Raw genomic sequence first — 57,421 nt, forward strand, 5'->3', positions numbered from 1 at the left:
CGCGCCCGGCGGGGGCCAGGTGCGGGGCGAGCGGCTCCAGCGCCTCGTGGAGCTCGATGGCGAGGGCCGCGCCGCACGCCTCGGCGGCCGGCCCCGAGCCGTCCCCGACGTCGGCGGCGAGGACCTCGACGACGGTACGGAGCTGCTCCGCGGTGCAGTCGTCGAACCCGGCGCCGCGGACGGTGGCGGTCGCGGCCTCCAGGACGGGGCGGGAGGCGGTGCCGCCGGCCGCCAGGACGCCGAGCGTCACGGTGTGGACGGCGTCCCGGAGCATGGTGGAGAGCCGGGTGGTGGTGGGGTGGTCGAGCGCGTCGATGCCGAAGTGCTCCCGGCAGGCGGCGCATTCGACGACCGGACCCACGGTGCCGCGGCCCACCATCGGCACGCCGAGCACGGCGAAGCGCCGACGGCCGGTGAGGCGGCGGTAGTTCCGGTCGCCGCCGCAGCCGGGGCAGAAGAACTCCCCGTCGCCGACCGGGTCCCAGGTGGTGCGAATGCCGCAGATGCGCAGCTTCCTGGCGCGTCGTCCCAGCGCTGACCGCACGTCGCACACCTCCGTAACACTCCGGCAACATTGCCGGGTGCACGTGATGTTAACCACAGTCGTGAGGCGGCGTCAGCACCTCGCCCGTCACAACCACCGCGGAGATGGCCGAACCCCGCCCTCCTGGTACGGGAGGACGGGGTCCGGGCGGTGCCCCGCGGGGCGCCGGGGTCAGCGGCTGGCGCGGTTGACGGCGGAGACGACGGCCTTGAGCGAGGCCCGGGTGGTGTTGGCGTCGATGCCGATGCCCCACAGGACCTTTCCGTCGATGGCGCACTCGATGTACGAGGCGGCCTGGGAGCTGGCGCCCTCGCTCATGGTGTGCTCGGTGTAGTCCAGCAGCCGGGCGTCGATGCCGATGGCCTGCAGCGCTTCGAAGAACGCGGAGATCGGGCCGTTGCCGGTGCCGCTCAGCACGGTGTCGGTGCCGTCCACGGTCGCCTCGACGGTGATCGTGTCGCGGCCGTCGGAGCCGGTGGTGGTCTGGCCGGTGCGCAGCTGTACGCGGCCCCAGGCGTCGTCCGGGTTGGGCAGGTACTCGTCGCGGAAGGTGGACCAGATCTGGGTCGGCGTGACCTCGCCGCCCTCGGCGTCGGTCTTGGCCTGAATGATCCGGGAGAACTCGATCTGCATCCGGCGCGGCAGGTCCAGCTTGTGGTCGTTCTTCAGGACGTAGGCGATCCCGCCCTTGCCGGACTGCGAGTTGACCCGGATGACGGCCTCGTAGCTGCGGCCGACGTCCTTCGGGTCGATCGGCAGGTACGGCACCGCCCACTCGATGTCGTCGACCGTCCGCCCCTGGGCGGCCGCGTCGGCCTCCATGGCGTCGAAGCCCTTCTTGATGGCGTCCTGGTGGGAGCCGGAGAAGGCGGTGTAGACCAGGTCGCCCGCGTAGGGGTGGCGCGGGTGGACCTCCATCTGGTTGCAGTACTCGCTGGTGCGGCGGACCTCGTCGATCTGGGAGAAGTCGATCTGCGGGTCGACGCCCTGGGAGAACAGGTTCATGCCCAGGGTGACCAGGTCGACGTTGCCGGTGCGCTCGCCCTGGCCGAACAGGCAGCCCTCGATCCGGTCGGCCCCGGCCATCAGGGCCAGCTCGGCGGCGGCGACGGCGGTGCCGCGGTCGTTGTGCGGGTGGACGGAGAGGCAGACGTGCTCGCGGCGGGTCAGGTTGCGCGACATCCACTCGAACCGGTCCGCGTGCGTGGACGGCGTCGAGCGCTCCACGGTGGCGGGCAGGTTGAGGATGATCTCGCGGCCCTCCCCGGGCTGCCAGACGTCGCAGACGGCCTCGCAGACCTCCAGGGCGAAGTCCAGCTCGGTGTCGGTGAAGATCTCCGGGCTGTACTGGTAGCCGAAGACCGTCTCCGGGCCCAGCAGCTTCTCCGCGTACTCCATGACCAGCCGGGTGCCGTCCACGGCGATCTGCTTGATGTCGTCCTTGGAGCCGCGGAAGACGACCCGGCGGAAGGTCGGCGCGGTGGCGTTGTACAGGTGGACGGTGGCGCGGCGGGCGCCGATCAGGGACTCCACGGTCCGCTCGATCAGGTCCTCGCGGGCCTGGGTCAGGACGGAGATCGTCACGTCCTCGGGGATCGCGCCCTCTTCGATGATGGAGCGGACGAACGCGAAGTCGGTCTCGCCGGAGGACGGGAAGCCGACCTCGATCTCCTTGTAGCCCATGCGTACGAGCAGGTCGAACATCTCGCGCTTGCGGGCCGGCGACATCGGGTCGATCAGGGCCTGGTTGCCGTCGCGCAGGTCGGTGGAGAGCCAGCGGGGGGCCTGGGTGATCCGCTGGTCCGGCCAGGTGCGGTCGGGGATGTCGACCGCGTCGTAACCGCGGTACTTGTGGATCGGCATCCCGGACGGCTTCTGCAGCCGCGTCGCGTTGGTGATCGGCGTCGGGCGGGTGGCGGTCATGACGTACGGCTCCTCGGGATCCAGCGGTGGGACGGCCGACTGTGTCGCTGCAGCACCAGACTCCGCGGGGAGGGGGTCGGCCTACGACTACAGGCCCTCGCCGCGGCAGCTAAGAAGAAGCAGCCCGAAACGCATGATGCGGCGAGCGTAGCCGAGAGGCGGCTGATGCGTCCGTCCCGTATCAGTATGCGGGACCGGGCGCAGGAAACGCCCAACGGCGACCGATCACTCCATTTCGTCAATCCTCGTCGCAATGGGTGACATCGCGGTGACGCCGGTGCCACAGTCGGTTGTATGCAGCCTCAGTCACCCGACGGGTTCCACCCCGTCTTCTGCACGATCGTGCCGCCCCACGTTCTCGACAAGCTCTCGCAGTCCGAGAACCCCGACCTCGCCGGGCCCTCCCGCCGCACCCTGGAGGGCGACGCGGCCCGCCGCACCCGGCGCCAGATGACCACGATGGTCGCCGTCGCGCCCCGTCCCGCGGACGGTGCGGAGGAGTCCGACAAGCCGAACCGGACGATCTACGACTGCCGCCACCGCACCGATCTCCCGGGCACCAAGGTCCGCGCCGAGGGCGACGACCCGACCCAGGACGCCAGCGTCAACCGCGCGTACGCCGGGCTCGGCTCCACCTTCGAGCTGCTCCTCAAGGCGTACGGCCGCCGTTCGATCGACGGCAACGGGCTGCCGCTGATCGGCTCGGTCCACTACGACGAGAAGTACAACAACGCCTTCTTCGACGGCGAGCAGATGGTCTTCGGCGACGGGGACGGGGTGGTCTTCCTCGACTTCACCGTCGCGATCGACGTGATCGGCCACGAGCTGACCCACGGCCTGACCCAGTACACCGCCAACCTGAGCTACTACGGCCAGTCCGGCGCGCTCAACGAGTCGGTGTCCGACGTCTTCGGCTCCCTGGTCAAGCAGTACACCCTGGGCCAGACCGCCGACCAGGCCGACTGGCTGATCGGCGCCGGCCTGCTGGCCCCCGACGTCCAGGGCGTCGCGCTGCGCTCGATGAAGGCCCCGGGCACGGCGTACGACGACGACGTGCTCGGCAAGGACCCGCAGCCCGCCTCGATGGACGACTACGTCCGCACCAGCCAGGACAACGGCGGGGTGCACATCAACTCCGGCATTCCCAACCGCGCGTTCTACCTGCTGGCGACGGCGCTCGGCGGCCATGCGTGGGAACGGGCCGGCCAGCTCTGGTTCGATGTGCTCACAGGTGGTCAACTGGCCACGGACGCCGATTTCTCGGAGTTCGCCCGGCTGACGGTCGAGGCCGCCCGCAGCCGCTTCGGTGAGGGCGACGAGGTCGAGGCCGTCCTGAAGGCGTGGTCGGAAGTGGGTGTTCCGACCTCGTAGAACCCAGTCAGCCCGCCCGGCCCGGAGGTCGTCGCATGCGTATTCAGGTCAGCAGGACCGGTGGTTTCACCGGCATCCCACGCGATCGTGAGATCGACACCGCCGGGCGGGTCGACGGGGCGGAGTGGGAGGCGCTGGCTGCGTCCGCGCTCGCCGAGGGCCACGAGGCGCCTCCGCAGGGGGTGCCGGACGGCTTCCGCTACCGGATCACGGTCGGCGGCCGCACGGTGCACTGCGCGGACCCGAAGCTGACCGACGCCCAGCGGGCCCTGATCTCACGCGTCCTGAAGGAGGGCGCGTGAGACCGGCCGACGGCGGATGAGGAGCGGGCTTCAGAAGCCGAGCTTGCGCAGCTGCTTGGGGTCGCGCTGCCAGTCCTTGGCGACCTTCACGTGCAGGTCCAGGAAGACCGGCGTGCCGAGCAGCGCCTCGATGTGCTTGCGGGACTTGGTCCCGACGTCCTTCAGCCGCTTGCCCTTGGGGCCGATGATGATGCCCTTCTGGCTGGGGCGCTCGATGTAGACGTTGGCGTGGATGTCGAGCAGCGGCTTGTCGGCCGGGCGGTCCTCGCGCGGCAGCATCTCCTCGACGACGACCGCGATGGAGTGCGGCAGCTCGTCCCGTACGCCTTCGAGCGCGGCCTCGCGGATCAGCTCCGCGACCATGACCATCTCGGGCTCGTCGGTGAGGTCGCCCTCCGGGTAGAGCGGCGGGCTCTCCGGGAGCAGCGGCACGATCAGGTCGGCCAGCAGCCCGACCTGCTTGTCCTCGACGGCGGAGACCGGGACGATCTCCGCCCACTCGAAGCCGAGCTCCTCGGCGAGCCGGGAGACGGCGATCAGCTGCTCGGCGAGCTGCTTGGAGTCGACCAGGTCGGTCTTGGTGATGATGGCGAGCTTGGGCGTCTTCCTGATCGCCGCGAGCTCCTTGACGATGTACTTGTCGCCGGGGCCGAGCTTCTGGTCGGCGGGCAGGCAGAAGCCGATGACGTCGACCTCGGCCCAGGTGGTCCGCACGACGTCGTTGAGCCGCTCGCCGAGCAGGGTGCGCGGCTTGTGGAGGCCGGGCGTGTCGACCAGGATCAGCTGGGCGTCCTCGCGGTGCACGATGCCGCGCACGGTGTGCCGGGTGGTCTGCGGCCGGTTGGAGGTGATCGCCACCTTCTGGCCGACCAGAGCGTTCGTGAGAGTGGACTTGCCCGCGTTGGGGCGGCCCACGAAGCAGGCGAAACCGGCCCGGTGGGGGGCTGTGCCCGGGGCCTGCCGCGCGGCGGCGTCTGTGTCAGGTCGAACGCTCATGGCGCCCATTGTCCCCGATCCCGGCGGCCCCGCCGTACCGCGGGGCCGGTCGGTGCCGGCGCCGAGCCTGCCGGGTGGCCTCCGACCGCAGAGCGGACGCGGCACGGTGCGTGCGATTCCGGGGCACCGGGAGGGCCTGGTGGCGGGGCTGCTCGGTCCTTCCGGCATGCCGGAGGCGCGCGTGCCGGGGCGTGGCCGCCCGGTCAGGGGCCGCCCGGCAGGCTCTCAGGCCGTACGGCTCCGGGCGCGGCGGGCCCGTACCCACAGCGCGGTCCCTCCGGCGACGGCCACCAGCAGGACCCCCGCCACCAGCCAGGGCAGCGCGAAGTACGAGGCGGTGGCGGACTCCCTGGTCCGGTCGGCGCTCGCGGTGAGCCGGACCTCGCCCCATTCCAGCTGCGGGGCGCCGGCCCACTGCTCGGTCAGCCGGACCTGCTGGCGCGGCAGCAGTTCGGAGGGGACGCGCTTGAGGTCGCGGGCGAGCAGGGTGCGGCCGAAGAGCCCCTCGGCCCGGAGCGCGACCTTGGGGCTGAGGGTGACGTTGCCCCGGTTGCGGAGCGTGTACGAGATGACCGCCCGGCTGCTGCCGGTGCCGGGGACCAGGGGCTGGCTGTGCTCGATGCGGATGTCGTCCACCGAGAGCGCGGGCACGGTCGGCCCGTTCACCCGCAGGTAGATCCGGGCGCCGACGGCCCGCCGGATGCCGACGGCGACGGATCCGTCACCGGCCGGGCCGACCTGCTCGTCGAGGGCGACCAGCGCGCCGGGGTGGTCGCCCGGTTCGGCGTCCTCGGGGACGGTGACGGTGATCGGGACGTCCACCGAACCCCGCGGGGGCACGGTGACCCGTGGGCGGCCGGTCCTGGCCCAGGCGCCGACCGAGCGCTGCCGCTCGTCCTCGCCGCGTACGGCGAAGCCGCCGTCACGGGCCGTGTTGTAGGCGTCGGCCGCGTAGAGGCGGTAGGTCCGCGGCCGGTCGCCCTTGTTGGTGACGGTGACCTTGTCGTGGAGCGTGGCCCCGGGGTCGGCCGACAGGTAGAAGTACGGGCGCTGGCCGAGGCGGGTGGTGGCCGGGTAGACCGACCAGCTGCCGTTGTCCGCGGCGTGGGCGGGGGGCGTCCCGGCCGCCAGGAGCAGACCGGCCAGGAGGAGACCGGCCGGGCGGATGCCGGTCGGCGGGAACGGGCGGATGCGGATGCGGCGCACGGTACGGGACCCCCGGGTGGTGGGCGGGACGGAACGTGCCGACGGTCCGGGCGGGTGCGCGCCCGGACCACCGGCTGCGGGAAGACGCTCGGTCACGTGAGGGTGAGGGTGAGCACTCCGGAGTACGCGCCGGGGGCGGTGTACGCCGGTACGGTCAGCGCGAGCCGGGCGTCGACGGTGAACTCGCCGCCGGTCACCGCGCCGTTCGGGGCGGAGGCCAGGGTGGCGCCCCCGCTGCCGACCGGTCCGGCCGAGCCCGCCAGGCAGGTGCTCGGGCTGCCGGCCTTCGTCGTGCAGGCCGGGGTCCAGCCGAGCGCCGACGCACCGATCGTCGCGCCGCCGGGGCCCTGGAAGTCGGTGACCTTCCCGGTCAGGGACCAGCCCGCGGGGCCGCCGCGGTAGTCCTCGACCGTGACCGTCCGCAGGGAGCCCCGGGAGGCGCCGCCGCGGCCGAGGTCGACCGCCGACATCTCGACGGTGTCCCCGTCCTGGAGCATGGAGAGGGTGCCCGCCCGGACGGAGGTCTTCAGCCGCTGGCTGCCGTCCGGAACCTCACCGCCGCCGGGGGTGACGGTGTACGCCTGGGGGCCCGCCCCCTTGGCCGGGTCCCAGGAGCCGCCCTCGTACGCGACGATCCCGGTGGTCGCCGGGTCGGTGACGGTGAGCCGTCCGTCGAAGCCGCCCGAGCCGTCCGCGGTGACGGTGGCCGTGTCGGCGGTCTGCCGGTCACCGGCCCGGCCGGCCAGGGTGACCGGGGCGCCCGGGGTGAACTTCGACCCGGTGACGGCGACCGCCCCGCCCGCCGGGCCGGAGGCGGCCCCGAGCCGGATGGCGCGCTCGTTGACCTGGCCGCCCTCGTCCGTCGCGATGATCGTCTCGGAGACGGGGGCGGGCGGATCGGTCACCGTGCAGGGGGTGTCCAGCTCCATGATGTAGCTGGTGTGGATGTTGTAGTCGCCGGGCGAGAGCCTGATCTGCCCGGGGGCGGTGACCGTGAAGGTGCCGGTCATCGAGAACGACGGGAAGACGCCCTTGCCGGGCACTGGGTCGTTCTTCTTCGGGCCGGTGACCGTGACGCTCGCGCTCTGGGCGCCGCCGACGGTGACCTTGCCGGTCGGCGTCATGATGTCGGCGGGCAGGGCGAGGTCGACCGGGTTGCTCGCGGCGGCCTCGATCACGGTGTAGGTGACGGTGACCGTGTCGCCGACCTTCGGGGCGGCGTTGTCGACCGTGATCTCGGCCCTGGTCGTCCCGTCGATCGGCGGAATGCCCGCGATGGCCGGCGGGATGCAGTGGGTGGGGAAGTCCACCGGGACCGAGGCGGTCGCCAGGGCCTGCGCGGGGCCCGCGAGCACGCCTCCCCCGGCGACGACGAGCGCGCCGACGCCCAGCGCGGCGGCCCAGCGGCGGGCGCGGGCGGGATGCCTGCGGGCGCCGGATCTTCGCGTACTGACTCTGCGGACGGTCGAACGCATGGAGCCCCCTCCTGCGGATGCGGGCAGCGGCTCTTCCGCGCCCGCGCCGACGGGGGCCCATTGACGGCTCCGCCCCCGAAGAAGTCAATGGGGACGGAGCACGTTCACTGATGGACCATCAGATGCTGTCAAGATCCGTACGCGCGCACGGAACTGCGGCCGGGTCAGCCCGCCGTGACACTGACCCGCAGGGCGCCGTCCGGCCCGGCGAGCAGGACCGGGGTGTCCGGACCACCCAGATCGCGCACGGCGGCCCGGTCCTCCTCGGACGGGGCCTGCGCCTCCGAGACGACCGCGGCCGCCTCCAGCGAGGTGGCCCCGCTGGCGACGGCCATGGCCACGGCGGTCTGGAGCGCGCTCAGCTTCAGCGACTCCAGCCGTACGGTGCCCGCGACGTAGGTGCGCCCGGTCTCGTCCCGTACGGCCGCGCCCTCCGGCACACCGTTGCGGGCACGGGCGCTGCGTGCCAGCGTGACGATCTTGCGGTCCTCGGGGCCGAGGTCGGTGCTCTCAGTCATGTGCCGAGCATACGAACCGGCGCCGCGCCCGTGCGCGAGCCCCCGCGCACGGGCCGCCGGGACCCGGCCTACGGCCGGTCGAGCCGGAGCCGCTCCGCCCGGGGCAGCCCGGCCACCACCAGGTCGTAGGAGTCCTCGACCAGCTCGCGCAGGACCCGGTCGGGGACGCCGGAGACCGTCACCGTGTTCCAGTGGCGCTTGTTCATGTGCCAGCCGGGCACCACGGCCTCGTACTTCTCCCGCAGCCGCACCGCCTCGTCCGGATCGCACTTCAGGTTCACCGTCAGCGGGCGGGCGTCCAGCGCGCTGAGCGCGAACATCTTGCCGAGCACCTTGAAGACGGAGGTCTCGGGCCCGAACGGGAACTCCTCGACGCTCGCGTTGAACCCCAGGCAGAGCGCCCGCAGCTTCTCCGGGGTCACGCGGCCTCCTCCGGCTCGGGCGCCACCGGCTCCACCAGCACCGTGACGATCTTGTTCCGGCGGCCGGCCGGGGACTCCGCGGTCAGCCGCAGCCGGCGCCCGTCCGGCAGGTCGACCACGGCCGAGGCACCGGCGATCGGCACCCGCCCCAGCGCCTTGGCCAGCAGCCCGCCGACGGTCTCCACGTCCTCGTCGTCGTACTCGTCGAAGCCGAACAGCTCCCCGAGATCGCCGATGTCCAGGCGGGCGGTCACCCGGAAGCGGTCGTCCCCGAGCTCCTGGACGGGCGGGAGCTCGCGGTCGTACTCGTCGGTGATCTCGCCGACGATCTCCTCGAGGATGTCCTCGATGGTGACGATGCCCGCCGTGCCGCCGTACTCGTCGATCACGACGGCGACGTGGTTGCGCTCCTGCTGCATCTCGCGCAGCAGGTCGCCCGCGTTCTTCGTGTCGGGCACGAAGGTGGCGGGGCGCATCGCGGTGGAGACCGGGTCGGCCTCGGAGTCGCGGTTGATGTGGGTCTTGCGGACCAGGTCCTTGAGGTAGACGACGCCCACGATGTCGTCCTCGTTCTCCCCGGTGACCGGGATGCGGGAGAAACCGGAGCGCAGGGCCAGGGTCAGCGCCTGCCGGATCGTCTTGTAGCGCTCGATGCAGACCAGGTCCGTACGCGGCACCATGACCTCGCGCACGAGTGTGTCACCGAGCTCGAAGACCGAGTGCACCATGCGGCGCTCCTCGTCCTCGATCAGCGACTCCGCCTCGGCGAGGTCGACCATCGCGCGCAGCTCGGCCTCGCTGGCGAACGGCCCCTTGCGGAAGCCCTTGCCGGGGGTCAGCGCGTTGCCGATGAGGATCAGCAGCTGCGGGATCGGGCCCATGACCCGGGCCAGCGGCAGCAGGACGTACGCGGCGGCGGTGGCGGTGTTCAGCGGGTGCTGGCGGCCGATGGTGCGCGGCGAGACGCCGATGGCGACGTAGGAGACGAGCACCATCAGCGCCATGGCGACGGCCAGCGCCTGCCAGGTCTCCGGGAACTCCTTCAGGCACGCGTACGTGACGAGCACCCCGGCCGACATCTCGCAGGCGACCCGGACCAGCAGGGCCATGTTGAGGTAGCGGGTCGGGTCGGCCGCGACCTGCTCCAGCCGGGCGCTGCCGCGCCGGCCGGAGCGGACCGCCTCGGCGGCCCGGAAGCTGGAGACCCGGGCGATGCCCGCCTCCGCGCAGGCCGCCAGCCAGCCGACGACGACCAGCAGCACGGCACCGAGGACGAGGGGAACGCTCACGAGACGGTGGGGGCGGGCGACGGGCCTTCCATGCCCCGCTCCGCGCGCCAGCCGTCGACGATCGCGGCCTGGAGCCCGAACATCTCGGCCTTCTCGTCCGGCTCCTCGTGGTCGTACCCGAGGAGGTGCAGCACCCCGTGGACGGTGAGGAGCTGGAGCTCCTCGTCCATGGAGTGCCGGGTCTCCGCCTCGTCGCCCTGCTTCTTGGCGACCTCAGGGCAGAGCACGATGTCGCCGAGGAGCCCCTGCGGGGGCTCCTCGTCGTCCTTCGACGGCGGACGCAGCTCGTCCATCGGGAAGGACATGACATCGGTCGGACCGGGAAGGTCCATCCACTGGATGTGGAGCTGCTCCATGGCGTCGGCGTCGATCACGATCACCGAGAGCTCGGACAGCGGATGGATCCGCATCCTCGCGAGTGCGTAGCGGGCGATGTCGAGGATCGCCTGCTCGTCGACCTCGGTTCCGGACTCGTTGTTGACATCGATCGACATGGTGCGCTGCTACTGCTTCCCGTTGTGGCTGTCTCGGCTGTCGTACTTCTCGTACGCGTCGACGATACGGCCGACGAGCTTGTGCCGGACGACATCCTGGGAGGTGAGCCTGGAGAAGTGGACGTCCTCCACCCCGTCGAGGATCTCCTGGACCTGGCGCAGACCGCTCTTCGTGCCGTTCGGCAGGTCGACCTGGGTGATGTCACCGGTGATGACGATCTTCGAGTCGAAGCCGAGCCGGGTCAGGAACATCTTCATCTGCTCGGCGCTGGTGTTCTGCGCCTCGTCGAGGATGATGAAGGCATCGTTGAGGGTGTTGTGGGTCAGCAGATAGTCCTGTGTGACGTAGAGCGAGTCCTCCGCCGCCACCTGGATGCAGACCGTCTCCTCCCGTCCGGCCGGCTCGATGCTGTCGATGAAACGCATCGGACGGCCGCCGCCGCCCGCCGCGTGGTACCTCTCGGCCTTGCGGGCGAGGCGGAAGGGCTCGATGCCCTCGGGGAGGCGGATGTCGACCACATGGCTGTCGTAGCGGTGATGGACCTCGCGGCCCCTCGCCAGCCCGGGTGCGCGCCCCTCGGCAGCCCTGCGCCGGGTGTACGCGGTGCCCCCGAGGGACTGCACGAGTGCGATCACGTCGTCACGGAGAAGGATCGATGCCGTCGAGTACTGGACACGGCAGGTACGTCCCCGCTGCGTGACCGGGCCACCGTCCGCGTCGAGCAGCCCCTGGAGAACGGCCAGGCGGACGTCCGCGGAATTACGGAGGTACACGTCCGGCACGAACTTGGAGTGGGACCGGCTGCCCAGCAGCTCCAGCTCACGCAGGACACGGGTGACCGGGTTTTCCAGCGTGACGACGTCGCCCGGCGCCTTCTGCCTGTTCAGAACATAGTCCGGCCCGCCCTTGTGCCGTACCGAAACACCGGGCAGTGCCTCTTCCAGCGCCTCGGCCAGTTCGCGGTCCTCGGTGGCGAACGCCGGGGTGGTCGAGCCGGTCAGACAGCCGTCCCCGAGCAGAAGCCCCACCGCATACGGGTCCATCGGGACTTCTCGCGCGGGAAGGCTGACGGGCGCGGTGAGCATCGGCAGTTCGTAACGGCGGGCGTGCGCCGCGCGAAGATTGCCGATCATGTCCTGGGTCTCCATGACCCGCCAGGGCCGATCACGGCGCTTGTCCGACGCCGTGCGGACCGTCCACAGATGCTCGCCGCAGCACAGAGTCCAGGAACCGTCCTGGGCGGAGACCCGGTAGATGTCTCTTTCGCCCTGCGGGTAGACGCCGAGGACAGGCGTGGGCTCGCCGTCGGAGCCGATGACAAGGTCGCCGACCTGGAGCTCGCCGATGGGACGCCAGCCATCCGGCGTGAGCACGTTCGTGAAGACCGGTTGGCTCCGGCCTCGCATGTAGGCCAGGGGCGCCACCTCGATCGTGCCCGCCGCCATGAGGCGCGGGATCGAGTCGGGGTCGAGCATGTCGTGCAGCGCGTCGTAGAGGGGGCGCAGGTACGGGTCGATCTTCTCGTAGAGCGTGCCGGGCAGGAAGCCGAGCCGCTCGCCGGCCTCGACGGCGGGGCGGGTCAGGATGATCCGGTTGACCTGCTTGGACTGGAGGGCCTGGACGGCCTTGGCCATGGCGAGGTAGGTCTTGCCGGTGCCCGCGGGGCCGATGCCGAAGACGATCGTGTGCTTGTCGATCGCGTCGACGTACCGCTTCTGGTTGAGCGTCTTGGGGCGGATGGTGCGGCCGCGGCTGGAGAGGATGTTCTGCGTGAGCACCTCGGCGGGGGTCTCCTCGCCGTCCTTCTCTCCGCGCTCCGCCGCCCTGAGCATGGCGATCGAGCGTTCCACTGCGTCCTCCGTCATCGGCTGACCGGTGCGGAGCACCAGCATGATCTCGTCGAACAGGCGCTGGATCAGGGCGACTTCCGCCGCGTCCCCGACGGCGCTGATCTCGTTCCCCCGGACGTGGATGTCGGCCGCCGGGAAGGCCGTCTCGATCACGCGCAGCAAGGCGTCACCCGAGCCCAGGACCGTCACCATCGGATGGCTCGCGGGGACGGTGAAGTGGGCTCGCGCCTGCCTCGGCGCAGGGGTCTGGGCTGTGGGTGTCTGAGTCATGGGCCGGCTCTGTGGCCTGCGCATACCTCCCGTTGCAAGGTTCTCGCCGATCGACAACCTCTCGGATTACCAAGCGTACGGCCCCGCACCCGCAACACCGAGAGCTTTTTCGCACAGACGGGCGAACCGGGCCCCGCGGTCGTCAGGCGTGGTGCCGGAAGCCGATCGTCGGGACGGCGCGGCGCAGCGGCCAGGGGCGGGCGGCGGCGGGCAGCAGGTCGTCCAGGAAGGCGTAGCGGCGCAGCGCGGCCGGGTCCTGGTCGTCGAAGGTGCGGACCCGCTGCCACCAGGCGGCGATCTCCGTCCAGCCGGGTGCCGAGAGCGAGCCGCCGAACTCCTGGACGGAGAGGGCGGCGGTGAGTCCGGCGAAGGCCAGCCGGTCGGCCAGCGGCCAGTCCGCCAGGGTGCCGGTGACGAATCCGGCGACGAAGACGTCCCCGGCGCCGGTGGGGTCGAGCGCCTCGACCTCGATCGCGGGCACCTCGGCGCTCTGTCCGGTCGCCGCGTCCACCGCGTACGCGCCCTCCCGGCCGAGGGTGACCACGGCGAGCGGCACCCGTTCGGCCAGGGCGTGGGCGGCGGCGCGCGGGCAGTCGGTGCGGGTGTAGCGCATCGCCTCCTCCGCGTTGGGGAGGAAGGCCCGGCAGTGCTCCAGGTCGGTGAGGGCGTCCAGGTCCCAGCGGCCGGTCTCGTCCCAGCCGACGTCGGCGAAGATCCGGGCGCCAGCGCGGGCCGCGGCGGCGACCCAGGGTTCGCTGCGGCCGGGGGCGAGGGAGGCGACGGCGGCGCGGGCCCGGGGCGGGCAGCGGGGGACGTCCGGGGCGTCGTCGGGGCCGTCTGGGCCGGGGGCCTCGTGGCCGTGCGAGACCATCGTCCGCTCGCCCTCGTAGGCCATCGAGACGGTCACCGGGGAGTGCCAGCCGGGGACCGTGTGCGACATGGACAGGTCGATGCCCTCGCCCTGCTCCAGGGCGTCCCAGCAGTACTCGCCGTAGTGGTCGTCGCCGAAGGCGGCGGCCAGGGAGGTGTGCAGGCCCAGCCGGGCGAGGGCGGTGGCCATGTTGGCGACGCCGCCGGGGCTGGAGCCCATGCCGCGCGCCCAGGACTCGGTGCCGCGCACGGGGGCGCTGTCCAGGCCGGTGAAGATGATGTCGAGGAAGACGGTGCCGGTGAGGAAGACGTCGCAGTCCGGGTCCTGCGGGGCGCGCAGCCCGTCGAGTGGGTCGATGCCTGGAATGTCCGCGCTCACCTTGCACTCCCGGTCGTGGTGGATCCGGCCAGTGTGCCCGATCGGGAGGCGTGACCGGAGGGCGCGCGCCGCCGGTCGCGCGAGCCGGTCGCAGCACCTTGGGCACGGCGTGGACCAGCGCAAACGTCAGCTATTACCCGCGCACTCGGAGCGTAAACACAGATGTGACCCAGATCACTTGAGGCCACCTTTCGGGGGACTGTCCGCGGTTGATACAAATTGGCTCGCGAGCCCCTTCGGTGACGGTTGCCGACGAGTGGCGCGAATTCCCCGTACGTCCCGTACATCTCGCATGTCCCGCATTGCCCTCCCCTTGCCTTCTGCCGTGTCCCGGCATGTCTTCAGGAACGCCCATGTCCTCGCGCCCGCGCGCCGCGTGGCCTCTGGTCGCCGTGTTCACCGCCGGTTACCTCGCCTCCTACCTGCTCCCCACCATCGTCGGGCGGCTCTCCGTCCATCTCGGCCTCGGCACGGCCCAGGCCGGTCTGGTCGGCAGTGCCCTGCTGCTGGGCTCGGCGGGCGCCGGGTTCTCCCTGGCGGGCCGGGTCGAGTCGTACGGGCCGCGGCGTCCGGCCCGGATCGGGCTGCTGCTGGCGATGGCCGGGTACGGCTGCGCGGCGCTGGCCGGATCGGTGCCGCTGGTGGTGGCGGGCGCGGTGGTCGGCGGGATCGGTTCGGGGACGGCGACCGCCGTGGCCGCCTCGGGCATCGCAGCCCAGCGCGACCCGCACCGGACGTCCTCGCTCGGGCTGCTGAGCGTCTCCGCCACGGCGGGCGCCCTCTATCTGACGATCCCGCACCTGGGCGGCGGCCACCGGCTGCCGTTCGCCTCGATCGCCCTGGTCGCGCTGCTCGTCTGGCCCGCCACCGCCCGGCTCGGCGGCCCCGCGCCCGCCGTCTCCGGCGCTCCGGCCGGCGGCCGGCTGCCGCACCGCAGGTCCGGGCTGGTGCTCGCGGGCGGGATGCTCGTCTGGTCCATGGCGCAGAACGCGCTGTGGGGGGTCAGCGGCCGGATCGGGGTCGCCCAGGTCGGGCTCTCCGAGGTCGTCATCGGCGCGGTGTTCGCCGCGGCGCTCGGGGCCGGGCTGCTCGGGGTGGCGGGGGCCGGGCTGCTGGGGGCCCGGGTGGGACGGGCGGTGCCGATCGGGCTGGGGACCGTGGTCATCGCGGTGAGCATCGTGCTCAGCTCCTCGGCCGGGAGCCTCGGCTCGTTCGCGACCGGCGAGATCCTCTGGAACACCGTGTACCCGGTGGTCCTGTCGTATCTGATCGGGCTGGCCGCCTCGCTGGACGCGCGCGGCCGCTGGGCGGTGCTCGCGGGCTCCGCGTCGTCGGTCGGGGTGGCCTGCGGCCCGGTGCTCGGCAGTGTGCTGTCGGAGCTGGCGGGCTACCCGGTGATGGGGCTGGTGCTGGGCGCGGCCACGCTGCTGATCGCCGCCCCGTTCACCGCCGTCGCGCTGCACACCGGCGGCCGCCCGCTGGTGCCGGGGTCGGTGCGCCGCCGGGGCGGCGCACCGGCCGCGCTGCTCGCCGTCACCACCGGGGCGGTGCCCGGGGCCGTGCCCCGGCTGGGCTCGCCCGAGCAGGCCGTCACGGAGATCAGCCTGCCGGTACGGCGCAGGCGGCCGGTGCGGGGTGCGTTCCGCACGGCCGGTCCGGCGGGCGGCGCCGGTCAGTCGAACGCGTACGCCTCGACCTCGGACAGGTAGCGCGCCCGGCGCTCCTCGTCGTGGTCGAGGAAGGCCGCCTCGAAGGAGTTGCGGGCCAGGGTGCGCAGCTGCTCGCGGTCGAGTCCGAGCGCCTCGTGGACGGCGTGGAAGGTGTCGCCGACGTAGCCGCCGAAGTAGGCGGGGTCGTCGGAGTTGACGGTGCACAGGAGGCCGGCGGCCATCATCTCGCGCAGCGGGTGCTCCTCCAGTACGTCGATGGCGCGCAGCCGTACGTTGGACAGCGGGCAGAGGGTGAGCGGCACCCGCTCGGCGACCAGCCGCTCCACCAGTTCCGGGTCCTCCATGCAGCGCAGCCCGTGGTCGATCCGCTCGACGCCGAGGACGTCCAGGGCCTCGCGGATGTAGGCGGGCGGGCCCTCCTCCCCGGCGTGGGCGACCCGGCGCAGCCCGAGCGCGGCGGCCGCCTCGAAGACCTCGCGGAACTTGGCGGGCGGGTGGCCGACCTCCGCGGAGTCCAGGCCGACCGCGCTGATCCGGTGCAGGTGCGGCCTGGCCGCCTCCAGGGTCTCCAGCGCCGAGTCGGCGGACTCGTCGCGCAGGAAGCACATGATCAGCTGGGTGGAGATGCCGTGCTTCTCCTCGCTGCGCTCCAGCGCCCGGCCGAGCCCCTCGACGACGGTGCCGATCGGGACGCCGCGGGCGGTGTGCGCCTGCGGGTCGAAGAAGATCTCGGCGTGCCGGACGCCCTGGGTGGCGGCGCGGGCGAGGTAGGCGTCGGCGAGCTCCTCGAAGTCGCGCTCGGTGCGGAGCACGGCCATCAGGGCGTAGTAGAGGTCCAGGAAGCTCTGGAGGTCGTCGAAGAGGTAGGCCTTGCGGAGTTCCTCGGTGTCCGCGTACGGCAGGTCCACGCCGTTGCGCGCGGCGAGGGCGAAGGCCAGCTCGGGTTCGAGGGTGCCTTCGATGTGCAGATGGAGTTCGGCCTTGGGGAGGTGCACGGGTTCTTCACGCTCACAGACGATGGTGCTGGTACGGGGGTGGTCAGAGGTGCCGGGTGGGCACGGGGATCCTGGAGAGGTCCTGGGCGACGGTCAGTTCGCCCTCGAACCCGGCCGCGCGGGCCTGGGCCCCGAAGGCGGCCGGGTCGTCGTAGCGCTGCGAGAAGTGGGTCAGCACCAGGTGCCGTACGCCCGCGTCCCGGGCCACCCGGCCCGCCTGGCCGGCGGTCAGATGGCCGTGGTCGGTGGCGAGCCGTTCGTCCTCGTCGAGGAAGGTCGACTCGATGACCAGCAGGTCGCAGCCCTCGGCGAGGACGTGGACGCCGTCGCAGAGCCGGGTGTCCATGATGAACGCGAACCGCTGGCCGCGCCGGCGTTCGGAGACGTCGTCGAGGGTGACGCCGCCGAGGGCGCCCTCGCGCTGGATGCGGCCGACGTCCGGGCCCCGGATGCCGTGCTCGGCGAGCTTCCCGGGCAGCATCCGGCGCCCGTCGGGCTCGACGAGCCGGTAGCCGTACGACTCGACGGGGTGCGAGAGGCGGTGGGCGCTGAGGGTGTACCCGCCGGTGGTGGCGAGCGCACCGTCGGCGGCGACGGGTGCCTCGGTCAGGGCGACGGACTCGCGGTAGGCGGTGGCGTACCGGAGCCGTTCGAAGAAGCGCTGCCCGCTCGCCGGGTAGTGCGCGGTGACCGGGTGCGGGACCTGGTCGAGGTTGATCCGCTGGATCACCCCGGCCAGGCCCAGCGAGTGGTCGCCGTGGAAGTGCGTGACGCAGATCCGATCGATGTCGTGCGCGGCGACTCCGGCCCGCAGCATCTGGCGCTGGGTGCCCTCGCCGGGATCGAAGAGGATGCCCTCCCCGTCCCAGCGGAGCAGATAGCCGTTGTGGTTGCGGTGCCGGGTCGGGACCTGGCTGGCGGTGCCGAGGACCACGAGTTCGCGTACGGACACGGGAGCCTGGGGCCTTTCGTTCGGATCAGGCCGGATCAGGGAGCGGGGCCCGATCCGGACGACGGGCCCTAGGGGGTGTCTGATAAATGAGTGCGGGTGAAGGAGCGGGGTCCGGTGCGTGCGATCGCAAGGCGCCGGAGCGTCTGCGGATGGGGTCTCCCCTGCTCGAACGGAGTTGAGAGCTCGAGGAAGGAGCCACGTGGGCGGTTCGGCAACGCCGCGAGCGTGCGCACCGGACCCCGCGACGCCGCAGGCATGTGTCAGGCACCCCCTAGCCGGGGGGCCACTGGAGGCCGCGGCCCCCGAGGACGTGGGCGTGGGCGTGGAAGACGGTCTGGCCCGCTCCGGCGCCGGTGTTGAGGACGATCCGGTAGCCGGTGTCCACGATCTTCTCGTCGGCGGCGACCTGCCCGGCCTCGCGCAGCACGTCGGCGGCGACCGCGGGTTCGGCGGCGGCCAGCGAGGCGGCGTCGGGGTGGTGGAGGCGCGGGATGACGAGGACGTGGACGGGGGCCTGCGGGTTGATGTCCCGGAAGGCGACGGTGGTCTCGGTCTCCCGGACGATGGTGGCCGGGACCTCGCCCGAGACGATCTTGCAGAACAGGCAGTCGGGCTGCGGTTCTCCCGCCATGGGACTGGCTCCTCGGTAGCTGGTGATCGTTGTACGGCATGGTAGCGGGGCGGTTCGCCCCGCCACCTCGGCGGCTATGCCCCGGGCAGTGCGGGCAGCCCGGGTGCCCGGACGGCCGGGTTGCGGGTGAGCGCTTCGAGGGCGATCCGGACCGCCTCCTCGAGCTGCGGGTCGCGGCCCGCCACGTGGTCCTGCGGGGTGACGACGACCTCGACGTCGGGGTCGACCCCGTGGTTCTCCACGTCCCAGCCGTACCGCTCGAACCAGAACGCGTACTTGGGCTGGGTGACCAGGGTTCCGTCGACGAGGCGGTAGCGGCTGTCGATGCCGATCACACCGCCCCAGGTGCGGGTGCCGACGACCGGGCCGATGCCGAGCGCCTTGACCGCGGCGGTCACGATGTCGCCGTCCGATCCGGCGAACTCGTCGGCGACGGTGACCACCGGGCCGCGCGGCGCGTCCAGCGGGTAGCTGTGCGGCCGCGCCCCGCGCGGTACGTCCCAGCCGATCACCCGGCGGGCCAGCTTCTCCACGATGAGCTGGGAGGTGTGGCCGCCGCGGTTCTCCCGGACGTCCAGCACCAGCCCGTCGCGGGCCATCTCGATCCGCAGGTCGCGGTGGAGCTGCGCCCAGCCCGCGCCGCTCATGTCGGGGACGTGGAGGTAGCCGAGGCGGCCGCCGGAGAGCTCGTGCACCCGGGCCCGCCGGCCGGCGACCCAGTCGTGGTAGCGCAGCGCCTCCTCGTCGTCGACCGGTACGACGACGACATGGCGGGGGTCCCCGCCGTCCGCCGGGGCGACGGTCAGTTCGACCGGGTGGTCCGCCGAGCCGGTGAGCAGCGGGGCGGGGCCGGTCACCGGGTCGACCGGGGTGCCGTCGACGGCGAGGAGGATGTCCCCGGCGCGTACCGCCACACCGGGCGCGGCGAGCGGTGAGCGCGCCTCCGGATCCGAGGTCTCCGAGGGGAGGATCCGGTCGATGCGCCAACTCCCGTCCTCCGTGCGGGAGATGTCGGCTCCGAGCAGTCCCTGCCGGGTCGACTCGTCGCACCAGCCGGAGGAGGGGCGGACGTAGGCGTGCGAGGTGCCGAGCTCGCCCTGGACCTCCCACAGCAGGTCCACCAGGTCGTCGTGGGTGGCGACCCGGGCCAGCACCGGGCGGTAGCGGTCCAGGACGCCGTCCCAGTCGACGCCGCCCAGGTCGGGGCGCCAGAAGTTGTCCCGCATGAGGCGGCCGGCCTCGGCGTACATCTGGCGCCATTCCGCGGCCGGGTCGAGGAGCCGCCGGACGCGGGAGAGGTCGACGGTGATCCCGCCGTCGCTGCCGCCGTCCTCGTCGTCGGCCGCGACATGGCTGTCGGACGGGACGACGCGGAGGGCGCCGCGGGTGTGCAGGACGAGCCGCTTGCCGTCCCCGCTGACTTCGAAGTCCCGTACGTCCGAGGCGATCTCCTCGGAGCGCAGCTTCTCCAGGTCGTACCGCTCCAGGGTGGTCTCGGGGCGGGCGGCGTCGGGGGTGGCGGCGCTGGTGCCGAGGACCCCGGTCGTCGGGTGGCTCAGCCAGAGCAGGCCGTCCTTCGCGGCGCGGAGCGTGGAGTACCCGGCGGCCGCGACGGGCAGCGGCACGATCCGGTCGGCGAGCCCGTCGAGGTCGATCCGGGTGATGGGCAGCGCGGTCGGGTTGTCCTGGTCGCCCTCGCCGCCGCTCTTCTCCTTCTCGACGGGCAGGCCGTGGCGCTGCGGTCCGAACGGGGAGGGGGTGGTGGCGGCGAGCGTCAGCAGGTGCGGGCGGCAGGAGGCGGGGAACGTCAGGTCGAAGACGTGGCTGTCGTAGACCGGGTCGAAGGAGCGCTCGGAGAGGAAGGCGAGGTGCTTGCCGTCGGCGGTGAACGCGGGCGAGAAGTCCCGGAAGCGCAGCGGGGTGGCCTCGGCGACCGACAGGTCGGTGAGGTGGGCGAGTTTGAGCTGGCTGAGCGGGCGGGGGCCGGGGTGGGACCAGGCGAGCCAGGCGGAGTCGGGCGAGAAGACGAGTCCGGAGGCGTCGCCGTGTTCGCTGCGGTCCACCTCGTGGACCTCGCCGCTCTCCCGTTCGACGACCAGGACGCGCCTGTCGTGGGTGGCGACGGCGAACCGGCTGCCGTCGGGGGCGGCGGCCAGTTCGTGGACCCGGCCGAGCCGGCCGGCGGCGAGCCGGTGCGGCGCGGTACCCGGGGCGGCGCCGGTGGCGGGGGCGCACTCCAGCGCGTCCTCGCCCTCGGCGTCGGTGACCCAGACGACGTGCGGGTCGCCCTCGGCCTGGAAGGTACGGGCCAGCCGGGCGCGTACGCCGGGTTCGGCGGCGAGCGCGCGGGCCGGGCCGCTCCGGTGGGTGACCCAGTGGACGGCGCCGCGCGTCACGACGGCGCTGCCGCGCCCGGTGCGGTCCGGGGAGACGGACTCGACGTGACTCCCGGCGTGCACGGGGAACGGCTGGAGGTCGGTGCGCTGGCCGCCGAGCCGGATGTCCGGGCGGCGGGGTTCGCTGCCCGTCAGATCGTCCAGGACCCGGAGTTCACCGCCCAAGACGTAGACGACGCGGGTGCCGTCGGTGCTCGCGTGGCGGGCGTAGAAGCCGTCGAGGCCGGTGTGGCGGCGCAGCCCGGATCCGTCGGGGAGGGAGGAGTAGACGGCGCCGGTGCCCTCGTGGTCGGAGAGGAAGGCGACCCGGTCGCCGACCCACATGGGGCATTCGATGTTTCCGTCGAGCTCCTCGTGGAGCCGGACGAACCGCGCCGGGCCGTCGCCCGGGGTCTCCCCCTCGATCCACAACTTGCCCGCGGCGCCGCCCCGGTAGCGCTTCCACCAGGCGGCCTCGCGCCCCATGGTGGCGGAGAGCAGCAGGGCCCGGCCGCCGGGCCCGTACGCGAGCGAGCCGAGCTGCCCGTACGGGAGGACCCGCGCCGGGCCGCCGTCGACCGGGACGGCGTGCGCCCGGGTGCGGCGGAACGACGGCTGCCCCTGGGCGCTGACGACGAGCACCTCGCCACCGGGCGTCCAGCCGTGGACCTCGGTCCGGCTGTCGCCCCAGTACGTGAGCCGGGTGGCGGGGCCGCCGTCGGCCGGCGCGAGGTGGACCTCCGGCGCCCCGTCCCGGGTGGTCGTCCAGGCGACCCGGTTCCCGTCCGGCGATATCCGCGGCGGGCCGACCGGCCGGTTGTCGGCGCTGACGCGCCAGGCCCGGCCCCCGTCCAGCGGAGCCAGCCAGACGTCGTCCTCGGCGGTGAAGGCGACCGTGTCGCCGTGGAGATGGGGATACCGGAGGTAGGAAAGCTGCGTCACACCGCTCACCCTAGGACGCCGCTGTGCCGCCCGTAACCGGGTTGGCCGGAGTCCGACGGGTGGGCCGGGCTCCGGTTCGCACTCACTTTCCCCGGGTGGTCTCGGTCACCGTGACGGTGACCGTGACGGTGGGCCGGAAGCCGTTCCCGCCCGCGGCGGGCGGGGCCGGGGTGATCACGGAGGTCTGCGGCGGGGCGTTGCAGTCGCCGAGCACATCGGCCCGGAAGACGGACCGCCCGCCCGTCCTGGCGGTCAGATCGCCCCGTACGCACCGGCCGCCGAGCTCCTGGGTCACCTTGCCGCTGAGCGTGATCGCCTCACCGTTGCCGGTCCGGCCCGTGCAGTCGACGTTCGCGCTGCGGGGTACGGACGCGGCGGGCGAGGCGCCCCAGGCGCGGGCGCCGTCGACCCCGGCGGAGCAGCTCAGCCACCGCACGTTCACCCCGTTGCTCTCCAGTGCGCCGGTGCCGACCCGGTCGGTGGTCACGGCGATGGAGGCGGAGTTCAGCCCACCCGTGGGTTCGCAGGCGGCGACGCCCAGGACGGCCGCGACCACGAGTGCGGACGCGGCCGGAACACGTCGGCCTCGCCCCTGAATCCATGCCCTTGTTGTCCCCATACGGGCAGCTTCCCACCGATCGCCCGCCGGACGGTAGACGGCATGCGGGCGCGCCGGAAATGGCGCCGGGCGCACAACCGGGGATCGTGCGACGCTACTTTCGAAACACCCCTAGGACCTGTCTTCAAACTGCCGTCGTCCGGCCGGAGGCCGGGCCGTGCGGTGTCCGGTGCGTGCGATCGCAAGGCGGAGGGTCGCTCCGATACTGGATGTATCGGGGTGACCCCGACAACGCGGCGAGCGTGCGTGCCGGGCGCCGCACGGCAGGCGGCAGTTTGAAGACAGGTCCTAGGACCAGCGGCCGGTGCGCCCCAGGAGCAGGGCCGTCGCCGCCGTGCCCGCGGTGGAGGTGCGCAGCACGCTCGCACCGAGCCGGCAGGTCCGGGCGCCCGCCTCGGCGAAGACCGCGAGTTCCTGCGGCGACACCCCGCCCTCGGGCCCGACGACCAGCACGATCCCGCCCCGCTCGGGGAGTTCGACGGTGGCCAGCGGTTCGCTGTCGTGGTCCCGGTCCTCGTGCAGCACGGCCGCGAAGTCCGCCTCGGCCAGCAACGCCGCGACCTGCTTGGTCGTCATCGCGTCGGTCACCTCGGGGAAGCGCACCCGGCGGGACTGCTTGCCCGCCTCCCGGGCCGTACCGCGCCATTTCGAGAGGGACTTGAGGCCGCGGTCGCCCTTCCACTGGGTGATGCAGCGGGCCGCCTGCCAGGGCACGATCGCGTCGACGCCGGTCTCCGTCATGGTCTCCACGGCGACCTCGCCCCGGTCGCCCTTGGGCAGGGCCTGGACGACGGTGATGCGCGGGGCGGGCGCCGCCTCCTCCCGGACCGGGGCCAGTTCGGCGAGGACGAGGCGGTCCTTGCCCTCGGCGGCGGCCACGACGCCCTCCGTCCAGCGGCCCCGCCCGTCGGTGAGCACGACGGCCTCGCCCGCGTGCAGCCGCTTCACCGACACGGCGTGCCGGCCCTCGGGACCCTCCAGGACGAACCCGGGCCCGTCGGGGACCTGTTCGACGACGAAGACGGGTGCGGTCACTTGGTGCCTCCGGTGCTCAGTGCCGTACGCGCGGCGTCCAGTTCCTCGGCGAGCAGTCCGACCAGCCGGCCGGCCGGCAGCTCGCGGGCCATCCGGTGGCCCTGCCCGGCCCACAGCGCCATGCCCTGCGCGTCCCCGGCCTTCGCCGCCGCCCGGCGCAGCCCGGCGGTCAGATGGTGGACCTGCGGGTAGGCGGCGGGGGCGTACGGGCCGTGCTCGCGCATGAAGCGGTTGACCAGGCCCCGGGCGGGGCGGCCGGAGAAAGCCCGGGTCAGGGCGGTCCGGACGAACAGGGGGTTGGTCAGCGCCTGCTTGTGCAGCGGGCTCGCCCCGGACTCGGGGCAGACGAGGAAGGCCGTACCGAGCTGGGCCGCGTCGGCACCCGCGGCGAGGACCGCGGCGATCTGCGCACCGCGCATCAGCCCGCCGGCGGCAAGAACCGGGATCTGCACGGTCTCGCGGACCTGGGACACCAGCGAGAGCAGCCCGATCCCGGAGCCGTCGGCCTGCGGGTCGTCGCGGTGGGTGGACTGGTGGCCGCCCGCCTCGACGCCCTGGGCGCAGACCGCGTCGGCCCCGGCCCACTGGGCGGCCTGGGCCTCCTCGGGCGTGGTGACCGTCACGACGGTGTACGTGCCGACGCCGGCGAGGGCGTCCAGGGTGTCCCGGGTGGGGCAGCCGAAGGTGAACGAGACGACCGGAACCGGGTCGTCCAGCAGGATGGCCAGCTTGGCCTCGTAGCCGTCGTCCCCGTCGACGTCCAGGTCACCGAGCGGGGTCTCGTACCAGGCGGCCTCGCCCGCGAGCTGGTGGCGGTAGACCTCGACGGCGCTCGGGTCGGCGAGCCCGGGCTGCGGCAGGAAGAGGTTGACGCCGAAGGGCCGGGCGGTCAGCCCGCGGACCTGTTTGATCTCCTGGTACATCCCGTCCGCCGTCTTGTAGCCGGCGGCGAGGAAGCCGAGACCGCCCGCCCCGGAGACGGCCGCGACGAGCGGGGGGCCGGAGGCGCCGCCCGCCATCGGGGCCTGCACGATCGGATACCGGCAGAGATCGGTCAATGCGGATGACATGACCGCATCGTGTCACGTCCGGGCCGGACCGGACCCGCCGGGACGCACCGGCCGCGACCCGGGTACGCGCGGACGCCGGGCGGCCCAGTCGAGGGGGCCCCGCCCGGCGTCCGGACACCGCGGGTCAGCGGCCGTTGAAGGCGTCCTTCAGCCGGGAGAACAGCCCCTGCTGGCCGGGCTGGAACTGGCCGGTGGGCCGCTCCTCGCCCCGCATCTTCGCCAGGTCCCGCAGCAGTCGTTCCTGCTCCGGGTCCAGCTTCGTCGGGGTCATCACCTCGACGTGCACGATCAGGTCGCCGCGCCCGCCGCCGCGCAGATGCGTGACGCCGCGGCCGTGCAGCGGGACGGACTGGCCGGACTGGGTGCCGGGCCGGATGTCGACCTCCTCCAGTCCGTCGAGCGTCTCCAGCGGCACCTTGGTGCCGAGCGCGCCCGCCGTCATCGGGATGGTGACCGTGCAGTGCAGGTCGTCGCCGCGGCGCTGGAACACCGCGTGCGACAGCTCGTGGATCTCCACGTACAGATCGCCGGCCGGGCCGCCGCCGGGGCCGACCTCGCCCTCGCCCGCGAGCTGGATGCGGGTGCCGTTGTCGACACCGGCGGGGATCTTCACCGTGAGCGTGCGCCGCGAGCGGATGCGGCCGTCACCGGCGCACTCCGGGCACGGCGTCGGCACGACCGTGCCGAACCCCTGGCACTGCGGGCAGGGCCGCGAGGTCATGACCTGGCCCAGGAAGGACCGGGTGACCTGCGAGACCTCGCCGCGGCCGCGACACATGTCACAGGTCTGGGCGGAGGTACCGGGCGCGGCGCCCTCGCCGCTGCACGTGGTGCAGACGACGGCCGTGTCGACCTGGATGTCCTTGGTCGTTCCGAACGCGGCCTCGGCGAGGTCGATCTCCAGCCGGATCATCGCGTCCTGGCCGCGCCGGGTGCGCGACCGGGGCCCGCGCTGCTGCGACGTGCCGAAGAACGCGTCCATGATGTCGGAGAAGTTGCCGAAGCCACCCTGTCCGAAGCCGCCCGCGCCGGCGCCGCCGGAGGAGGACAGCGGGTCGCCGCCGAGGTCGTAGACCTGCTTCTTCTGCGGGTCCGACAGCACCTCGTAGGCGGCGTTGATCTCCTTGAACCGCTCCTGGGTCTTCGGATCGGGGTTGACATCCGGGTGCAGCTCGCGGGCGAGCCGACGGAATGCCTTCTTGATCTCGTCCTGGGACGCGTCGCGGCGTACGCCGAGTACGGCGTAGTAGTCCGTGGCCACTTACGACTCCGCCAGGATCTGTCCGACGTAACGTGCCACTGCGCGTACCGCTCCCATCGTTCCGGGGTAGTCCATGCGGGTCGGTCCGACCACGCCGAGTTTGGCGACTGCCTCGTCGCCCGAACCGTAGCCGACCGCGACGACGGACGTGGAGTTGAGCCCCTCGTGGGCGTTCTCGTGCCCGATGCGTACGGTCATGCCCGAGTCCTTGGCCTCGCCGAGCAGCTTCAGCAGCACGACCTGCTCCTCCAGAGCCTCCAGCACCGGCCGGATCATCACGGGGAAGTCGTGCCCGAAGCGCGTGAGGTTGGAGGTGCCGCCGATCATCAGCCGCTCCTCCGTCTCCTCGACGAGGGTTTCGAGCAGGATGGAGAGCACGGTGGAGACGGTGCCCCGGTCCTCGCTCTCGAAGGATTCCGGCAGATCCTGCACCAGTTGCGGGACGTCCGTGAAACGGCGTCCCACCACCCGGCTGTTGAGCCGGGCCCGCAGGTCGGCGAGAGAGGTCTCGCCGAACGGGGCGGGGCAGTCGATCATGCGCTGTTCGACCCGGCCGGTGTCCGTGATGAGCACGAGCATCAGCCGGGCGGGCGCCAGCGAGAGCAGTTCCACGTGCCGCACCGTCGACCGGGTCAGCGAGGGGTACTGCACGATGGCGACCTGCCGGGTCAGCTGCGCGAGCAGCCGTACGGTGCGGCCCACGACGTCGTCGAGGTCGACCGCTCCGTCGAGGAAGTTGTGGATCGCGCGGCGCTCCGGCGACGAGAGGGGCTTGACCCCCGCGAGCCGGTCGACGAAGAGCCGGTAGCCCTTGTCCGTCGGAATGCGTCCGGCGCTGGTGTGGGGCTGGGCGATGAACCCCTCGTCCTCCAGCACGGCCATGTCGTTGCGGACGGTCGCCGGGGAGACCCCCAGCTTGTGCCGCTCGGTGAGCGCCTTGGAGCCGACGGGCTCCTCCGTGCCGACATAGTCCTGGACGATGGCGCGGAGCACTTCGAGTCTGCGTTCACTGAGCATCGCGCACACCTCCAGCTGTGTTTCCTCGGTGGTTCCCGGGCCGTTCCCGTGTCCCTGTCCAGTGTCCCTGTCCAGGATTTCGCCTGGCACTCTGTCACCCCGAGTGCCAGCAATCCCCCGCCAGTGTACGGCGGCCGAGTGGGGGCCTAGCAAGGGCGACCGGCCAGCCCGTCACGAGACCCCGCGGGTGTTTTGCCGATAGCGTCGCGGTATGGACGCTTCTTGGGAAGAGTTCGGGTGGGAACGGATCGGCCACGGAGTGGGCCGGCGGCGCCTTCCCGGATGGGATGCGACGGTCGCGCTGGTCGTCGGGGCGGACGGCGCGCTGCTCTTCGACACCGGGTCGACGCTCCGCGAGGGGGCCGAGGTGCGGGCCCAGGCCGAGGCGCTGCTGGGCCGGAGGGTGACACATGTCGCACTCAGCCATCCGCACTTCGACCACGTGCTGGGCACCGCCGCGTTCTCCGGCGTCCAGGTGTACGGGGCGGCCGGGCTGGCGGAGTTCCTGCGGAAGGACGGCGCGGCGGAGCTGCGCGCCTCGGCGGTGCGCCACGGGGTCGCGGAGCGCGACGCGGCGGAGGCCGTCGACGCGCTGGTGGTGCCGGGGCACCCGGTGCGCGGGGAGTGGACGGTCGGCCTGGGCGGCGGGCGCGAGGTGGTGCTGGCCGAGCTGGGCCCCGCGCACAGCGGCCACGACCTGGTGGCGGTCGTCCCCGGCTCCCCCGGATCGCCCGCCGTCGTGCTCTGCGGCGACCTGGTGGAGGAGTCCGGCGAGCCCCAGGCCGGCGAGGACGCGCATCCGTCCCGCTGGCCGGGCGCGCTGGACCGGCTGCTGGCGCTGGGCGGCGAGGACGCGGTGTACGTGCCGGGGCACGGGGCGGTGGTGGACGCGGCGTTCGTACGGGAGCAGCGCGGGCGACTGGCCGGACGTTCCGGCGTGTCGTGACCCCCGGGCTCCGGTCGTCCTATCGTCGTGCGATGCGCAGCTACCAGCCGGACCTGACCCCGCCGTGGAAGAGGTCCGCCCCCGTTCCCGAGGTCCCCGCCGAGCCCGATCTGGTGGTGGAGGAGGTGTCCACCGGATTCTGCGGTGCGGTGATCCGGTGCGAGAAGACGGCCCAGGGTCCGACGGTGACCCTGGAGGACCGCTTCGGCAAGCACCGGGTGTTCCCGATGGAGCCGCGCGGCTTCCTGCTGGAGGGCAGGGTGGTCACCCTCGTCCGCCCGGCGGCCGCCGCCCCGGCACTCCCGTCCCGTACGGCCTCGGGGTCGGTCGCGGTCCCCGGGGCGCGGGCCCGGGTCGCACGGGCCGGGCGGATCTACGTGGAGGGGCGGCACGACGCGGAGCTGGTGGAGCGGGTCTGGGGCGACGACCTCCGGATCGAGGGCGTGGTCGTGGAGTACCTGGAGGGCATCGACGACCTGCCGGGCATCGTGCGCGCCTTCTCCCCCGGCCCGGACGCCCGGCTGGGCGTGCTGGTCGACCATCTGGTGCCCGGCTCCAAGGAGTCCCGGATCGCCGAGCGGGTGACGGAGGCGGACGTGCTGGTGGTGGGGCACCCGTACATCGACGTGTGGGAGGCGGTGAAGCCGTCCTCGGTGGGCATCCCGGCGTGGCCGGCGGTGCCGCGCGGGCAGGACTGGAAGACCGGGGTGTGCCGGGCGCTGGGCTGGCCGGAGAACACCGGCGCGGCCTGGCAGCGCATCCTCTCCTCGGTCCGCTCCTACCGGGATCTGGAGCCGTCGCTGCTGGGCTCGGTGGAGCACCTGATCGACTTCGTCACGGCGCCGCCGCAGTAGCCTTCCCCGGGGCCCTCAGTCGACCAGGTCCCGCACCACCGCGTCCGCCAGGAGCCGCCCGCGCAGGGTGAGCACCGCCCGCCCGTCCTCGTACGGGGCGGGCTCCAGGAGGCCGTCGGCCAGGGCGCGGCGGGCGGCGGCGAGACCGGCCGGGGCCAGCAGCGACAGCGGGCAGCCGTCGGCGAGCCGGAGTTCCAGCAGGATGCGCTCGACGCGCCGGTCCTCGGCGGAGAGGATCTCCCGGCCGGCGCCGGGCGAGCGCCCCTCGGCGAGGGCCTGGGCGTAGGCGCCGGGGTGCTTCACGTTCCACCAGCGGACCCCGCCGACGTGGCTGTGCGCCCCGGGGCCGGCGCCCCACCAGTCGGCGCCGCGCCAGTACAGCTCGTTGTGCAGGCACCGGCCCTCGGGGGTGCGGGACCAGTTCGACACCTCGTACCAGGAGTAGCCCGCCGCGGCCATCGCCTCCTCGGCGATCAGGTAGCGGTCGGCGTGGACGTCGTCGTCGGTCATCGGGACCTCGCCGCGCCGGATGCGGCGGGCCAGCTGGGTGCCCTCCTCGACGATCAGGGCGTACGCCGACACATGGTCGGGTCCGGCGCCGATCGCCGCGTCCAGCGAGGCCCGCCAGTCGTCGTCGGACTCGCCGGGGGTGCCGTAGATCAGGTCGAGGTTGATGTGCGCGAAGCCCGCCTGCCGGGCCTCGGCGACGCAGGCCTCGGGGCGCCCGGGGGTGTGCGTGCGGTCCAGGATCTTCAGGACGTGCTGCCGGGCGCTCTGCATCCCGAAGGAGATCCGGTTGAAGCCGCCCTCGCGCAGTTCGGCGAGGTAGGCCGGGCCGACCGATTCGGGGTTGGCCTCGGTGGTGATCTCGGCACCGTCCGCCAGCCCGAACTCCTCGCGGATCGCCGCCAGCATCCGGACCAGGTCGGCGGCGGCGAGCAGCGTCGGGGTGCCGCCGCCGACGAAGACCGTGCGGACCGGGCGCGGGTCGTCGCCGAGGACCTTCCGGGCCTGGCGGACCTCGCCGATCAGATGGGCGGCGTAGTTGTCCCGGGAGGCCAGGGCGCCGCCGGAGCCGCGCAGCTCGGTCGCGGTGTAGGTGTTGAAGTCGCAGTAGCCGCAGCGGGTCGCGCAGTAGGGCACGTGCAGGTAGAAGCCGAGCGGCCGGTCGGCGGCGCCTTCCAGGGCATGGCGGGGCAGCGCCCCGTCGTCGGGCACGGGTTCACCATCGGGCAGTACGGAAGGCATACCGCCCATTGTCGCGCGCCGCCGGGGCGTTCCCGGCCACGCTCGGTCCGCTCCCCTCTTCCCGGTCCGGGATCAGCCTGCCTGGAGGACCAGCAGGGCCAGGTCGTCGTCGGGCGGCCGCTCGGCGAATTCGTGCACCGCCCGTTTGATCCGGTCCGCGATGCCGTCCGCCGGCAGTCCGGCGCATCCGGCCAGCGCCCGGGCCAGGCCGTCCCCGTCGTCGAACATCCGCGTACCGGAGCGCCGCTCGGTGACCCCGTCGGTGACGCAGAGCAGGCTGTCGCCGGGCGCCAGCTCGAAGCTCTGGCTCTCGTACGCGACGTCGTCGAAGATGCCGAGCAGCATCTGCGGTTCGGCGGCCGGGCGCACCTCGCCGTCGGGCCGCAGGTGCAGCGGCAGCGGATGGCCGGCGCTGGCCAGCGTGCAGCGGGCGCCGCCGCCGGGCAGCGGGACGAGTTCGCCGTACAGCAGGGACAGGAAGCGGGACTGGCCGGTGTCCGCGGTCTGCTGGCCGCCGGCGGCGGCCACCATCAGCGCGGCGGCCTCGGCGGCCTCCATGGCGTCGTCGAGGAGGAGCCGGTTGAGCCGGTCCAGGACCTCGCCGACGCCGAAGCCCTCCCGGGCCAGCAGCCGCAGCCAGGGCCGGGCGAGGCCGGTGACGACGGCGGCCTCGGGGCCGCTGCCCTGGACGTCGCCGAGGACGAAGCACCAGCGGTCGCCGGGGCAGGGGAAGATGTCGTAGAAATCACCACCGACCACCCCGTCGTCGCTGGGCTCGTACACCAGCGAGCTGGCGACGCCGGGTATGTCGGCGACCTTCCCGGGCAGCAGGGCCCGCTGGAGGATGCGGCTGATGGTGGCCTGCCGGCTGTACTCGCGGGCGGCTCCGACGGCGAGGCCGACCCGGCGTACGAAGTCCTCGATGAGCGCGGTCACCTCGTCGGGGACGCGGGCGAGCCCTTCCCGGCCGAGGAGCACCGCGCCCAGGGTCCGGCCGCCGGAGGTGATCCGGTAGGCGAGGGCGGAGACGGCGGGGCCGTCGCCCTCCTCGTCCTTCCCGGTCTCCTCCGTACCGCCGGGCCAGGGCTCCTCGCCGCCGGGCCAGGGCATGGAGACGGGGCCGGTGCCGACCCGCTCGGGCAGCCGTATCGGGCCCTGCTCCAGCAGGGCGCGGAGCCCGCCGGTCTCGGTCTCGTCCCGGTGCCAGACGCTGGCGAGCCGGGGAACCGCCGAGGGGCCGCCGTTCTCCGGCTCCAGCCAGATCGCGCACCAGTCCGCGAGGCGGGGTACCAGTAATTGTCCGGAGAGCGCGGCAACGATGTCCTCGTCGAGCTGACCGGCCAGCAGGTCCGACGCCTCGGCGAGGAAGGAGAGCGCGCCCCGGCCGGCCCAGTCCGCGTCGTCGCGCAGCGCGCGCCGGGCGGAGGGGGCGAGGAGTTCGGCCTCGCGCAGCCCGTGCGGGAGGACGGGATCGGCGGGCGCCTGCGGGAAGGGGTTCCAGTCGTCCACCGGGAGCCGGGCCCAGACGGTCTTGAGGCCGGTGCGGTAGGTGATCCCCCAGCGTTCGGCGAGGGTGCCGACGAGCTGGAGGCCCCGGCCGTACTCGGCGGGCTCGTCGGGGCCGACGGCGCGGGTGCCCTCCGCCGCGTCGGCCGCGCTTCCGGACTCGGGGCGGTCGCTGCGCACCGCGCGGGCGGGGTGGTGGTCGGAGACCTCCAGCGACAGGGCCGCGGCCTCGTCGTCGTCGGCCTCCTCCAGCCGGACGACCAGCTCCACGGTGGTCCCGGCGTGCACGACCGCGTTGGTCACCAGCTCGCTGACGACGACCTCCGCGTCCTCCGCCAGGCGCCCGCTGAAGCCCACGGCCGCCGGGAGCCCGAGCCCGGCCCACTCCTCCAGCGCGGCCCGGACGAACCGGCGGGCGGCGGAGGGGGCGAGGAGGTTGCCGGGCAGGGACGTGTGGGCGGTCGGCCGCGTGTCCGCGCGGTCTGCGGGATTTCCGGGACGCTGAACGATGTCCCGCTGCAAGGGAATGGACCCCACGGTGCAGCTCCTGACCTGTCTCGCTCTGTCTGTTCTCGTTGCCGTCTGTCGGTTCTCGTCTGCGCGGGCGACACCGACAGCGTGACAGATGGACCATGCCCATAAGCAGCGAGTTGCCGAAGTGGGCGGAGAAAATGAGCGGGACGGAACGGGCGCGGCCGCAAGATCCGTACTCGCGACCGCGCCGGTGGGGCGTGGTGGGTCAGCGCGTGCCCTACGCCTCGCGGGTTCCCGCGTACATGTCGTCGATCAGGTCCTTGTACGCGCGCTCGACGACCGGCCGCTTCAGCTTGAGGCTGGGGGTCAGCTCGCCGTGCTCGATGTCGAGGTCGCGCGGGAGCAGCCGGAACTTCTTGATGGTCTGCCAGCGCTGGAGGCCCTCATTGAGCCGCTTCACGTACCCCTCGACGAGGGCGACGGTCTGCGGGGCGGCCACCACGTCGGCGTACGACTTGCCGCCCAGGCCGTTCTCGGCGGCCCAGCCGAGGAGGGTCGGCTCGTCGAGGGCGATCAGCGCGGTGCAGAAATTGCGGTCGGCGCCGTGCACCAAAATGTTGGAGACGAACGGGCAGACCGCCTTGAACTGCCCCTCGACCTCCGCCGGGGCGATGTACTTGCCGCCGGAGGTCTTGATGAGGTCCTTCTTGCGGTCGGTGATCCGCAGGTAGCCGTCCACGGACAACTCGCCGATGTCGCCGGTGTGGAACCAGCCGTCCGACTCCAGGACCTCGGCGGTCTTCTCCGGCTGCCCGTGGTAGCCCTCCATGATCCCGGGGCCGCGCAGCAGGATCTCGCCGTCGTCGGCGATCCGTACCTCGGTGCCGGGGAGCGGCTTGCCGACGGTGCCGGTGCGGTACGCCTCGCCCGGGTTGACGAAGGAGGCGGCGCTGGACTCGGTGAGTCCGTACCCCTCCAGGATGTGGATCCCGGCGCCGGCGAAGAAGAGGCCGATGTCCGGGGCGAGCGCGGCGGAGCCGGAGACGCAGGCCCGCAGCCGGCCGCCGAACGCCTCCCGGATCTTCGCGAAGACCAGGGTGTCGGCGACCTTGTGCTTGGCGCCGAGCGCGAAAGGGACGGAGGCGGTGCCGGTGCGCCGGAAGTTGTCCTGCGAGACCTTGGCGTGCTCCCGGGCGACCCCGGCCGCCCACTGGAAGATCTTGTACTTGGCCCCGCCCCCGGCCCGCGCCTTGGCGGCGACACCGTTGTAGACCTTCTCGAAGATGCGGGGCACGGCCGCCATGTACGTCGGCTGGACGACCGGCAGGTTCTCGATGATCTTGTCGACCCGGCCGTCGACGGCGGTGACGTGGCCGACCTCGATCTGGCCGGAGGTGAGGACCTTGCCGAAGACGTGCGCGAGCGGCAGCCAGAGGTACTGGACGTCCTCGGAGGTGATGAGGCCGGTGGAGACGGTCGCCTTGGCCATGTACGACCAGTTGTCGTGCGGCAGCCGCACGCCCTTGGGGCGGCCGGTGGTGCCCGAGGTGTAGATCAGGGTGGCGAGCTGCTCCGGGGTGATGGCGGCGACCCGCTCCTTGATCGCCTCGGGGTGCTCCGCCAGGTACGCGGTGCCGCGGGCCTCCAGCTCGGCGAGGGTGAGCAGCCAGCCCTCGGGGTCGTCCTCGGCGGCTTCGGCGCCCTCCGGGTCGATGACGACGACATGGGCGAGATCGGGCAGCTCGGCGCGGCGCTCACGGGCCTTGGCGAGCTGGCCGGCGTCCTCGGCGATCAGCACCCTGCTGTCGGAGTCGGCGAGGATGAACGCCGACTCCTCGGCGTTGGTCGACGGGTAGACCGTGGTGGTCGCGGCACCGGCGCACATCACGCCGAGGTCGGCGAGGATCCACTCCACCCGGGTGGAGGAGGCGAGCGCGACCCGCTCCTCGGGCCGTACGCCCAGGGCGATGAGCCCGGCGGCGACGGCGTAGACCCGCTCGGCGGCCTGCGCCCAGCTCAGCGACTTCCACTCGTCGGGGCCCTGCCCGCTGGCCGAGGGGACGGGGTAGCGGTACGCCTCCCCGTCGGGGGTGGCCGCCACGCGGTCGATGAAGAGGTTCGCCACGGAGGGCGGTCGGTTCTCGATCAAGGTCAGTGTGTCGCTCACGACGTCCTCCGGGCCTGCGGCAGTGCTTCACGACCGGCTGCTGTTTGCTGCTGACTGCTGTTGCTGCTTGTTCCTGCTTCTTCTTCGTCCTGCTGTGTCTGGTGTCCCGCGTACGGTGTGCTCCGCGTACGGCCGTCCGCCGGTCCGGTGGCTCCCGGTCCCGCTTGTTTAACTGGCGAGTAACTACGAGGCCGTGATCAGGGTAGAGGGCCCGGGTCCGCCGCGTAAGGGGCAAGGGGCCGCCGCTTGATAACGAACGGGCCCCCGCCGCCGCAGGACGCTGCGGTGCGGGGGCCCGTCCGGACGGCCCGGGGGCTGGGCTCGGGCCTACTTCTTGCCCTTGCCCTCCGCACCGGAGTCGTCGGTGGACAGCACGGCAATGAAGGCCTCCTGCGGGACCTCCACGCTGCCGACCATCTTCATCCGCTTCTTGCCTTCCTTCTGCTTCTCCAGCAGCTTCCGCTTACGGGAGATGTCACCGCCGTAGCACTTGGCGAGGACGTCCTTGCGGATGGCGCGGACCGTCTCACGGGCGATGACCCGGGAGCCGATGGCGGCCTGGATCGGCACCTCGAAGTTCTGCCGGGGGATCAGCTCGCGCAGCTTGGCGACCAGCCGCACGCCGTACGCGTACGCCTTGTCCTTGTGGGTGACGGCGGAGAACGCGTCGACCTTGTCGCCGTGGAGCAGGATGTCGACCTTGACGAGCTGGGCGGTCTGCTCGCCGGTGGGCTCGTAGTCGAGCGAGGCGTACCCGCGCGTCTTGGACTTCAGCTGGTCGAAGAAGTCGAAGACGATCTCGGCGAGCGGCAGGGTGTAGCGGATCTCGACCCGGTCCTCGGAGAGGTAGTCCATGCCGAGGAGGGTGCCGCGGCGCTGCTGGCAGAGCTCCATGATCGCGCCGATGAACTCGCTGGGGGCCAGGACCGTGGCGCGCACGACGGGCTCGTGCACCTTGTCGATCTTGCCCTCGGGGAACTCGCTCGGGTTGGTGACGGTGTGCTCGGTGCCGTCCTCCATGTCGACGCGGTAGACCACGTTGGGGGCGGTGGCGATGAGGTCGAGGCCGAACTCGCGCTCCAGCCGCTCGCGGATCACGTCGAGGTGGAGCAGGCCGAGGAAGCCGACGCGGAAGCCGAAGCCGAGGGCCGCGGAGGTCTCCGGCTCGTACACCAGGGCGGCGTCGTTGAGCTGGAGCTTGTCCAGGGCCTCGCGCAGGTCCGGGTAGTCCGAGCCGTCCAGCGGGTAGAGCCCGGAGAACACCATCGGCTTGGGGTCCTTGTAGCCGCCCAGCGCCTCGGTCGCGCCCTTGTTGAGGGAGGTGATCGTGTCACCGACCTTGGACTGCCGGACGTCCTTCACACCCGTGATGATGTAGCCGACCTCGCCGACGCCGAGACCGTCGGCCGGGGTCATCTCCGGGGAGGAGACCCCGATCTCCAGCAGTTCGTGGGTGGCGCCGGTCGACATCATCCGGATGCGCTCGCGCTTGTTGAGCTGCCCGTCGACGACCCTGACGTACGTGACGACGCCCCGGTACGAGTCGTAGACCGAGTCGAAGATCATCGCGCGGGCGGGGGCGTCCGCGACGCCGACCGGGGCCGGAACGTCCCGGACCACCCGGTCGAGCAGCGCGTCCACGCCGATGCCGGTCTTCGCGGAGACCTTGAGCACGTCCTCCGGCTGGCAGCCGATGAGGTTGGCCAGCTCCTCGGAGAACTTCTCCGGCTGCGCGGCCGGCAGGTCGATCTTGTTGAGCACCGGGACGATGGTGAGGTCGTTCTCCATCGCCAGGTAGAGGTTGGCGAGGGTCTGGGCCTCGATGCCCTGGGCCGCGTCGACCAGCAGGATCGTGCCCTCACAGGCGGCCAGCGAACGCGAGACCTCGTAGGTGAAGTCGACGTGGCCCGGGGTGTCGATCATGTTGAGGACATGGGTGCGGCCCTGTCCCTCGCCCGTCTCGGGCGTCCAGGGCAGACGGACCGCCTGGGACTTGATGGTGATGCCGCGCTCGCGCTCGATGTCCATACGGTCGAGATACTGAGCGCGCATCTGCCGCTGGTCGACCACCCCGGTCAGCTGGAGCATCCGGTCGGCAAGGGTCGACTTGCCGTGGTCGATGTGCGCGATGATGCAGAAGTTGCGGATCAGCGCCGGGTCGGTACGGCTCGGCTCGGGCACGTGGGTAGGGGTCGCGGGCACGCAGGGTCCTGATTCTTGAGACGCCGAACGCCGTGTCTCGGGTCGATGTCGGGTCGGTCGGATCGATACGCAGCCTCCATCGTCCCATGGTTGCCGGGCGGAGACCGGTTTGGGCCGGTCGGAGCGGTGCTGGTACCGTTGACAGCTGTGTCTCGCGACTCTTTCGGGCCGCGGGGCGCACACCGAAGATCCAACGAACCTGAAAAGGCTCTTTTCGTGGCGAACATCAAGTCCCAGATCAAGCGGAACAAGACGAACGAGAAGGCGCGCCTGCGCAACAAGGCCGTCAAGTCCTCGCTCAAGACCGCTATCCGCAAGGCCCGCGAGGCCGTCGCCGCCGGTGACGTCGAGAAGGCCACCGTGGCCACCCGCGACGCTTCCCGTGCGCTCGACAAGGCCGTCTCGAAGGGTGTCATCCACAAGAACGCCGCCGCCAACAAGAAGTCGGCACTGGCCTCCAAGGTTGCCACCCTCCAGGGCTGAGCATTCTGATGTGATCGCCGGAACGGACCCAGCGGGCCCTCTCTCCCGCTCCTGACCGGCACCCCGCGCCGCACACCGAACCTGCGTTCGCCACGCGGGTGCGGCGCACCGAAGCGTGAACCGAAGGCCCCGGCCTCCGCCCTCCCCCAGGGCGGCTGCCGGGGCCTTCGGCGTGCGTACGCGGGGTTCCCCCGGGCTTACGAGGCACCTGCGGGGCCTGGGCCGGGGCCCGCAACGGCTGCGGGCCGAAGGCAGGGCGGGCCGAAAGCAGGCGGGCGTCATCCGGGACGCAGGCGACGGCCCGGCCCCGGGTCGCCTTCAGCGCCTCCACCGAGGAGAGAAGGGCCTTGCGTGGCTCCACCCGTGCACCACGGCTCCGCGCGTCCGGCATGCCCGTCCCCGCAATCCGCGAGTACGCGACCCTCGCGGGAGAGGGGCCCCACGACCCTCCGAGCGCGGCTGACCCTCCCGCACACCCACCAGGAACGGCTAGCGGCCCGACCGGGCGGCCCGGGCCACCGCGACCACGGCCTTCTCCAGCGCGTACTCCGGGTCGTCGCCACCGCCCTTGACCCCGGCGTCCGCGTCCGCGACCGCGCGCAGCGCGAGGGCCACCCCGTCCGGCGTCCAGCCGCGCATCTGCTGCCGCACCCGGTCGATCTTCCAGGGCGGCATGCCCAGCTCACGGGCGAGGTCGGCGGGGCGGCCGCCACGGGCCGAGGACAGCTTGCCGATCGCCCGCACGCCCTGGGCCAGCGCGCTCGTGATCAGTACGGGCGCCACGCCCGTCGACAACGACCAGCGCAGCGCCTCCAGCGCCTCCGCCGCTCGCCCCTCCACCGCGCGGTCGGCGACCGTGAAGCTCGACGCCTCGGCGCGGCCCGTGTAGTAGCGGGCGACGACCGCTTCGTCGATGGTGCCCTCGACGTCCGCGACGAGCTGCGAGACCGCGCTCGCCAGCTCCCGCAGGTCGCTGCCGATGGAATCGACCAGGGCCTGGCACGCCTCGGGCGTGGCCGACCGGCCCAGCGCCCGGAACTCCGACCGTACGAAGGACAGCCGCTCGGCCGGCTTGGTCGTCTTCGGACAGGCGACCTCCCGCGCCCCGGCCTTGCGCGCCGCGTCGAGCAGCCCCTTCCCCTTGGCGCCGCCCGCGTGCAGCAGGACCAGGGTGATCTCCTCGACCGGGTCGCCGAGGTACGCCTTGACGTCCTTGACCGAGTCGGCGGAGAGGTCCTGCGACCCGCGGACGATCACCACCTTGCGCTCGGCGAAGAGCGAGGGGCTCGTCAGCTCGGCGAGGGTGCCCGGCTGGAGCTGGTCGGAGGTGAGGTCGCGGACGTCCGTGTCGGGGTCGGAGGCGCGGGCCGCCGCCACCACCTGCTGCACGGCGCGGTCCAGGAGCAGGTCCTCCTGGCCCACGGCGAGCGTGACGGGAGCGAGCGGGTCGTCGGTGGAACTCTTTCTGGTGGCCATCGCCGTCCAGCATCCCACGCACGTCCGACAACGGCCCCGGGCTCCCTCCCCCACCGCTTCCCCGGGCACCTCCCGGGTGCAGGAGAATGGCCCGGTGAGCGATGTGAGACATGTGCTGGTGCTGCCCGACCGTGACGCGGCGGAGGAGGTGGCCGAGGAACTCGGCCTGCGCTTCGGGGTCGCCGAGGAGCCCCAGCTCGTGCGCGACGCGCTGGCCGGCGAGGACGACGCCGAGGACGCCCAGTGGCTGGTGGTCGTGGAGGACGCCGCCGCACGGCTGGACACCACCGCGCTCGACGCCCTCGCGGCGGAGTACGAGGGGTGGCTCGAAGCCCCATAGCCCCGTAGCCCTGGAGCCCCGCTCCCGGGGCGCCCCTGCGGCTCAGTCCTTGGGGACTATCTGCATGTCCAGGTCGATGGCGATGCTGGAGCCGACGGCAGCGATGCCCCGGGCCAGCATGGTCTGCCAGGTCAGGGTGAAGTCCTCGCGGTGCAGTTCCGTGGTGGCCCGGCAGGCGGCGCGGGTCTCGCCCTCCAGGCCGCTCCCGAGACCGAGGTACTGGCTGTCCAGCGTGACCGTCCGGCTGACACCGTGCAGGGTGAGCGCGCCGGTCACGCCCCAGCGGGTGCCGCCCCGGTGGACGAAGCGGTCGCTGTAGAACTCCATCGTCGGGTACCGCCCGACATCGAGGAAGTCGCTGGAGCGCAGGTGGTCGTCGCGCATCTGGACGTTGGTGTCGATCGACGCGGCATCGATGATCACGTGCATGGCCGAGTCCTCCATGCGGTCGGCGATCCGCACGGCCCCGGCGAAGGTGTTGAACCGGCCGTGGATCCGCGCGAGTCCGATGTGCCGGGCGGTGAAGCCGATCTGCGAGTGCATCGGCTCGATCGCCCACTCGCCCGGGGCGGGCAGCTGCGGGGGCGGGGACAGTTGGAGGGTCACGTCCCCGAGGTCGGCGTGACCGCCCTCGACCACCGTGGCCGAACCGTGGAACGGGGTGAAGCCCTCGGCCGTGACGACCAGCCGGTACTCACCGGCCGGGACGGTGGCGAGCACACTGCCGAACGGGTCCGTCTCACCGCTGAAGATCCGGTGCCCGGACCTGTCCATGACGGCGAACTCGGCCATGGGAACGATCTCGTTGACGGGGTCGAGCACACGGCAGCTGAGCAGCCCGGCGGTCCGCGGCACCTTGAGTCCGGCGAGGGCGTTGCCCTGCCCGGGCCCCGCCGCTCGGTTCTTCAGCCAACGCCCGAACATCTTCCACCTCTCCCCGGGAACGGTTCGCCTGGGCCCGGCGGCTGAACCTCCCTGTCGGAGCAGCGGCCCACCGACGACCATGCATTCGACCACCATTGTGGCGTTCGAGGCAAACGGAGCGACTGGTGGCGACTGGTTACGAGACATCACCAAAGCCCCGAATCGCCGACCGCCCGCAGCCCCGCTCCGGCGCCCGACACCGCGATCGCCCCCTCGGTGTCCGTACGGAGCACCGTGGCCCCGCCCGCCCGGAGCGCGTCGACGGTCCGCGCGGCCGGATGACCGTACGGGTTGTCCCGGCCCACGCTCACCAGAGCGAGTCTCGGGCGCACCGCACGCAGCAGGGCGGGGTCCTGGTAGGCCGAGCCGTGATGGGCGACCTTGAGCACGTCCACCCGCGACAGCGTCGGGTATCTGCGCAACAGCCCCTGCTGGGACGGGGGTTCGAGGTCCCCGGGCAGCAGCAGGGTCAGCCCGCCGGACCGGACGTACAGGGTCACGCTGGCGTCGTTCGGGTCCCGGGGCGCGGGCTCGGCACCGGAAGCCGCCCAACCGCCGCCCCCTCCGGCCGTGGTGGCGGGCCAGAGGACCTGCCAGTCGAGCGCCCCGATCCTGCGGTGTTCCTCCGGGAGGGCCCGGACCAGCGGTACGTGCGCCGAGGCCGCCGTTCTGCGTACGAAGGCGGCCTGGTCCGGCGGTTCGTCCAGGCTCGTCGTCTCGATCGCGCCGACCGCCCTGCCCCGCAGCACACCGGGCAGCCCGCGCACATGGTCGGCGTGGAAGTGGGTGAGGATCAGGAACGGCACCTCGTTGACACCGAGTTCACGCAGGCACCGGTCGACGAGCAGCGGGTCCGGTCCGGCGTCGACGACCACCGCCGCCCCCTCCCCCGCGGCCAGCACCAGGGCGTCCCCCTGCCCCACGTCGCACATCGCGAACGCCCAGCCGGGCGGCGGCCATCCGGTCAGGGCCCGGGTGAGCGGCACGGGGCGCAGTACCGCGAGGACCAGCAGCAACGCCGCCGCCGAGCAGACCCAGGGGTGACGGACGAGGCGGCGGGCCAGAAGCGCCACCGCCAGGGTCAGGGCGGCGAGCAGCACCGCTCCCCTGCCGCCGTCCGGCCAGTCGATCCCCGCGCCGGGCAGGGCCGCCCCGGTACGGGCCACGGTGGCGATCCACCCGGCCGGCCATCCCGCGACCCGGGCGAGCAGCTCCGCCACCGGCATGGCCACCGGGGCCACGGCCAGCGCGGCGAACCCGAGCACCGTGGCCGGAGCCACCGCGAATTCGGCCAGGAGATTGCACGGGATCGCCACCAGGCTGACCCGGGAGGCGAGCAGCACGACGACCGGGGCGCACACCGCCTGCGCGGCGGCGGCCGCGGCCAGCGCCTCCGCGAGCCGGGGCGGCACCCCGCGCCGTCGCAGCGCGCCGCTCCACACCGGGGCGACGGTCAGCAGGGCCCCGGTGGCCAGCACGGAGAGGACGAAACCGTAGCTCCGCGCCATCCACGGGTCGTACAGCACCAGCAGCAGCACGGCCGCGGCCAGGGCGGGGATCAGGGATCTGCGCCGTCCGGTGCCGATGGCGAGCAGGGTGATCAGCCCGCAGGCCGCTGCCCGCAGCACACTCGGCTCGGGCCGGCAGACCAGTACGAAGGCCAGGGTGAGCCCGCCGCCGAGCAGTGCTGTCAGCCGGAGCGGAATCCCCAGCCGGGGCGCCAGGCCGCGGCGTTCGGCGCGGGTGGCCGTGCCGGGCGGTCCGATGAGAAGGACCAGCAGGATCGCCAGATTGGCGCCCGAGACCGCCATCAGGTGGGTGAGGTCGGTGGCCCTGAACGCCTCGTGGAGTTCGGGACCGACCCGCGAGGTGTCGCCGACCACCAGGCCCGGCAGCAGCGCCCGCGCGTCGGGGCCGAGCGGCTCGGTCGCCTGTCGCAGACCGTCCCGCAGCGTGCCCGCCGTGCGCTGGAGGAGGGACGGCGGGCCGATGACACGGGGCGGACCCTTGCCCTCGGCCCGCAGGACGGCGGCACTGCGCTCGCCGCCGTGCAGCGGTGGCGCCAGTCGGCCGTCGACGCGCAGCCGGGTGGACGGGAGCAGCCGCTGCCACCGGTCCGCCGCCCCACCGGGCCCGGCCGCACCGGACCCGGCTCCTTCCTGAACGGCTCCGTCCGGCCCGGCTCCTCCTGGCGTGACGACGAGCAGTACCGGCGTGCTGAGCCCGGTGACCGTACCGCCGGGCCCGGTCAGCCGGTTCACCTCCGCGTCCACCAGGAGCGAGACGGGCATGCCATGGTCGCCACTCACCCGGGGCAGGGTCCGCCGGGCGTCGGACACCACCGTCACCTCCGCCTCGACCCGCTCGTAATCCTGGGCCAGCCGATGGACCGGCCCCTCCCGTACGTCCGCGCCGCGCAGCCCGGCGGAGGTGGCCCCGGCCGCCGCGCAGAGCAGCGCCGCGGCGATGGCGGTCGCGGTCGCCGCGTCCCGGGACCACCGCCGGGGGTTCGTGGCGGGGCCGTGCGACGCGGCGCGGACGCTCCGGGCTCCGGACAGGGCCAGGAGGACCATGGCCGCGCCCGTGCAGAGCACCACGCCCACGACGGTCCACCGCCCCGGCGCGCTCAGCGCCACGGCCGCCCCGGCCCAGGCGGCCAGGGCCGGCGGAACCAGACGGAGGTCGACCGGACCCTCCCGGCGCGGCTCAAGGGCGCCGGGCCGGTCGGGCGGCGACACGCGGGTGTCCTCGGCTCTCATGGCCCCACCAGCGGCCTGAGATCGGCGAACCTGCGGTCACCGATGCCGCTGACCTCGCGCAGTTCGTCGACGGACCGGAATCCGCCGTGCTGTGCGCGGTAGCCCACGATGCGCTGGGCGAGGACGGGACCGACCCCGGGCAGCGTCTCCAGTTGCTCGGCGGTCGCCGTGTTGAGGCTGACCGGCCCGGTCGGCGGGGATCCGCCGCCGACCGGGGCGGCTCCGCCCGTCCCGCCCGGCACCGAGCCCTCCGGAGGGGCGCCCACCACGATCTGCTCGCCGTCGACGAGTACCCGCGCCCGATTGAGGCCGCTGAGGTCGGTGCCCTCCCTGACCCCTCCCGCCGCCCGTAACGCGTCGGTGACCCGCGCCCCGGACGGCAGCGTACGGACACCGGGCCTGCGCACCTTGCCGCTCACGTCCACGACCACGTGTCCGCCGGGCCCTCCCGCCGGGGCGGGACCGCTCGACGGCTCCGGCGCCCCGGCGCCCTCGGCCACCGGGGACGGTGCCCGCACGGACCCGGCCCCGGCGACCTCGGGCACCCGTACGGAGTGCGGACGCGCCGACCAGAAGTGCACCGCGGCGAAGGCCCCGGCCGCGACCAGGACCACGGCCAGGGCGGCGAGGGCCCTGGGATCCAGGCCGCACCGGAGCCGCACCCAGACCGGCACCCGCTCCCACAACGCGGGGGCCAGCCGTTCCCACCGCCCGCCCGGTCCGGCGGCACCGGGGGCCGGAGCGGGGACGGAAGCAGCGACCGGGGCGACGGACGCGGCCCCACCCGGATCAGGGTCCGGGCCCGCCCTCGTACCGCTCCCCGGACCCGTGTCGGGCGTCGGCCGCGCGCCCCGCCCGTCGTACCCGCCCGCCATCAGGGCGTCCGCCCGGCGGCGCGATGCCGCGGCCAGGGCGGCATCCGTGTCGCCGTGCCGTCGGCGGCCGGGACCACTGCGCACCCGGACGTCCGAGACCGGAGCACGGCCGGGACCGCTGCCCCTGCCTGCGCGACTGCTTGCACGATGTGTTCGGAGAGCCATGCCTCACGACGTTAGGCACATCCGTCCGAACCCGCTGAGCAGCCTCAATTCCTGTGGATGCCCCATGAGTTGTGGACAACTCGATCACCCTTGGGAGTGAGGGGTGGGAGCGGGGAACGAGAGCCGGCGGGGCTCAGCGCGGCGAGACCACGGCACCGAGCAGGCCGGGCCCGGTGTGCGCGCCGATCACCGCGCCGACCTCGCTCACATGCAGATCGACCAGCCCCGGTACCCGCTCGCACAGCCGCTCGGCGAGCCGCTCGGCCCGCTCGGGCGACGCCAGATGATGCACGGCGATGTCCACCCGCCCACCGCCCGCCCGCTCCGCGACGATCTCCTCCAGACGGGCGATCGCCTTCGACGCCGTCCGCACCTTCTCCAGCAGTTCGATGCGGCCGCCGTCGAGCTGGAGCAGCGGCTTCACCGCGAGCGCCGACCCCAGCAGCGCCTGCGCGGCGCCGATCCGGCCGCCGCGGCGCAGGTAGTCCAGGGTGTCGACGTAGAAGTAGGCGGATGTGCCCGCGGCCCGCTTCTCCGCGGCGCCGACCGCTTCGTCGAGGCTTCCGCCCGTCTCCACCGTCTCCGCCGCGGCCAGGGCACAGAACCCGAGCGCCATCGCCACCATCCCGGTGTCCACCACCCGGACCGGAACCAACGCGTCCTTCGCCGCGAGCACGGCGGCGTCGTACGTACCCGAGATCTCCGCCGAGAGGTGCAGCGAGACGACGCCGACGGCTCCGGCGTCCGCCGCGGCCCGGTACGCGGCGGCGAACATCTCCGGGCTCGGCCGGGACGTGGTCACCGGCCGGCGCTTCTGGAGCGCCACCGCCAGCGAGCGGGCGGAGACCTCCGTACCGTCCTCCAGTGCCTGATCACCGAGGACGACGGTCAGCGGCACCGCGGTGATGCCGTGCCGCTCCATCGTCTCGGGCGGCAGGTAGGCCGTGGAATCGGTGACGATCGCGACATGGCGGGACATGAGCGGGAGGTTACCTGGCAAGTCCGTGTCCTGGCAGTCCGACCCCGACCGAACGATCCCCGCTGATCGCTTCGGATCACTTCCTGTCACCGGGGGTCGTCGAACGTCCGGGAAGGTCGGAAAGCTCACCCGTCTCCAGCAGGTTCACCGAGGGCCGGAAAGAGCCGAAGGGGCTGTCGGACGTTCCGGGTCGGCCCACCGTTTCGAGCCTAGCCGTACGACGCGTCGTTCCGGCCCCGGACTCCCGCCGGCTCTCCGGCCCCGGACGCGCGACGCGCGTTCCGACCCCGGACGCACGACGCGTGGTTCCGAACCGGGCCGGTCAGTTCGTCGCCTCGGGCCGGGCCGTCTTCTGCCAGGGGTATCCGGTGTTCCGGAGCGGGTCCGGAGGCGTGATCGAGCGGGGCGTGCCGTCGGCCGCCGGACCGTTCTCCCGCCTGCGCTCCGGCCGTCCCGTGCTTTCCCGCCGGGGCGGGTTCCCGTCCGCAGCCGGCTGGTCCTCCGCCGCCGTCCAGTGCCGGAGCGCGTCCGCCTCCAGGCCGATCTGCGCGTTCAGCGCGTCGAGATCGTCGTCGGTCATGCGCTGGGCCCGATCGCGCGCCGCCCACCTCAGTGCGTCCGCCGACTGGGTGATCCGCTCCGTGCGCTGCTTCAGGCCGGGCAGCAGCGAGGCGACCGTACTCCGGTCGGGGTCGCGCTCCAGCTTCCTCAGCTCCTCGTCGAGCTGCCGCCCGTGCGCGCTCAGGCGTTCGAAAAGGCTCAGCGACTCCGCGAGCGAGGCGTCCTCGGCGACACCCTGTCTCAGGGCGTCCTGCGTGGCCCGCATGGAGGTGCGCAGCGAGAGCCGCAGCTGTGCCAGCTCACCGCCCACGCCCGTCTGGCCATAGCTCTTGGCCCGCAGAGTGGTCTCCTCGACCGTCCGCCGGGCCTGCGTGATCGTGCGGTCCACGCCGCGTTTCGCCGCGCCGACCGCCTTGACGCCCGCGTACACACCCAGGGCCACGAACGCGAGAAAGAGCAATCCCAGGATCAGGACCACGGCTAGCATGAGCGCCCCTCGGAGGTTGTTTCGGCTGCCGGTGCCGGCTCCTCCACCGTAAACGGAAAAGGGCGGCCGGGGGTTCCCCCGGAACCCCCAACCTGCCCGTAGGGGAACGCCCCCACTTCACCGCCCGGCGCTGCGGCGCCCCGCTCCCACGGGGCGCCGCGCCATCACGCCGGGACGATGTTGACCAGCTTCGGCGCCCGCACGATCACCTTGCGGATGCCCGCGCCGCCCAGGGCCGCGACCACGGCCGGATCGGCCAGGGCCAGGGCCTCCAGCTCCGCGTCGGAGATCGACGGGGAGATCTCCAGGCGGGCCTTGACCTTGCCCTTCACCTGCACGACGCAGGTCACGGTCTCGTCCACCACGTACGCCGGGTCGGCGACCGGGAAGTCCTGGTGCACGACCGACTCCGTGTGGCCCAGCCGGCGCCACAGCTCCTCGGCGATGTGCGGGGCCAGCGGGGCCACCAGCAGCACCAGCGACTCCGCGACCGACCGGGGCAGCGGGCCGCCCGCCTTGGTCAGGTGGTTGTTCAGCTCGGTGACCTTGGCGATCGCCGTGTTGAAGCGCATCCCGGCCATGTCCTGGCCGACGCCGTCGATCGCCTTGTGCAGCGCGCGCAGCGTCTCCTCGTTCGGCTCGCCGTCGACGACGGTGACCTCACCGGTCTCCTCGTCGACGACATTGCGCCACAGCCGCTGCAGCAGCCGGTACTGGCCGACGACCGCGCGTGTGTCCCACGGCCGCGACACGTCCAGCGGCCCCATCGCCATCTCGTACAGGCGCAGCGTGTCCGCCCCGTACTCGGCGCAGATCTCGTCGGGGGTGACGGCGTTCTTCAGGGACTTGCCCATCTTGCCCAGGACGCGGCTGACCTTCTCGCCCTGGTGGTAGAACGCCCCGTCGCGCTCCTCGACCTCGGCCGCCGGGACCGCGATGCCGCGGCTGTCCCGGTAGACGAACGCCTGGATCATGCCCTGGTTGTACAGCTTGTGGAACGGCTCGGCGGACGAGATGTGCCCCAGGTCGTGCAGCACCTTGGACCAGAAACGGGCGTACAGCAGGTGCAGCACGGCGTGCTCGGCGCCGCCGACGTACAGGTCGACACCGCCCGTCGGCTGTCCCTCGCGCGGCCCCATCCAGTACTGCTCGATCGCCGGGTCGACCAGCTGCCGGTCGTTGTTCGGGTCCAGGTAGCGCAGCTCGTACCAGCAGGAGCCGGCCCAGTTGGGCATGGTGTTGGTCTCGCGGCGGTACTTCTTCGGGCCGTTGCCGTCGCCCAGGTCCAGGGTGACGTTGACCCAGTCGGCGTTCCGGGACAGCGGGGTCTCGGGCTGGGTGTCCGCGTCGTCCGGGTCGAAGGTGCGCGGCGAGTAGTCGTCGACCTCCGGCAGTTCCAGCGGCAGCATCGACTCGGGCAGCGGGTGGGCGACGCCGTCCTCGTCGTAGACGATCGGGAAGGGCTCGCCCCAGTAGCGCTGGCGGCTGAACAGCCAGTCGCGCAGCCGGAAGTTGACGGTGCCCTCGCCGACGCCGTGCTCCGTCAGCCACGCGGTGATCCGCGCCTTGGCGTCGACGACGCCCAGGCCGTCCAGCGAGATCTCGTCGTTGGCGGAGTTGACCAGCTTCGCGTCGTACGAAGCGAAGGCGTCGTCCCACGTCGAGGGGTCGGTGCCGCGGTCGTCCGACGGCTCGACGACACAGCGCATCGGCAGCTCGAAGGCGCGCGCGAAGGCGAAGTCGCGCGCGTCGTGCGCCGGTACGGCCATGATCGCGCCGGTGCCGTAGCCCATCAGGACGTAGTCGGCGATGAAGACGGGCACCTTCTCGCCGCTGACCGGGTTGGTCGCGTACGCGCCGGTGAAGACGCCGGTCTTGTCCTTGGCCTCGGCCTGCCGCTCCACGTCGGACTTGGCGGCGGCCAGCTTGCGGTAGGCGGCGACGGCCTCGGCCGGGGTGGCGTATCCGCCGGTCCACACGGGGTGGGTGCCCTCGGGCCAGACGGCCGGGGTGATCCGCTCGACCAGCTCGTGCTCGGGCGCCAGCACCATATAGGTGGCGCCGAACAGGGTGTCCTGGCGGGTGGTGAAGACGGTGATGCTGTCGGCGCCGTCCACCGGGAAGTCGACGCGGGCGCCCTCGGAGCGGCCGATCCAGTTGCGCTGCTGCAGTTTGATGGCCTCGGGCCAGTCCAAGCCGTCCAGGTCGTTCAGCAGCCGGTCGGCGTAGGCGGTGATGCGCATGTTCCACTGCCGCAGCTTCGCCTTGAACACCGGGAAGTTGCCGCGCTCGGAGCGGCCGTCGGCCGTGACCTCCTCGTTGGCCAGGACGGTGCCCAGGCCGGGCGACCAGTTGACCGGCGCGTCGGAGGCGTACGCCAGTCGGTACTCGCCCAGGACGTCGGCGCGCTCGACGGCGCTCAGCGCGCTCCAGTCACGGCCGTCCGGGGTGGGACGCGCACCGCTCTCGAACTGCGCGACCAGCTCGGAGATCGGGCGGGCCTTGTCGGCCTCGGTGTCGTACCAGGAGTTGAAGATCTGCAGGAAGATCCACTGGGTCCACTTGTAGTAGTCCGCCTCGATCGTGGCGAAGGAGCGGCGCTTGTCGTGGCCCAGTCCCAGCCGGCGCAGCTGGGCGGTCATGTTCGCGATATTGGCCTCGGTGGAGACCCGGGGGTGCGTGCCGGTCTGCACCGCGTACTGCTCGGCGGGCAGCCCGAAGGCGTCGAAGCCCAGGGTGTGCAGCACGTTGTGGCCGGTCATCCGCTGGTGGCGGGCGAAGACATCGGTGGCGATGTAGCCCAGCGGGTGGCCGACGTGCAGACCCGCGCCCGAGGGGTACGGGAACATGTCCATGATGAACTTCTTCGGCCGGGCGGCCAGCTCCGGATCGCCCGCCAGGTCACCGCTCGGGTTCGGCGCCTCGTACGTCCCCTCGGCGTCCCAGAAGTCCTGCCAGCGTGCCTCGATGTCGGCGGCCATCGCCGCCGTGTAGCGGTGCGGCGCGGCCGTCTCGGCTGCGGAATTCGTCTCGCTCATGATCCTCAAAGCTCCATCGATCGACATCTGCCGACGCCGTGCCTACGGACACGCGTCTCGGGAAACGAAAAATCCCCTCGCACAGGAGGGGACGCCGCGCCGATTCCGACCAGGCATTCTCACCGGTCGGGACTGATCAGCGCGGCTCGCTAAGCAGAAGGCGTACGGCACGCATGGCGTCAGGGTACCGCACGGCACCGGAACCGGTCCGGACACGGTCAGGAAATAAGCAAGGAAGCGGGTCACTCGCGATGAGTGACCCGCTTCCTCTTTCACTGTGGAGCTAAGGAGAATTGAACTCCTGACCTCCTGCATGCCATGCAGGCGCTCTACCAACTGAGCTATAGCCCCTTGCTGTGTTCGGCCCGGTTTCCCTGGCGACATCGAGAACATTACCGGTGACCCCGCCAGTCCACCAAATCGATTCCCCACCGCTCCGGTTTGCCCGATTTTGCGGTACCGTTCCGGGCCGGAGGGACCACGGGACGGTCAGGCGGTGGCGAAGGAGTAGAAGCGCTTGAGCGTGCAGTGCTCCTCCAGCAGCCGACCGTAGATCGGCTCCCCCTCCAGCTCCCGATAGGTCTCGATCGGGTCGCCCTTTATGATCAGCGCCCGCGCGCACTCCTCGCACCAGTACTGGTACTCCGGATTGATCGGGTCCATGTCCCTGACGATGGGCGTGCCACTGCCGCACCAGTCGCATTTCCGCCTGTGCGCGCCCATGGATCAGCTCCGACCGGAGCTGCGGGCGACGCCCACGCGGCGGATCACGGGGGACCGGCCGGGGGCGGGGAGAAGGCCGACGTGACCACGGCTCACGGGGGCCGGCACGAGCCCCGGAACGGGGGGCACGGAGACGGGGAACGCGGAAACGAGGAGCAGGTCCGGGATCGTGCGGCCGCTCGCAGGCATCGCGCGCCCCCTCCCGTTCGATCCGTCGCCCCCTCCGGCGTTCCGATTCTGCCATGCCCCCGCAAGGGGAACAGCCCGTCGGAGTTCAGCCCGTTCGACGACGCCGTACGAGCCCCGCCGCCGCGCCCGCCAGCGAGGCCGCGGTAAGTGCGAGGGCGCACACCCACAGGGCCTGCCCCGACCCCTGCGGCCCTTGCGCGCCAAGGCGGTTGAGGTAGAGGGTGCCGAACGCGGCGACCCCGGTCAGCTGGCCGAGCTGAGTGACGGTCACCAGGACGCCGCTCGCGTCGGCCGCGTCCTCGGGACGGACGTCCGCCAGCGCTCCGGTCAGGGTGGGACTGAAGCCCAGCGCCAGCCCGGCCCCCACTGTCACGAACGCCACATGGAGGAAGGGCCCGCCGTCCCCGCCGTCGCGCATCAGCAGCCCGACGGCCGCTACGGACACGGCCAGCAGTACGAATCCGCCCGGCACCAGGAACCGCCGCAGCCCCGCCGGCCACCGACGCCAGGTCAGCCCGACCACCCCGAAGACGAGCGCGGTCGGCGCGAACACCAGTCCGGCCCGCAGCGGCGAGTAGCCCAGATCCGCCTGGACGTGCAGCGTCATCAGGAACAGGAATCCCGCGTTGACCGCCATCGTGAGAAGGACGCGCAGCGCCGCCGGGGCCATGCCGGGCAGGCGGAGCACCCGGGGCGCGATCAGGGGCGCGCCGCCGCGCGCGGCGAGCCGGGACTCGTACACCACGAAGCCGGCGAACACCGCGACGGAGAACGCCGGGCAGACCAGCGACCAGACCGGCCAGCCCAGTTCCTGCCCGAGCACCAAGGGGACGGTGAGCAGGGTGACGGCGGCGGCGAGCAGCAGCAGCCCCGGCAGGTCGAGGCCACGCTCCCGCGCCCATACCCTGCCGGGCGCGGTGCGCGGTTCACGGGGCAGCGTCCTCGCGCCCAGCACCAGCAGGACGATCCCGATCGGCACGTTCACCAGGAAGACCGGCCGCCAGCCCGCGCCGAACAGGTCCATGCTGACCAGCACCCCGCCGACCACCTGCCCGGCGGCCGCCCCGACGGCCAGCACCGCGCTGTAGGCCGCGAGCGCCCGGACCCGGGCCTCACCGGTGAACTGGCGCTGGACGAGGCTGAGCACCTGCGGAATCATCACCGCGGCCGCCGCGCCCTGGACCAGCCGGAAGGCGATCAACTGCCCGGCCCCGGACGCAAGCCCGCAGGCCAGCGAGGCCGCGGTGAAGACACCGAGCCCGATCAGATGGGCCCGGCCGTGCCCCAGCAGGTCTCCGAGCCTGGCGCCGGTGACCAGCAGGACGGCGTACGTGATGGTGTAGCCGGCCACGACGAGCTGCAAACCGGCGCCCGAGGCACCGAGTTCGGTCCGGATCGTCGGGGCGGCGACATTGACGATGAAGAGGTCGAGCAGCGCCATGAACTGGGCCGCGAGCACCAGGGCGAGGATCCTGCGGGGCCGGCTCCCGCGGTCGCGCCCGCCGTTCGGGCGCCCGTTGTCAGTGGCGGGGTCTTTACTGGGTGCGGAAAGTGGAGTTGCCTCGGATGCCGTCGTCATGAGGTCGAGCCTGGCCCCGGTCCCATACGGGTAACGAGAGCCCGCCGATGCTGGTACCGACAGCACCTGGCAACTCCCCTGCCGGTCACCGAGCATGGGGGTGTGACAACGGTGACGACGCATCAGGCGGCGAACGGTACGGGGCGGCACCGGCGGCGTCCGGAGCTGGCGGCCTTTCTCCGCAACCGCCGGGCGCGGGTGACGCCGGGCGATGTCGGCATGGCCCCCGGGCTGCGCCGCCGCACGCCGGGTCTGCGCCGCGAGGAGGTCGCGCAGCTCTCCGGCGTCGGTATCACCTGGTACACCTGGCTGGAGCAGGGAAGACCGATCAATGTGTCGCCGCAGGTGCTGGACGCCGTGGCGCGTACGCTTCGGCTGGATCCCTCGGAGCGCGAGCACCTCTACCACCTGGCGGAGGTGGCCCACGCGCCCGACCGGCAGTCCGACGTCATCGAGGTGGGGCCGGAGATCCAGGGCATCATCGACGCGCTCGACCCGCATCCCGCCGTGGTCTACAACTCCCGCTACGACGTCCTGGCCACCAATCCCGCCTATCTCGACCTCTTCGCGGTCCCGGAAACGGTCGCGATCGGGGCGCGGGTGCGCAATGTGCTGTGGACGCTGTTCACGGTCTCCGAGGAGGGCTGCCCCGTCGTCCACCGGTCCCGGGAGCTGCCGATCATGGTGGCGACCCTGCGCGGCGCGTACGGGCGCCACATGGGGGAACCGGCCTGGGAGTCGTTCGTCGAGCGGCTCTCGGCCGCCAGCCCGTACTTCGCGGAGCTGTGGCGCAGCGGAGACGTCGCACCGCCGGGGCCACGGGTGAAGGTCTTCCGGCACCGGGCGGTGGCCGGGGACATCCGGATGACCTCGGTGTCGTTGTCCGTCAACGGGATGCCGGAGTGCCGGATCGTGGCGTACACCCCGGCGGACGCGGACAGCCGGGAGCGGATGGCCGTGCTGCGGAGCCGCCGCAGAGCCTGAGCCCGGGGCGGACGGCCGGCGGGATACGGGACCGCCGGGGCCGGTCGGCGCGGCGAGCACTTTGGGGATGCAGAAGATCCCGCCCCCTGTCGGGGACGGGATCTTGACTGTGGAGCTAAGGAGAATTGAACTCCTGACCTCCTGCATGCCATGCAGGCGCTCTACCAACTGAGCTATAGCCCCGTCATTCGCGGTTTTTCTCTGCGCTCCCGCGCTGCGAACAAGAAGAACTTTAGCCTGTGACCTGCCGGAAAGTGAAATCCGGCCGGTGGGCCCCGGTCTCCCGGCCGGACCGGGTCCGGTCCGGCCCGTGCGGCGGGGCTCAGGTGTCGTCGCCGAGCACCGGCTCCGGCAGCGTGCCGGCGTTGTGCTCCAGCAGGCGCCAGCCCCGCGCGCCCTCGCCCAGGACCGACCAGCAGCAGTTGGAGAGACCGCCGAGCCCTTCCCAGTGGTGCGCCTCCAGGCCCAGGAGCCGGCCGATGGTGGTGCGGATGGTGCCCCCGTGGCTGACCACGACCAGCGTGCCGTTCTCCGGCAGTTTGTCGGCGTGGCCCAGCACGACCGGGGCGGCCCGGTCGGCGACCTCGGTCTCCAGCTCACCGCCCCCGCGCCGCACCGGCTCGCCGCGCTTCCACGCGGCGTACTGCTCGCCGTAGCGCGCGACGATCTCCTCGTGGGTGAGCCCCTGCCAGGCGCCCGCGTACGTTTCCCGCAGGCCCGCGTCGTGCGCTACCTCCAGGCCGGTGAGCACGGCGAGCTGGGCCGCCGTGTCCGCCGCCCGCTGGAGGTCGGAGGCGACGATCGCGTCGGGCCTCAGCGAGGCGAGCAGCCGGGCGGCCCGGCGGGCCTGCCCGACTCCGGTCTCGGTGAGCGCGATGTCCGTGGACCCCTGGAACCTGTGCTCCAGGTTCCAGGCCGTCTGACCGTGGCGCCAGAGAACGATCCTGCGGCCCCTGCCGCTTCCGCTGCTGTTCAGCTCTGCTCACCTTCCGTGCCGCCGGTGAGCCTGGCGTGCTCCTCGGCCTTGCCGCGGGTCTTGACGGCGTCCTCGGGAAGCGCGATCTCGGGGCAGTCCTTCCAGAGGCGCTCCAGCGCGTAGAAGACCCGCTCCTCGCTGTGCTGGACGTGGATGACGATGTCGACGTAGTCGAGAAGGATCCAGCGGGCGTCGCGGTCGCCCTCGCGGCGCACCGGCTTGGCGCCCAGCTCCTTCTGGAGCCGCTCCTCGATCTCGTCGACGATCGACTTGACCTGGCGGTCGTTGGGGGCCGAGGCGAGCAGGAAGGCGTCCGTGATCGACAGCACGTCGCTGACGTCGTACGCGATGATGTCGTGCGCGAGCCGGTCGGCGGCCGCCTGGGCGGCGGCGGTGATGAGCTCGATGGAGCGGTCCGTGGCGGTCACATGCAGGCTTTCGTCGGAGGTCAGGTCGGCCTCTAAGGGCTGTCCCGTCATCCGTGGCGGATCGGCGCGCGGCGTCGGACGCGGTGCGTCGCGGGGCGGAGGGGCCGTCCGCACACCGGAAGTGTGCGGACGTTCCGACAACGCCGCGAGGCGCCGTAGCCGTCGTCGCGCGCCCGCCAGGGATCGCGGGGTCTGTCCTTAGGGTCTCACGGACCACCGACAGCGACCGCAGTGACGGCCGTCCGCCCGGACCGGCAGGGTCCGGGCGGACGGGCACGGCTCACTTGATCTTGTAGTCCTGGCCGAGCAGTACGGACACGTCCGCGTTGGCGGCGGGCTTGCCCTGCTTCACCGCGCTGTCCGGCAGCCCCAGGGTCGCGGCGACCTGTGCCGCCTTCTCCTTGTCCCCCGCGGCCCGGTAGACGACCTCGGACAGGGGCGTGGCCGTGGACGAGCCGCCGCTGACGAAGGTGTAGCCGCCGTTGATCAGCTTGACCCGGGCGGAGCCCAGCGCCTCCTGGTCCCCGGTGCCGTTCTTGACGCCGACCCGCACGGCCGCGTCGGCCGCCGGAGCCTTGACCGAGCCGCCCAGGATGTTCTTGACGACGTCCTCGGTGGCCTCGTCGGTGAGCGATCCGTCCGCCTGCACCGGCAGCAGCGTCGTCTTGTAGTCCCCGAGCTTGGCGTGCTGGGCGAGCTTCGCGAGCGAGGCGCCCAGGTCCTTCTCGGGGAGCGACGGGTCGAGGATCTGTCCCAGCGTCTGCACGGTGACCGTGGCGGCCTTCGGGTCGTCCGAGACCTTCCGCAGCACGCCGCGCATGACCGCCCCGAACCGGGTGAGCTGCTTGGCCTCGTCCTCGCCCGGCCCCCGGTAGGTGGCGTAGGCGACGGCCATCTGGCCGCTCAGCGTCTGCGCCTCGCCCTTGTTCACGAGCGGGGAGGCGCCCTTCTTGGTGTCCGGTACGTCGGTGTCGGTGTCGACCTCGATGTTGCCGACCAGGTCGACCAGGGTCTCCAGGTACGGGGTGTCGAGGCGCCAGGTGCCCGTGATGTCGGTGCCGAGGAGGTTGCCGAGGGATTCGCGGGTGCCGGTGGTGCCGTCGGCGTCGACGGACTTGCCGAGGGTGGTGCCGACACCGTCCTCGTCGGCCACCGCGAGCGAGTTGGGGAGCAGGACGGTGGTGCCCTGCTTGGTCGTCACATTGTCGACGAGCAGCGCCGTGGAGGTGCCGCCCTTCTTGGTGTTGTGCAGGTGGACCACGATGACGTCCCGCTTCTGCGGGCCCGTCGACGCCGTGGTGTCCTTGTCCGTGTCGGACAGGCCGGGGATCATTCCGGCGGACCAGAGGTAGCCGATCCCGCCGACCACCACCAGGGCCACCACGACTATGAGCGCGACCATGCGGTTGCGGCCGCGACGCCGGGCCTCCTCGCGCCGCTCGCTCCTGCTCTCGGTGAACTTCAGCCAGTCGATGACGTCTTCGGAGTCCTCGTCGGGCTCCTCGATGAAGGAGAACTGCTCGGTGCGGTAGTCGCGGTCGGCCCTGCGCTGTCCGGGGACGCCCGGGTCGGGGTCCGCGCCGTCGTCCGGCCCCGGCCTCGACTCCGGCGCGGGCTGCGGGGCCGGTGCGGGCTCGGGCGGGGCGGGGGGAACGGGCGGAGCGGCGGCCTGCTGCGGGATGTTCCACTGCTGGGTGGTGTCGACCGCGGCGGGCTGCTGCCCGGTGTCGTAGCCGTAGCCGTAGCCGTCGTACCCGCCGTACCCCTGCTGCTGCGGCTGCGGTTGCCCGTACGGGTCGTACACCTGCGGCTGTGCGGGCTGGGGCTGCTGGCTCTGCTGGGGCTGGGCGTACGGGTCGTAGCCGTAACCCTGACCGGTCTGCTGCGACTGCTGCTGTCCGCCGTACGGGTCGTACTGCTGATGCGGCTGTTCGTGCTGCGGCTGCTGGTACACCGGCTGCCCGTACTCGTCGTAACCGACGATCTGCGGCTGCTGATAGTACGGATCGTACGGATTCTGTCGGTCGTTCACCGGTGCCCCTCTGCCTCGCTCATTCGCCGCGGTACAGCTGGCGCTTGTCGATGTAACGGACCACGCCGTCCGGCACCAGGTACCAGACCGGCTCCCCCTGCGCGACCCTCTCACGGCAGTCCGTGGACGAGATCGCGAGCGCGGGAACCTCCACCAGGGAGACCCCGCCCTCCGGCAGTCCGGCGTCCGTGAGCACGTGCCCGGGCCGCGTCACGCCGATGAAGTGGGCGAGCGAGAACAACTCGTCCGCGTCCCGCCAGGTGAGGATCTGGGAGAGCGCGTCGGCGCCGGTGATGAAGAAGAGGTCCGCGTCGTCGTGGAGGGCGCGCAGGTCCCGCAGCGTATCGATGGTGTACGTGGGGCCGCTGCGGTCGATGTCGCTCCGGCTGACCGAGAACTGCGGGTTGGACGCGGTCGCGATGACCGTCATCAGATAGCGGTCCTCGGCCGGGGAGACGTGCTTGTGGCTCTTCTGCCACGGCTGCCCGGTCGGGACGAAGACCACCTCGTCGAGGTGGAACTGGGCGGCCACTTCGCTGGCCGCCACCAGGTGTCCATGATGGATCGGGTCAAACGTCCCGCCCATCACGCCGAGTCGGCGCTTCACGCGGCCGGTAGGCACTTCCTGCTCTCCCATGCGTGCAGAGCCTACTGGCACAGCTGTACGCCTCCGCCTCAGCGGTCGCGGTTGAAGCGCGTGGTGATCCAGAGCAGGAGCAGCAGCGCGACGAACGCACCGCCCCCGGTGAGAAGCGGGTTGAGGCTTTCGTGGTTGCCACCGTGCTCGCCGCCTTCGGAGGCGAGGGTGACCAGCTGGTGCGCGGTGCTCGTGAGGCTCATCTTCGGCAGGACCTATCGATCGGGAGTCGGAAGGAAGACGTCGCGCACATCGTATGCGTGCGCCCCGGGCACGCTCACGCCGACTCAGTCGTTGTCGTCGTTGTTGCGGTATCCGCGGAGCAGGAACCAGGCGAGCAGCACGGCCCCGACGATCGAGACGAGCAGCGCGACACGGAGCGTGCCGCCGGGTCCTTGCGCCCCGGAAGCAGCGGCGAGCAGAGCAACGGTGTGCGGCATGTCGGGCGTCTCCTCAGTTATCCACAGCCCCCCGCACACCGTAGCCCCAGCACCTACGCTGGGCTGTGTCAGGGGGCGAGCGACATCGTGTACGAAAAGGGGGCCCATTCATGACCGAACGCAGCCACGAGAGCCATGAGAACGTGCCGAGCAGGCAGCGGCGGCGGTTCCCGGACATCTCGTCCCGTGCCTACGAACACCCGGCGGACCGCTCCGCCCTGGTGGCTCTGCGCAAGCTGAGCGGCTTCGACACCGTGTTCAAGACGCTGAGCGGTCTGCTGCCCGAGCGCAGTCTGCGGTTGCTCTTCCTCTCCGACTCCGTCCGGGTGAGCGACGCCCAGTTCACCCACCTCAACGACATGCTGCGCGACGCCTGTTACATCCTGGACCTGGAGAAGGTCCCGCCGATGTACGTCACCCAGGACCCGCGGCCCAACGCCATGTGCATCGGCCTCGACGAGCCGATCATCGTGGTGACGACCGGGCTGGTCGAGCTGCTCGACGAGGAGGAGATGCGGGCCGTCATCGGCCACGAGGTGGGGCACGCGCTCTCCGGGCACGCGGTGTACCGCACGATCCTCCTCTTCCTCACCAGCATCGCGGTGAAGGTCGCCTGGATTCCGCTCGGCAACGTAGCGATCATGGCGATCGTGACGGCGCTGCGCGAGTGGTTCCGCAAGTCCGAGCTGTCGGCGGACCGGGCCGGGCTCCTCGTCGGCCAGGACATCCAGGCGTCGATGCGCGGTCTGATGAAGATCGCGGGTGGCAACCATCTGCACGAGATGAACGTGGACGCCTTCCTCGCCCAGGCGGACGAGTACGAGAAGGGCGGCGATCTGCGCGACTCGGTGCTCAAGATCCTCAACCTGCTGCCCCGCTCGCACCCCTTCACCACGGTGCGCGCCGCAGAGCTGAAGAAGTGGTCCGAGACCCGTGACTACCAGCGGATCATGGACGGCCACTACCCGCGGCGCGAGGAGGACAAGGACACCTCGGTGACCGACTCCTTCCGTGAGTCCGCGGCCCATTACGCGGACACGGTGCGCTCCAGCAAGGACCCGCTGATGAAGCTGGTCGGCGACATAGCCGGGGGCGCCGGCGACCTGGGCGGCAAGCTCCGCGACAAGTTCACCGGCCAGGGCCGGGGCCCGGCGGGCAAGGACGGTGCCGCCGACGGGTCGTCGGACTCGGTCCGGCCCCAGGAGCCGGGGGACGCCGAGGGGCCGGGGGCTAGCGGGAGCTGAACGACAGGGTGCCGCAGAGCGCCGCCGCGGACCGGCCCGTCGCGTAGGGGTCGGTGCCCGCGGGGCCGCGGGGGGCGGCATGCTGCCCGGCGAGCAGGGGGCGGAGCGCGCCGGTGGTGTCCGCCGGGCAGGCCTGCGGTCCGGCCTCGACGTAGCTGGCGCGCACCTCCAACCGGTGCAGTCGCAGGTCCTCCTGGTCGAAGCGGAAGGTCAGCTCGCGCCGCACGG

The 57,421-nt window shown here is 72.4% G+C and carries 49 protein-coding genes and 2 tRNA genes (2 of these 51 cut by a window edge); 9 read left to right on the forward strand and 42 right to left on the reverse strand.

Translation table 11 applies throughout. The annotated features are described in order from the left end of the window. Both ACF08W_RS09945 and leuA read right to left on the reverse strand, forming a co-directional pair. Positions 1-544 carry the 5' portion of a TerB family tellurite resistance protein gene (locus tag ACF08W_RS09945; protein ID WP_392278980.1) on the reverse strand. The gene continues 155 nt to the left of window position 1, outside the view, so only the first 544 of its 699 coding nucleotides appear in the window; the start codon lies at positions 542-544; the stop codon falls past the left edge of the window. A 171-nt stretch (positions 545-715) separates the two neighbouring features. Continuing rightward, positions 716-2,467 carry a 2-isopropylmalate synthase gene (gene leuA, locus ACF08W_RS09950; RefSeq protein ID WP_392278981.1) on the reverse strand — a complete coding sequence of 584 codons (1,752 nt, stop codon included), beginning with the start codon at positions 2,465-2,467 and terminating at the stop codon, positions 716-718. Positions 2,468-2,761: 294 nt separating this feature from the next. Between leuA and ACF08W_RS09955 the strand changes: the two genes are divergently transcribed. Further along, the gene (locus ACF08W_RS09955) at positions 2,762-3,838 is read left to right on the forward strand and encodes a M4 family metallopeptidase (RefSeq protein WP_392278982.1); all 1,077 of its coding nucleotides are present in this window, start codon (positions 2,762-2,764) and stop codon (positions 3,836-3,838) included. A 35-nt stretch (positions 3,839-3,873) separates the two neighbouring features. After that, positions 3,874-4,140: a protealysin inhibitor emfourin gene (locus ACF08W_RS09960; protein WP_392278983.1), complete on the forward strand. Its 267-nt coding sequence runs from the start codon at positions 3,874-3,876 to the stop codon at positions 4,138-4,140. Positions 4,141-4,170: 30 nt separating this feature from the next. Here ACF08W_RS09960 and era read toward each other — a convergent pair whose 3' ends face one another. The 9 genes from era to ACF08W_RS10005 form a co-directional block, all read right to left on the reverse strand. Further along, complete coding sequence (era, locus tag ACF08W_RS09965) at positions 4,171-5,145, reverse strand: GTPase Era (protein ID WP_352275215.1); 975 nt, start codon at positions 5,143-5,145, stop codon at positions 4,171-4,173. 216 nt (positions 5,146-5,361) lie between these two features. Beyond that, on the reverse strand, positions 5,362-6,333 hold the full coding sequence (locus ACF08W_RS09970) for a WxL protein peptidoglycan domain-containing protein (RefSeq protein WP_385205171.1): 972 nt from the start codon (positions 6,331-6,333) through the stop codon (positions 5,362-5,364). A 101-nt stretch (positions 6,334-6,434) separates the two neighbouring features. Next, a complete protein-coding gene (locus ACF08W_RS09975) occupies positions 6,435-7,817 on the reverse strand; it encodes a beta-xylosidase (RefSeq protein ID WP_392278984.1) in 1,383 nt (460 codons plus the stop codon). A gap of 164 nt (positions 7,818-7,981) precedes the next feature. Next, positions 7,982-8,335 (reverse strand): cytidine deaminase, encoded by a 354-nt coding sequence (locus ACF08W_RS09980; protein WP_392278985.1) that lies wholly within the window; start codon positions 8,333-8,335, stop codon positions 7,982-7,984. Positions 8,336-8,403: 68 nt separating this feature from the next. Then, complete coding sequence (locus ACF08W_RS09985; RefSeq protein WP_352275219.1) at positions 8,404-8,757, reverse strand: MmcQ/YjbR family DNA-binding protein; 354 nt, start codon at positions 8,755-8,757, stop codon at positions 8,404-8,406. Continuing rightward, positions 8,754-10,046, reverse strand: a complete 1,293-nt coding sequence (locus tag ACF08W_RS09990; protein WP_392278986.1) for a hemolysin family protein — start codon at positions 10,044-10,046, stop codon at positions 8,754-8,756. Before ACF08W_RS09990 ends, ACF08W_RS09985 begins: the two co-directional genes overlap by 4 nt. Then, complete coding sequence (gene ybeY / locus ACF08W_RS09995; RefSeq protein ID WP_352275221.1) at positions 10,043-10,540, reverse strand: rRNA maturation RNase YbeY; 498 nt, start codon at positions 10,538-10,540, stop codon at positions 10,043-10,045. The genes ACF08W_RS09990 and ybeY overlap by 4 nt, the downstream gene beginning before the upstream one ends. A gap of 9 nt (positions 10,541-10,549) precedes the next feature. Beyond that, positions 10,550-12,661 carry a PhoH family protein gene (locus ACF08W_RS10000; RefSeq protein ID WP_392278987.1) on the reverse strand — a complete coding sequence of 704 codons (2,112 nt, stop codon included), beginning with the start codon at positions 12,659-12,661 and terminating at the stop codon, positions 10,550-10,552. Between the two features lie 142 nt (positions 12,662-12,803). Further along, positions 12,804-13,910 carry a PfkB family carbohydrate kinase gene (locus tag ACF08W_RS10005; protein WP_352275224.1) on the reverse strand — a complete coding sequence of 369 codons (1,107 nt, stop codon included), beginning with the start codon at positions 13,908-13,910 and terminating at the stop codon, positions 12,804-12,806. Between the two features lie 353 nt (positions 13,911-14,263). On the opposite strand from ACF08W_RS10005, the gene ACF08W_RS10010 reads away from it, so the two are divergent. After that, positions 14,264-15,619, forward strand: a complete 1,356-nt coding sequence (locus ACF08W_RS10010; RefSeq protein ID WP_392278988.1) for an MFS transporter — start codon at positions 14,264-14,266, stop codon at positions 15,617-15,619. On the opposite strand, the gene ACF08W_RS10015 is transcribed toward ACF08W_RS10010, so the two are convergent. The 9 genes from ACF08W_RS10015 to hrcA form a co-directional block, all read right to left on the reverse strand. Next, positions 15,583-16,575: an adenosine deaminase gene (locus tag ACF08W_RS10015; protein ID WP_352275227.1), complete on the reverse strand. Its 993-nt coding sequence runs from the start codon at positions 16,573-16,575 to the stop codon at positions 15,583-15,585. The two genes, ACF08W_RS10010 and ACF08W_RS10015, sit on opposite strands and share 37 nt — an antisense overlap. Positions 16,576-16,618: 43 nt before the next feature. Then, positions 16,619-17,527, reverse strand: coding sequence for a ribonuclease Z (locus ACF08W_RS10020; protein WP_392278989.1), 909 nt, complete (start codon positions 17,525-17,527; stop codon positions 16,619-16,621). A gap of 271 nt (positions 17,528-17,798) precedes the next feature. Further along, positions 17,799-18,158, reverse strand: coding sequence for a histidine triad nucleotide-binding protein (locus ACF08W_RS10025; RefSeq protein ID WP_352275229.1), 360 nt, complete (start codon positions 18,156-18,158; stop codon positions 17,799-17,801). 74 nt (positions 18,159-18,232) lie between these two features. Further along, positions 18,233-21,475, reverse strand: a complete 3,243-nt coding sequence (locus tag ACF08W_RS10030; protein ID WP_392278990.1) for a S41 family peptidase — start codon at positions 21,473-21,475, stop codon at positions 18,233-18,235. An 82-nt stretch (positions 21,476-21,557) separates the two neighbouring features. Then, entirely contained in the window at positions 21,558-22,094 is a 537-nt protein-coding gene (locus ACF08W_RS10035) for a hypothetical protein (RefSeq protein ID WP_392278991.1), read from the reverse strand. Between the two features lie 288 nt (positions 22,095-22,382). Next, entirely contained in the window at positions 22,383-23,129 is a 747-nt protein-coding gene (locus ACF08W_RS10040) for a 16S rRNA (uracil(1498)-N(3))-methyltransferase (RefSeq protein ID WP_392278992.1), read from the reverse strand. Next, positions 23,126-24,199, reverse strand: a complete 1,074-nt coding sequence (locus tag ACF08W_RS10045; protein WP_352275235.1) for a nitronate monooxygenase — start codon at positions 24,197-24,199, stop codon at positions 23,126-23,128. Before ACF08W_RS10045 ends, ACF08W_RS10040 begins: the two co-directional genes overlap by 4 nt. A 124-nt stretch (positions 24,200-24,323) precedes the next feature. Then, on the reverse strand, positions 24,324-25,460 hold the full coding sequence (gene dnaJ / locus ACF08W_RS10050) for a molecular chaperone DnaJ (protein ID WP_352275237.1): 1,137 nt from the start codon (positions 25,458-25,460) through the stop codon (positions 24,324-24,326). Further along, positions 25,461-26,477 carry a heat-inducible transcriptional repressor HrcA gene (gene hrcA, locus ACF08W_RS10055; RefSeq protein WP_352275239.1) on the reverse strand — a complete coding sequence of 339 codons (1,017 nt, stop codon included), beginning with the start codon at positions 26,475-26,477 and terminating at the stop codon, positions 25,461-25,463. It lies immediately after the preceding gene. Between the two features lie 211 nt (positions 26,478-26,688). On the opposite strand from hrcA, the gene ACF08W_RS10060 reads away from it, so the two are divergent. Both ACF08W_RS10060 and ACF08W_RS10065 read left to right on the forward strand, forming a co-directional pair. After that, the gene (locus ACF08W_RS10060) at positions 26,689-27,423 is read left to right on the forward strand and encodes an MBL fold metallo-hydrolase (RefSeq protein WP_392278993.1); all 735 of its coding nucleotides are present in this window, start codon (positions 26,689-26,691) and stop codon (positions 27,421-27,423) included. A gap of 32 nt (positions 27,424-27,455) precedes the next feature. Beyond that, positions 27,456-28,277 (forward strand): DUF3097 domain-containing protein, encoded by an 822-nt coding sequence (locus tag ACF08W_RS10065; RefSeq protein WP_392278994.1) that lies wholly within the window; start codon positions 27,456-27,458, stop codon positions 28,275-28,277. A gap of 15 nt (positions 28,278-28,292) precedes the next feature. Here the strand turns inward: ACF08W_RS10065 and hemW are convergent, their stop codons facing one another. The 4 genes from hemW to lepA form a co-directional block, all read right to left on the reverse strand. Then, positions 28,293-29,525: a radical SAM family heme chaperone HemW gene (gene hemW / locus ACF08W_RS10070; RefSeq protein WP_385204287.1), complete on the reverse strand. Its 1,233-nt coding sequence runs from the start codon at positions 29,523-29,525 to the stop codon at positions 28,293-28,295. Positions 29,526-29,597: 72 nt separating this feature from the next. After that, positions 29,598-31,553 carry a SpoIIE family protein phosphatase gene (locus ACF08W_RS10075; RefSeq protein ID WP_385205168.1) on the reverse strand — a complete coding sequence of 652 codons (1,956 nt, stop codon included), beginning with the start codon at positions 31,551-31,553 and terminating at the stop codon, positions 29,598-29,600. A 229-nt stretch (positions 31,554-31,782) separates the two neighbouring features. Further along, the gene (locus tag ACF08W_RS10080) at positions 31,783-33,672 is read right to left on the reverse strand and encodes an AMP-dependent synthetase/ligase (RefSeq protein WP_392278995.1); all 1,890 of its coding nucleotides are present in this window, start codon (positions 33,670-33,672) and stop codon (positions 31,783-31,785) included. Positions 33,673-33,999: 327 nt separating this feature from the next. Beyond that, entirely contained in the window at positions 34,000-35,874 is a 1,875-nt protein-coding gene (gene lepA, locus ACF08W_RS10085) for a translation elongation factor 4 (protein ID WP_352275247.1), read from the reverse strand. Between the two features lie 216 nt (positions 35,875-36,090). On the opposite strand from lepA, the gene rpsT reads away from it, so the two are divergent. Then, a complete protein-coding gene (gene rpsT, locus ACF08W_RS10090) occupies positions 36,091-36,357 on the forward strand; it encodes a 30S ribosomal protein S20 (RefSeq protein ID WP_352275249.1) in 267 nt (88 codons plus the stop codon). Between the two features lie 489 nt (positions 36,358-36,846). Here the strand turns inward: rpsT and holA are convergent, their stop codons facing one another. After that, on the reverse strand, positions 36,847-37,833 hold the full coding sequence (holA, locus tag ACF08W_RS10095; RefSeq protein ID WP_385204273.1) for a DNA polymerase III subunit delta: 987 nt from the start codon (positions 37,831-37,833) through the stop codon (positions 36,847-36,849). 94 nt (positions 37,834-37,927) lie between these two features. Between holA and ACF08W_RS10100 the strand changes: the two genes are divergently transcribed. Beyond that, positions 37,928-38,173, forward strand: coding sequence for a hypothetical protein (locus ACF08W_RS10100; protein WP_392278996.1), 246 nt, complete (start codon positions 37,928-37,930; stop codon positions 38,171-38,173). Positions 38,174-38,215: 42 nt separating this feature from the next. On the opposite strand, the gene ACF08W_RS10105 is transcribed toward ACF08W_RS10100, so the two are convergent. The 9 genes from ACF08W_RS10105 to ACF08W_RS10145 form a co-directional block, all read right to left on the reverse strand. After that, positions 38,216-39,097: a YceI family protein gene (locus tag ACF08W_RS10105; RefSeq protein ID WP_385204267.1), complete on the reverse strand. Its 882-nt coding sequence runs from the start codon at positions 39,095-39,097 to the stop codon at positions 38,216-38,218. 146 nt (positions 39,098-39,243) lie between these two features. Next, complete coding sequence (locus ACF08W_RS10110) at positions 39,244-41,856, reverse strand: ComEC/Rec2 family competence protein (RefSeq protein WP_392278997.1); 2,613 nt, start codon at positions 41,854-41,856, stop codon at positions 39,244-39,246. Beyond that, positions 41,853-42,815 (reverse strand): helix-hairpin-helix domain-containing protein, encoded by a 963-nt coding sequence (locus ACF08W_RS10115; protein ID WP_392278998.1) that lies wholly within the window; start codon positions 42,813-42,815, stop codon positions 41,853-41,855. Before ACF08W_RS10115 ends, ACF08W_RS10110 begins: the two co-directional genes overlap by 4 nt. 214 nt (positions 42,816-43,029) lie before the next feature. Then, a complete protein-coding gene (locus tag ACF08W_RS10120) occupies positions 43,030-43,875 on the reverse strand; it encodes a DegV family protein (protein WP_392278999.1) in 846 nt (281 codons plus the stop codon). A 322-nt stretch (positions 43,876-44,197) separates the two neighbouring features. Beyond that, positions 44,198-44,923, reverse strand: a complete 726-nt coding sequence (locus tag ACF08W_RS10125; RefSeq protein WP_385204259.1) for a hypothetical protein — start codon at positions 44,921-44,923, stop codon at positions 44,198-44,200. A gap of 164 nt (positions 44,924-45,087) precedes the next feature. After that, on the reverse strand, positions 45,088-47,961 hold the full coding sequence (leuS, locus tag ACF08W_RS10130; RefSeq protein ID WP_385204256.1) for a leucine--tRNA ligase: 2,874 nt from the start codon (positions 47,959-47,961) through the stop codon (positions 45,088-45,090). A gap of 278 nt (positions 47,962-48,239) precedes the next feature. Next, positions 48,240-48,312 (reverse strand) — tRNA-Ala (locus ACF08W_RS10135). A gap of 138 nt (positions 48,313-48,450) precedes the next feature. Beyond that, on the reverse strand, positions 48,451-48,684 hold the full coding sequence (locus tag ACF08W_RS10140) for a hypothetical protein (protein ID WP_015608461.1): 234 nt from the start codon (positions 48,682-48,684) through the stop codon (positions 48,451-48,453). 274 nt (positions 48,685-48,958) lie between these two features. Continuing rightward, positions 48,959-50,332: an MFS transporter gene (locus ACF08W_RS10145; protein ID WP_392279000.1), complete on the reverse strand. Its 1,374-nt coding sequence runs from the start codon at positions 50,330-50,332 to the stop codon at positions 48,959-48,961. 222 nt (positions 50,333-50,554) lie between these two features. Between ACF08W_RS10145 and ACF08W_RS10150 the strand changes: the two genes are divergently transcribed. Further along, on the forward strand, positions 50,555-51,436 hold the full coding sequence (locus ACF08W_RS10150) for a helix-turn-helix transcriptional regulator (protein WP_385204251.1): 882 nt from the start codon (positions 50,555-50,557) through the stop codon (positions 51,434-51,436). A 110-nt stretch (positions 51,437-51,546) separates the two neighbouring features. Here the strand turns inward: ACF08W_RS10150 and ACF08W_RS10155 are convergent. From ACF08W_RS10155 to ACF08W_RS10185, 7 genes are all read right to left on the reverse strand, one after another. Further along, positions 51,547-51,619, reverse strand: a tRNA-Ala gene (locus tag ACF08W_RS10155). Between the two features lie 139 nt (positions 51,620-51,758). After that, positions 51,759-52,412 (reverse strand): histidine phosphatase family protein, encoded by a 654-nt coding sequence (locus ACF08W_RS10160; RefSeq protein WP_352275459.1) that lies wholly within the window; start codon positions 52,410-52,412, stop codon positions 51,759-51,761. Next, positions 52,409-52,840, reverse strand: a complete 432-nt coding sequence (gene rsfS, locus ACF08W_RS10165) for a ribosome silencing factor (protein ID WP_366291371.1) — start codon at positions 52,838-52,840, stop codon at positions 52,409-52,411. Before rsfS ends, ACF08W_RS10160 begins: the two co-directional genes overlap by 4 nt. Positions 52,841-53,120: 280 nt before the next feature. Then, complete coding sequence (locus ACF08W_RS10170) at positions 53,121-54,872, reverse strand: LCP family protein (protein WP_392279001.1); 1,752 nt, start codon at positions 54,870-54,872, stop codon at positions 53,121-53,123. A 19-nt stretch (positions 54,873-54,891) separates the two neighbouring features. After that, on the reverse strand, positions 54,892-55,509 hold the full coding sequence (nadD, locus tag ACF08W_RS10175) for a nicotinate-nucleotide adenylyltransferase (protein WP_352275267.1): 618 nt from the start codon (positions 55,507-55,509) through the stop codon (positions 54,892-54,894). Positions 55,510-55,547: 38 nt separating this feature from the next. Beyond that, the gene (locus tag ACF08W_RS10180) at positions 55,548-55,712 is read right to left on the reverse strand and encodes a hypothetical protein (protein WP_352275268.1); all 165 of its coding nucleotides are present in this window, start codon (positions 55,710-55,712) and stop codon (positions 55,548-55,550) included. Positions 55,713-55,796: 84 nt separating this feature from the next. Then, on the reverse strand, positions 55,797-55,949 hold the full coding sequence (locus ACF08W_RS10185) for a hypothetical protein (RefSeq protein WP_352275269.1): 153 nt from the start codon (positions 55,947-55,949) through the stop codon (positions 55,797-55,799). Positions 55,950-56,059: 110 nt separating this feature from the next. Here ACF08W_RS10185 and ACF08W_RS10190 point away from each other — a divergent pair, with 110 nt between their 5' ends. Next, positions 56,060-57,193, forward strand: coding sequence for a M48 family metallopeptidase (locus ACF08W_RS10190; protein ID WP_392279002.1), 1,134 nt, complete (start codon positions 56,060-56,062; stop codon positions 57,191-57,193). Here ACF08W_RS10190 and ACF08W_RS10195 read toward each other — a convergent pair. Further along, positions 57,180-57,421: the final stretch of a hypothetical protein gene (locus ACF08W_RS10195; RefSeq protein ID WP_392279003.1), read on the reverse strand. 823 nt of this gene lie beyond the right edge of the window; 242 of the gene's 1,065 nt are visible here — the last part of the coding sequence; the start codon falls outside the window, past its right edge; the stop codon is at positions 57,180-57,182. The genes ACF08W_RS10190 and ACF08W_RS10195 overlap by 14 nt on opposite strands.

This window comes from Streptomyces sp. NPDC015144 (assembly GCF_043079735.1).
In the GTDB taxonomy this organism is placed as follows: domain Bacteria; phylum Actinomycetota; class Actinomycetes; order Streptomycetales; family Streptomycetaceae; genus Streptomyces.

What these genes read in the sequence shown, in the direction of transcription:
- leuA (WP_392278981.1), bottom strand. Translation starts at nt 2,467, where the DNA reads ATGACCGCCACCCGCCCGACGCCGATCACCAACGCGACGCGGCTGCAG.
- ACF08W_RS09955 (WP_392278982.1), top strand. Translation starts at nt 2,762, where the DNA reads ATGCAGCCTCAGTCACCCGACGGGTTCCACCCCGTCTTCTGCACGATC.
- ACF08W_RS09960 (WP_392278983.1), top strand. Translation starts at nt 3,874, where the DNA reads ATGCGTATTCAGGTCAGCAGGACCGGTGGTTTCACCGGCATCCCACGC.
- era (WP_352275215.1), bottom strand. Translation starts at nt 5,145, where the DNA reads ATGGGCGCCATGAGCGTTCGACCTGACACAGACGCCGCCGCGCGGCAG.
- ACF08W_RS09975 (WP_392278984.1), bottom strand. Translation starts at nt 7,817, where the DNA reads ATGCGTTCGACCGTCCGCAGAGTCAGTACGCGAAGATCCGGCGCCCGC.
- ACF08W_RS09980 (WP_392278985.1), bottom strand. Translation starts at nt 8,335, where the DNA reads ATGACTGAGAGCACCGACCTCGGCCCCGAGGACCGCAAGATCGTCACG.
- ybeY (WP_352275221.1), bottom strand. Translation starts at nt 10,540, where the DNA reads ATGTCGATCGATGTCAACAACGAGTCCGGAACCGAGGTCGACGAGCAG.
- ACF08W_RS10000 (WP_392278987.1), bottom strand. Translation starts at nt 12,661, where the DNA reads ATGACTCAGACACCCACAGCCCAGACCCCTGCGCCGAGGCAGGCGCGA.
- ACF08W_RS10010 (WP_392278988.1), top strand. Translation starts at nt 14,264, where the DNA reads ATGTCCTCGCGCCCGCGCGCCGCGTGGCCTCTGGTCGCCGTGTTCACC.
- ACF08W_RS10025 (WP_352275229.1), bottom strand. Translation starts at nt 18,158, where the DNA reads ATGGCGGGAGAACCGCAGCCCGACTGCCTGTTCTGCAAGATCGTCTCG.
- ACF08W_RS10035 (WP_392278991.1), bottom strand. Translation starts at nt 22,094, where the DNA reads ATGGGGACAACAAGGGCATGGATTCAGGGGCGAGGCCGACGTGTTCCG.
- ACF08W_RS10045 (WP_352275235.1), bottom strand. Translation starts at nt 24,199, where the DNA reads ATGTCATCCGCATTGACCGATCTCTGCCGGTATCCGATCGTGCAGGCC.
- hrcA (WP_352275239.1), bottom strand. Translation starts at nt 26,477, where the DNA reads ATGCTCAGTGAACGCAGACTCGAAGTGCTCCGCGCCATCGTCCAGGAC.
- ACF08W_RS10060 (WP_392278993.1), top strand. Translation starts at nt 26,689, where the DNA reads ATGGACGCTTCTTGGGAAGAGTTCGGGTGGGAACGGATCGGCCACGGA.
- ACF08W_RS10065 (WP_392278994.1), top strand. Translation starts at nt 27,456, where the DNA reads ATGCGCAGCTACCAGCCGGACCTGACCCCGCCGTGGAAGAGGTCCGCC.
- hemW (WP_385204287.1), bottom strand. Translation starts at nt 29,525, where the DNA reads ATGCCTTCCGTACTGCCCGATGGTGAACCCGTGCCCGACGACGGGGCG.
- holA (WP_385204273.1), bottom strand. Translation starts at nt 37,833, where the DNA reads ATGGCCACCAGAAAGAGTTCCACCGACGACCCGCTCGCTCCCGTCACG.
- ACF08W_RS10105 (WP_385204267.1), bottom strand. Translation starts at nt 39,097, where the DNA reads ATGTTCGGGCGTTGGCTGAAGAACCGAGCGGCGGGGCCCGGGCAGGGC.
- ACF08W_RS10110 (WP_392278997.1), bottom strand. Translation starts at nt 41,856, where the DNA reads ATGAGAGCCGAGGACACCCGCGTGTCGCCGCCCGACCGGCCCGGCGCC.
- ACF08W_RS10120 (WP_392278999.1), bottom strand. Translation starts at nt 43,875, where the DNA reads ATGTCCCGCCATGTCGCGATCGTCACCGATTCCACGGCCTACCTGCCG.
- ACF08W_RS10125 (WP_385204259.1), bottom strand. Translation starts at nt 44,923, where the DNA reads ATGCTAGCCGTGGTCCTGATCCTGGGATTGCTCTTTCTCGCGTTCGTG.
- leuS (WP_385204256.1), bottom strand. Translation starts at nt 47,961, where the DNA reads ATGAGCGAGACGAATTCCGCAGCCGAGACGGCCGCGCCGCACCGCTAC.
- ACF08W_RS10140 (WP_015608461.1), bottom strand. Translation starts at nt 48,684, where the DNA reads ATGGGCGCGCACAGGCGGAAATGCGACTGGTGCGGCAGTGGCACGCCC.
- nadD (WP_352275267.1), bottom strand. Translation starts at nt 55,509, where the DNA reads ATGGGAGAGCAGGAAGTGCCTACCGGCCGCGTGAAGCGCCGACTCGGC.
- ACF08W_RS10180 (WP_352275268.1), bottom strand. Translation starts at nt 55,712, where the DNA reads ATGAGCCTCACGAGCACCGCGCACCAGCTGGTCACCCTCGCCTCCGAA.
- ACF08W_RS10185 (WP_352275269.1), bottom strand. Translation starts at nt 55,949, where the DNA reads ATGCCGCACACCGTTGCTCTGCTCGCCGCTGCTTCCGGGGCGCAAGGA.
- ACF08W_RS10190 (WP_392279002.1), top strand. Translation starts at nt 56,060, where the DNA reads ATGACCGAACGCAGCCACGAGAGCCATGAGAACGTGCCGAGCAGGCAG.